Genomic DNA, 57,304 nt, shown 5'->3' with positions numbered 1-57,304 from the left:
CGTGGGTGTGCTGGCGTCGCTCGGACTCGCTGAGGTCGCCGTCTATCGGCCACTGACGGTGGCGGTCTTCTCCACCGGTGACGAGGTCACGGCCCCCGGCGAGACGCTGCCGGCTGGCGGCATCTATGACGCCAATCGCTTCAGCCTCGTGGCGCTGCTGCGCGATCAGGGCATCGAGGTGCTGGATCTTGGCATCCTGAGCGATGACGAGGCGAGCGTGAGTGCTGCCCTGCATGATGCCGCGACGCGTGCCGACATGGTCATCACCTCCGGCGGCGTGTCGGTGGGCGAGGCCGATCATGTGCGCAGTGCCCTCGCTGCCTGTGGTGAACTCGCGCTGTGGCGCATCGCCATGCGTCCGGGGCGCCCGCTGGCGTTCGGCATGTTGCGTGCCACTCCCGCCGGCACCGAGTCGTCATCTGGCCAGGTGCCGTTCTTCGGCTTGCCGGGCAATCCGGTGGCGACCATGGTCACCTTCCTGCAGTTCGTGCTGCCCGCGCTGCGCCTGTTGTCGGGCCAGCAGCGGTTGGCGAAGGGTGAGGCGAACGCCTCCGCGACGACGCTGGCGCAGTGGCAAGCCCCGCGCCTGCAGCTGATCGCCGGCGAGACGCTGCGCTCACGTGCCGAGCGTGTCGATTATCATCGCGGGCAGATCGTGCTGGATGATCAGGGGCGGCAGGTGGTGATGACCACGGGGCGGCAGGGCTCGGGTATTCTGACCTCGATGTTGCTGGCCGAATGCCTGATCGAGATTCCCGCCGGCTGCGCTACGCTTCACGCCGGCGAGCCGGTCATGGTGCAGTGGCTGGGCAGTCGAGGCATCGTCTAGGCGATGCCCGCACAGTGGTCACGCCAGCTGATTCATGAAAAGATAGTCTGCTAATTTATTGGCCAGTCCTGTCCATCAGGGCTTGCCTGCCTGTTTCTTCAGGCTTTGGTATTTCTGAGATTGCCGCCAGTCAGGCGCACCCGATACGGATACGAGACAGCTCATGAGCCTTACTCATCTCAACGCACGCGGCGAAGCCCATATGGTGGATGTTGCGGACAAGCAGGAAACCCGCCGCGAGGCGCGAGCCAGCGCACGCGTCAGCATGCTGCCTGCCACGCTCGCACTGCTCGCCGAAGGTGGCCTGCCCAAAGGGGATGTGCTGGCGACGGCGCGTATTGCCGGTATCCAGGCGGCCAAGCGCACTCATGAGCTGATTCCGCTCTGTCATGCCTTGATGCTCTCCAAGGTGACGGTCGACTTCACGCTGGACAGCGCCAACAGCTGCGTGGAAATTCAGGTGCTGTGTCGCCTCAATGGGCGTACCGGTGTCGAGATGGAGGCGCTGACGGCGGCCTCGGTGGCGGCCTTGACGCTCTATGACATGTGCAAGGCGGTCGACAAGGGTATCGTGATCGGCGATATCCAGCTCGAGACCAAGACCGGCGGCAAGAGTGGTGACTGGCAGCGCCCGGAGGAGGCCGCCGCTGTCGAGCAGACGCCGGTTGAGCCAAGCCGGACTGAATCAAGCTGGGCCGAACCAAGCCGTGCTGCAACAGCTGAGCCTATCGAAGCGACAGCGGGACAGGCCGCTCCGGCGGCACGCGGCGATGCCACCGTGCGGGTTCTCTTCCTGGCGGAACTGCGGGAACGTCTGGACCTCGATAGCCTGGCGCTGAACCTGACGACGCTGTCCCAAGCGACGGTCGGGGGCCTGAAGCGCACCTTGGCGCTGCGTGATCCGCAGCTTGAAGCGCTCAATGACACTCGCGTGCTTTGCGCCGTCAATCAGGACATGGTGCGCGATGACCACCCACTGAATGCCGGTGATGAAGTCGCCTTCTTCCCACCGGTGACGGGGGGCTGACATGACCCAGGTCGCAAACGAAGCCGCGCAGGCCTTTTCGGTCAGCATTCAGGCCAGCGATTTTGATCTGCGTGTCGAGCAGGACGTCCTGACGCGTGGGCGCGGCGATATCGGTGCCGTGGTGTCCTTCACGGGGCTGGTGCGTGATTTCAACCAGCGACCGGATGTCGTCGCGCTGACGCTGGAACACTATCCCGGCATGACGGAGCGTAGCCTCGAACGTCTGATCACAGAGGCGCGCGAGCGCTTCCCGCTCACCGGGGTGCGCATCATTCACCGTGTCGGACGGCTCGAGCCCGGCGACAATATCGTGCTGGTACTGGTCGCCAGTGCGCATCGTCAGGCAGCCTTTGCCGGCTGTGACTTCCTGATGGACCATCTCAAGTCGCGGGCACCTTTCTGGAAAAAGGAGCACACCGCCACAGGAGATTATTGGGTACGGGAACGCTCGAGCGATCGCGAGGCACTCGAGCGCTGGCATCCAGAGTCTGCGGTGATGGCAGAGGGTGGATCGGTAACCCCCTTTGCTGAGCAACAGAAGGCTGATGACTCATTGGCCGAGGCCAGCCGCGAAGAGCGACAATCAGCGCTGGCAACACCCAAGTTTTCGGGAGAGTCATGATGGAAACCCTGGTCGATGACTTCGGTCGTCGCATCCGCTATGTTCGCCTGTCAGTGACGGACCGCTGTGACTTTCGCTGCGTCTATTGCATGAGCGAAGAGATGACCTTTCTGCCGCGTGACGAGGTCTTGAGCCTCGAAGAGATCGCGTTGCTGGCGCGTGCCTTCGTGGAATTGGGAGTCGAGAAGATTCGCCTGACCGGCGGGGAGCCGCTGGTGCGGCGTGATATCGGCAAGCTGGTCGATGAAATCGGCGCGCTCGAGGGGCTCAAGGACTTCTCGATGACCACCAACGGCGCTGGGCTTGCCAAGCACGCCGCGCAGCTGAAGGCCGCCGGCATGTCACGGCTGAATATCAGCCTTGATTCTCTGGACCCGGAGCGCTTCAAGGCGCTGACGCGTACCGGCGACCTGGACAAGGTGATCGCCGGCATCCGTGCTGCGCGCGAGGAAGGTTTCCGCATCAAGCTCAATGCGGTAGTGCTGAAAGGGCGCAATGACCACGAAGTGGTGTCGCTGGTCGAATTTGCGCGCGAGGAAGGGCTGGACATCAGCTTCATCGAAGAGATGCCGCTGGGTCAGGTCTCGGATCACGGTCGTGAGGAGACCTTCTGCTCCAGTGATGATGTCCAGGCGCGCATCGAGACGCGTTATCCGCTGATTCCGACGCTGGAAGACAGCCTGGGGCCGGCGCGCTATTTCCGCATGGCGGACAGCGAATCACGGGTGGGATTCATCTCACCGCACAGTCATAACTTCTGCTCGACCTGCAACCGTGTTCGCGTCACGGTGGAAGGGCGGCTGTTGCTGTGTCTTGGCAATGAGCACTCGCTAGATCTGCGTGACATCATGCGTCGTCACCCGGGTGACATCGAGCCACTCAAGGCCGCGATCATCGATGCCATGCACCTCAAGCCCGAACGTCATCACTTCACGACGGATGGCGATGTCCAGATCGTTCGCTTCATGAACATGACGGGAGGCTGAGTCCTTTTTCGTCATCAGTCAGGGCGCTCATGGTGATCGAGCCATCCTGGATAACTCACAGGCGCTCACAAGAACCCCGCTATCAAGCGGGGTTTTTGTTGGTCTATCCTATGGAAACACTGCCTTGCTTTTGACAAGGCTTGTTAGTTCATATTTAGCGCTTATACTTTGCTGCATTATCACATCCAATGCGATGACTCGCAGGGATTCCAGCTCAGTGCATATGGTGGAGGTAGCGAAATGACAGCCGATTCTCTCGAAAAGATCGCTCGTAACAAGAATGTTGCTCGTGCAGCAGCGCGTCAGCTGTCCATGGAACAACTGCACAAGCTCTCCGAGGTCATCAATGAGGTGATCGAGCAGAAAGCCGAAGAAGATGAGCAGCGCCGCGAAGAAGAAATTGCCAAGGAGCGCAAGCTTGCCGAGATTCGTGATGCGATGATCGAAGCTGGCCTTTCCGTGGATGATCTGGTCAGTGATCAGCCCAAGCGTCGTGGCCGTCCGCCGAAGAACAAGTCCGTTTGAGACCTTCGGCCTGACGCCATGGAGGTGGCTGAAGCGCTTGAGATCGAGATTGCCAGTCGGCAAGACGGCAATGTCGCCATCACCAATCCCTGAGCGCCTCCCAGCAGCAGAAAAGCCCGCCCGGTATTTCCCGGGCGGGCTTTTTCATGCACCGCTTTGTGCAGGGCAGTGAGCTCAAGGTGGCCATCACTTCGGTGATGGCGCGACACTCACTCCTGATTCATGGCCATGATATGCAGGAATAACACCGGCTCATGGCGCAGATGGTTGCGCAGCCAGCGATTGATGCGACCATCGAGTTGCTGCTTGAGTTCACGTTCATTGCTGGCATCTAGGCCTGCCAGGGTGTCATCCAGCCACTCGGCGAAGCTGTCTTCATCCAGGCTTGAGGTACCGCTGATATCCAGCATCAAGCGGCCAATGCGAACCCAGCCTGCCTCCTGCAGCGTGACGGGCAATGCCAGCGAAACGCTGCCATGCCGGCCGAGACGCGCGCGGGCACGGCGGTCCATGGAATCCAGCGGACGCACCTTGTCATGCTCGATGATGCGTTCGTGCAGTGTCAGGCGTTTCTCCACCGACAGCCCCTGAGCATCGAGGCGAATCACGTCACCATTGACGGGAATCAGCGGTGCCTCGATGCCCAGGGACTGTGCCACCTGGGTATGAGCCAGCTGGTGGCGATATTCGCCATGCACCGGCAGCAGACGTACCGGTTTCAGCCAGCCATAGAAGGTGCGCAGTTCTTCCTGCGCCGGATGCCCGGAGGCGTGCAGGTCCGGGAACTGCTTCTCTTCCATGATGCCGACGCCAAGGCGTGTCAGCGCGTTGTGCAGCTTGCCGATGGCCAGCTCATTGCCGGGAATCGCCTTTGAAGAGAAGATCACGGTGTCGCCGGCAGCCAGCTCGAAGTCCGGATGGCGGGAATTGGCCAGGCGTGACAGCGCGGCGCGCGGCTCGCCCTGACTGCCGGTGGCGATCACCATGACCTCTTCCGGGGGCAGATAGCCCAGATCCTTCACCGGTACCAGCGGCGGGAAGTCTTCCAGATAGCCGAGGCCGCGGGCGACGCGCACCATGCGCTCCATGGAGCGACCCAGCAGCGTGATGCGGCGGCCATTGCGTGCGGCGGCGCGCCCCAGCGCCAGTATGCGGGCCAGGTTGCTGGCAAAGCAGGTCACGACGACGCGTCCGCGACAGCCGGCCAGCGTCTTCTCCAGCGCACGTGCCACCTCGCCCTCGCTGCGCGAATGACCCGCCAGCGGTGCATTGGTGGAGTCGCCGACGACCAGATCGACCGGTGCCAATGCCTGATAGCGCTCCGGATCAGTGGGCTCGCCGATCAACGGCTCCGGGTCCAGCTTCCAGTCGCCGGTATGCATCACGCGGTATTCCGGCGTGACGATCAGCAACGAGCAGCTTTCCGGAATGGAGTGGGTTAGCGGCAACAATCGCAGCGCGAAGGGACCGGATTCGAAGCCTTCATCCACCTCGATGATCTGCAGGCTGGAGGTTTCCAGCTCGCGCTCGGCAAACTTGGCACGCAGCAGGCCAGCCGCCAACGGCGTTGCGATGATCGGGCAGCGCCATTTCGGCCACAGCCAGGCGACTGCGCCTATGTGATCTTCGTGGCCATGGGTGATCACCAACATCTGCGGGCTGATGCCCAGACTTGCCAGGGACTCGATATCGGGTACCTGCAACGGACCTTCTGGCAGGTCCTGACGAATCATCATGCCGCAATCCACGGCAATCCAGTGATCCTGATAACCATACAGCGTCAGATTCATGCCGATCTCGCCGCAGCCACCCAGCGGTAGCAGGTGCAGCGGCGGACGTTGTCTCTGACGGACTTGAACGCGGGGTTTCAACATGGATGTCATGCCATCTATAAAATGTGGCTCAACTATACGGGAATCCCGCGAAGCGCCACAAATGGCGCTGTTGTCCGGTCGAGCTGATTCGGTGGCGGTCCAGCCGTCCGCGTGACGCCTTGAGGTGGGCTGGCGTGATGGCCGCTCATCGCAATGTCGTATTGACCATATGGACAGAATCGGGGCTCAGCACTGTTTCAGGTCGCGTGATCAGCTACAATAGCCCACCTTTGCCGAGGGGCTGCTTACGGGCGGTGTCATGATTCCTCGCGCAGGCCGGCGCTTCGCCGGCTGAACATCATTCCCGCTATCACAATGGTTGAACTTACGATGTCTCACGCCTATCGCCTGGTGGTGTCCTGCCCTGATCAGGTCGGAATTGTCGCCCGAGTTTCCACTTTCATCGCCGAGCAGGGCGGGTGGATCACCGAAGCCAATCAGCATTCTGATCTTGGCGCCGGTCGTTTCTTCATGCGCTATGAGATCAACCCCGAAACCATCGGCCTGAGCGCCGATGAGCTCGGCAAGCGCTTCGCCCCGATCGGCGAAGAGTTCGGCATGCAGTGGCGCGTGCATGACACCGCTGCCAAGAAGCGTGTCGTGTTGATGGTTTCCAAAGACTCCCATTGCCTGGTGGACCTGCTGCATCGCTGGCAGTCCGGTGATCTGGATTGCGAGATCCCCTGCGTCATTTCCAACCACGATGACATGCGCTCGCTGGTGGAATGGCACGGCATTCCGTTCCATCACGTGCCGGTCGACAAGAATGACAAGGCCCCGGCCTTTGCCGAGGTCGAGCGTCTGGTGGAAGAATCCCGGGCCGATTGCATCGTGCTGGCGCGCTACATGCAGATTATTCCGCCGAGCCTATGTGAGCGCTATGCCGGTCGCCTGATCAATATCCATCACAGCTTCCTGCCTTCCTTCGTAGGCGCCAAGCCGTATCACCAGGCCTTCGGACGTGGGGTCAAGCTGATCGGGGCGACCTGCCATTATGTGACCGAAGAGCTGGATGCCGGCCCGATCATCGAGCAGGACATCCATCGCGTCACTCACTGCCATACCGCCGAGGAACTGGTGCGCATCGGCCGGGATGTCGAGCAGAAAGTGCTGGCGCGCGGGCTGCGTTGGCACCTGCAGGATCGCGTGCTGATCCACGGCAACAAGACCATCGTCTTCGCCTGAGCCTCGCTTGCTCAACGCATGAGTCTGTCATCGACCTGAGGTCATGACGAAGAAGCCGGTACCTGTTTCAGGTGCCGGCTTTGTTGTTTTGGGATGGGGGAGCGACTGGTGCGAGCTAGAACAATCCCAGCTGCTGGGCGTCCTCGCGGGCCTTGAGGCGCACGCCGACACCCAGCAGGCGGACAGGGCGGTGGCCGCGTTGCCAGGCTTGCTCCATCAAAAGGGCGAAGCTGTTGGCGCTTGGCAGCGTGGTGGTCGAGGCGGGGAGCAGGCTTTCCAGCGTGGTGCTCTCGAAGTTGTTGAAGCGGATCTTGACGAACTGTTTGGCCAGCACCGGCTGGTCATGGCGGGCGTGTCGGCTGGTCAGGCGTTCGAGCAGGGTAGGCAGGCGCTCGAGACAAGCCGGCAGGTCAGGCAGGTCGTGATCGAAGGTGTGTTCGACACTGATCGACTTGCGCTCGCGTTCGACACGTACCGGTCGCTCATCGATGCCGTGCGCCAGTTCGTGCAGGCGGGTGCCGAACTTGCCGAAGTGTTCGGCCAGTGTCGTCAACGGCGTGCCACGCATGTCCTCGCAGGTGGTGATGCCCAGGCGTGTCAGGCGCGCCAGCGTCGCCGGGCCGACCCCGTGCAGCTTGCCTACCGGCAGCTGGCGGATGAAGGCGTCGCTGGTCTCGGGCGTGATCACCGTCAGGCCGTCGGGCTTTTCCCAGTCACTGGCGATCTTGGCCAGAAACTTGTTGGCGGCCACGCCAAGGGAGAGTGTGATGCCGGTGCGCTTGAGCGCCTCCTCCTTCAGCCAGCGCGCCATCCAGGTGGCGCTGCCCTGAAAGTCAGTCACGGCGCTGACATCCAGATAGGCTTCATCCAGCGAGAGGGGCTCCACCAAGGGCGTCAGTTCATGGAAGAGTGCCTGGATCTCGGCGGAGACGGCGCGGTAGCGCTCGAAGTCCGGTGGCACCAGAATCAGCTGTGGGCAAAGGCGCAGCGCGCGGGCAGTCGACATCGCCGAGCGTACGCCGAAGGCACGCGCGGGATAGTTGCAGGTGGCGATGACACCGCGTTGCTCGGTACGGCCGCCGATGGCGATGGGCACGTCGCGCCACTCGGGATGGCGGAGCATCTCGACGGCGGCATAGAAGCAATCGCAGTCGGCGTGGAGGATCTTGCGCATGCGCGCATCATGCTAAAAGACTGGATGGCTGTCCAGTAACTGTGCCCATTTATTGGGCCTGAGCAGGCTCAATAACGACAACGCCCGACAGTGAGGAAGGTCCTCGCTGTCGGGCGTTGGCACGTCTGGCATCTCGCTTGGGCGCGAGGCTTTTGCTCAGGGGGGGTTACAGCGTCATCGCGGCCACCCAGCCGAATACGATCAGCGGGATGTTGTAGTGGATGAAGGTCGGCACCACGCTGTCCCAGATATGGTCGTGCTGCTGATCGACATTCAGGCCGGAAGTCGGGCCGAGGGTCGAATCAGAGGCCGGTGAGCCGGCATCTCCCAGCGCGGCGGCGGTGCCGATCAGCGCGACGGTGGCCAGCGGCGAGAAGCCGAATTGCAGCGCCAGCGGCACGTAGATGGCGGCAATGATCGGAATGGTCGAGAAGCTGGAGCCGATGCCCAGAGTGATGAACAGGCCGACCATCAGCATGACCAGTGCGGCCAGCGGCTTGTTGTCACCGATGATATGGAAGGAGGCGTCGACCAGGGTCTGGATGTCGCCGGTGGCCTTCATCACGGAAGCGAAACCAGCCGCCGAGATCATGATGAAGCCGATCAGTGCCATCATGCGCATGCCGGAGGTGAAGAGGTCATCCGCTTCGTTCCACTTGAACAGGCCACCCAGCGAGAGGATGGCGAAGCCGACCAGGCCGCCGAGAATCATGGAGCCGGAATACAGCTGAATGCCGAGGGCGGCGATGATGGCGACGCCTGCCATGATCAGGCCGCTCTTGGACGGCGTGTGCATGGGCGTGTGGTGCGGCACGTTGCTGGACTTGATCTCGCGGGTCGCGTAGTCACGCGGCTTGCGGTAGGAGACGAACAGCGCCGTCAGCAGGCCGAGGAACATGCCGCCGACCGGAATCGCCATCGCCATCGGCACCATGCCACGGGTCACGTCCAGACCGAGCGACTGGCCGGCATCATTGATGTTGGCCAGCAGGATGTCGTTGAGGAAGATGGAGCCGAAACCGACCGGCAGCAGCATGTAGGGCGCGGTCAGGCCGAAGGTCAGTGCACAGGCCACGGCGCGACGATCCAGGCGCAGGCGGTTCATGGCGACCAACAGCGGCGGAATCAGGATCGGGATGAAGGCGATGTGGACCGGAATCAGGTTCTGGGAGGAAATCGCGACCAGGGTCACGCTGCCCAGCAGGCCGTACTTGATGGCCGTCTGGCGGCGCGGTGTGCTTTCGCCATTGAGCAGGCCGATCAGGCGTGCGGCGAGCAGGTCCGGCAAACCGGAGCGAGACAGGGCGACGGCGAAGGCACCGAGGGTGGCGTAGGCCAGCGCGACCTTGGCGCCGCCGCCGACACCGTCATTGAAGGCGCCGAGCGTATCAGTCAGAGACAGGCCGCTGAACAGACCGCCGACCAAGGCGCCGGCGACCAGCGCGAAGACGACCGAGACGCGAGCCAACGACAGGCCGACCATGACCAGGACGGCCAGAATTACCGCATTCATGCGAGTACCTCTATGTGGGGTTGTGCCAGCTTTGGGAGTGTTGCGGACAGAGCGGGCGAACTGTGGGAGCGTGGCCACCCGATCCCGGGGCAATGCCTCGCATGACATGTACATTCGTGACGAATGCCTTGCTGTCGCAGTGTTCCTGCGGCTTCCTCCTGAATGCCGTCAAAAACGGCGCATTATCTTACCAGAAGGGCAGCGCAAGCTGAATGGCCGATGAACGTGGGCGCTGCCAGATGGCACAAGTTGGCGTGCAATGACGGCTTTTTGTAGAATGCCACGCTGCCCGGCGGCTGCAGTCGCAGGCGTTATTCAACAGGAGTGCGCATGCTGGAGCTGGAGAATGCCCGCGTCATCGGCATGGGAAATGATCGGCGTGTCTATCAGGACCCGAACGACCCCCATCGCTGCATCAAGGTTCCGCGTTACCCTGACAAGGGCAGCCGCCAGAATGAACGCGAGCAACGCTATTTCGAGGGCCTGGTCAGACGTGGCATGCGCGACTGGTCCTATGTACCTGCCTACCATGGCAGTGTCGCCACCGCCGAGGGGCTCGGGTTGGTCTTCGATCTGATTCTCGACAGTGACGGTTCCACGTCACGTCGACTGCGCGAGGTGCATCTCGAGACTCCCGAGCGCCTGAGCGCCGAGGTGCTGGTGAGCGAGCTGGCCAATCTCTATCGCTATCTCGAGAAACGCTGGTTGATTCCGTCTGATCTCAATGATCGCAATATCGTGGTCCAGTTCAGCGACGACCAGCCGCCCAGATTGTGGCTGATCGACGGTATCTCGAACCCTGACTTCATTCCGCTGGCGACCAGCGTCGCCTGGCTGGCACGGCGCAAGGTCGCGCGTCGCTATCGTCACTTCCTCAGGAAACTGGTCAAGGGCGGCCAGCTCTCGCCAGAGGAGTATCAGGCACTCGAAGCCCGTCTGTGGGGGTGAATGCCTCTCATGGTGACGGCTCTCGAGACTGGTGGCGCTCGAGAGTGACTGCCCCTGATGGCGCTTGCCTCTGATGGCAATCGCCTTTGATGAGCATCGCCAGGGGCAGTCATGTTGTGTATCAGTGCATCACTGTTCCAGAGTCTCGAAGTAGCTGGTCATCGCATGAGTGATCTGGCGCAAGTCCTGTGGCGAGGTGATATAGGCCGGCATGGTATAGAGCCAGCGACCGAAGGGACGTAACCAGACACCCAGTTCACGGGCATGGGCCTGAGCGCCTGCCAGACTGCTGGCATCGTGTACTTCTATCACCGCCGTGGCACCCAATACGCGTACATCGCGAATGGCGGGATGGGAGAAGTTCAGCAGGGTGTCGCGCAACAATTGATTGAGCTCGGCAATCTTGCCCAGATAATTCTCTTCCTCGAATACCGCGAGACTTTCCAGTGCTACCCGACAGGCCAGCGGATTGCCCATGAAGGTCGGGCCGTGCATGAAGGCGCTATTGGCATCCTCGCCATCAAATGCATGGAAGATATGACTCTGGGCCAGGGTGGCGGCATGTCCCAGATATCCCCCCGTCAGTCCCTTGGAGAGCACCATGATGTCGGGAGAGACATTGGCGTGTTCACAGGCAAACATCTTGCCGGTCCGACCGAAGCCGGTCGCGACTTCATCGAAGATCAATACGATTCCGAACTCATCACATAACTCGCGTGCCGCCTCAAGATAGTAGGGCGAGTACATGTTGAGACCACCTGCCGCCTGCAAGAGAGGCTCCATCAACAATGCCGCTATCTCATGCTGGTGTGTTTCCAGGCAGGCGCGCAATGCGCTGATATCGTCTGCTACCTCGTCACGACTGGCACTGAACCCGGCAGTCGGCGCCGGTGCGAAATGATGTCTGGGCAGGAAATCGGCGAACAAGGAATGCATGCCTTCCTCAGGGTCACACACTGCCATGCAGCCCGCCGTATCGCCGTGATAGGCCTTCATCAATGACAGCATGCGCGTCCGTCCGCGCGTGTCATCGCGGTCTTTGCGCTGTTGCTGATATTGCACTGCCATTTTCATGGCGACTTCCATGCCCACCGAGCCGCTATCCGAGAAGAAGACATGATTCAGGCCCTCGGGGGTGACGCGCACCAGCGCTTCGGCAAGCTCCTTGGCCGGTCGATGGCGAATGCCGCCCAGCATCACATGGCAGAGTTCTGCCGCTTGCTGCTGAATGGCCGCGACGAGGCGCGGGTGTCCGTAGCCATGGATCATGCACCACCAGGAACACGTCGCATCCAGCAGTGTCTCACCTCCTGCCAGTGTCATGCGGGCTCCCGTGCCACCGACCACCTCCAGTGGTGCTGGCATGTCCTGCATCTGGGTATAAGGGTGCCAGAGAGAAAGTGAGTCCGTATCGCGGGTCGGCATCTGGGAGAATGGCATGGAGTATCTCTGCGAGTGGCGGGAGAGTGGAGTGGCGTGATGACAGCTCAATCTTTGTCAACCTTGACCATTCTATCAGGTTGACGGTGTTTTTGAAGTGACGCTTTCTGGAGAAAGTGTTGCATTTTGCACCACTATTAGTTCGCCACCTGCTTTAGTATGGACTTCTGTTGTTCGTTCAGGTGCATGCTTTTCGAGGTGCGCAGGCAATCACAGCTCTACCCCGAAAGTCTGCAATCTGACGCCGAAACACCAACGGGAAAGTGGCTGCATAATACTTCCTGATGGGGTGTTGTCATGAATTGTGCATATCTCGTGAATATTGGAGACCTAGTGATGGCGGGCCCTCAAGCCTGATATCAGGACGTGGTAAAGACGTCTTCGTGTTGTTGCAGAGACGCTTTTGTCAGATCTGTCTTCAGTTGTGACAGGAGATAATGAAGTGCCTGGGCAGTGAGTACTGTTTTTTAGCTGGCTATTGCATTGCTCGGAAAGATTGCATACTTTGGAAACATGTTATTTAAGACTTCACCTCGCAGTTGACTCGGTCTATAATCGCCCTTGATCTGGTGTGGGCGCTTAACTGTCCCGAGTGTCCTGCACAAGTCTTTATGAAAACGCGCTGTTAAACATGTACGGCAGATGAATATCGCCGAGCCTCTTTCAGCATCGTGTTTTCGTGACTCAACTGTCTGTCCCGACATCCTGGAGATACTCATGTCCCTGTTGACTGATTTCATGCAGAAAGAGCAAGAGCTCAAGAAACTTCAAGAGCAGCTGGAAAGCCTGCGCAATGATGACCGTCTGAAGAACGAACTCGAATTCAAGGACAAGCTGGACGCGCTGATGGGCGAGTACGGCAAGTCCACTCGTGATGTCATCACCCTGCTGGACCCGAAAGCGTCCCAGGCGCCGGCTGCTGCCGCACCGGAAAGCAAGACCGGTGGCGTGCGTCGCAAGCGCAAGCTGAAGGTCTACAAGAACCCGCATACCGGTGAAGTCATCGAGACGCGTGGTGGCAACCACAAGCAGCTGAAAGAGTGGAAGGAAGAGCACGGTGCTGAAACCGTCGAATCCTGGCTCGAGCGCACTGAAAGCTGAGCACTGGCTTGCTAGCTAGCTGATGCTGCCAGACATGAAAAAGCCCCGCGATTGCGGGGCTTTTTCATGTCTGGCGTTTGACTGACGTCAGACGACGGACCCCCTCTTTGAGCAGGCCTAGAGCAGGTCTTGAGTAGATCGATAGGGCGCTTTCCCGTGAGACTCGCTGTGAAATTACAGCATCAGAAAGCGCCACTATCGGCAGCCGTCATGCTCGAGGGCTGATATGACGACTATCAACTATCACGCTGATTGAGGTCCACCAGGCGACCGATGGCGAGAATCTTGCCCGTCGGTTTGCCGGTCGGCGAGCCGCCTTCTGGCTCCAGGGTCATCTCCAGCAGCTGGCCCGGGCTCATGCTGCCGATCTGCTCGGCGCTGAGTTCGATGCCGGCAATCGGATCGACCAGTCCCAGTGAACGCGGCCCTTCTTGCGGGTCGGTCAGGGTCCACAGTTCGATGGCGCGCTCCGTCGGGCGCTCGATGGAAACCTTCGGCGTCAGCTGCAGGCCACCGCTGGGCGTGACATTGGCCACCCAGGTCGGCGTGCCCGGATCTTCCAGTGTCTGCAGGATAGCGACCATGCGTTGCGCGTCGCCGTCAGGTGTCTGGGTAGCCATCTCCGGTGACGTGCCTTCCAGCGGCGCGCTGGGGGAGAAGGGGCCCATCTGCATGACCAGTGCCAGGGCGAGACCTGCCCCCAGGCCCAGTCCGAGGCCACCGCCGAGCCAGCGCAGCAGCCAGGGCGCCTTGGCCGAGGCGCTGGCCTGATCTGGGTCATCGCGGGTGGCGGAGGACTGCTTGAGGCGCACCAGGCTGGCGTCGATGCGCTTCCACAATGAGTCGGAAGGAGGCTCCGGCGGCAGGCGGTCACTCACGCTCAACCAATGTTGCTGCCAGCGCAGGGCCATGCGTGCGGCATTGTCATCGCGCTCGATCCAGGCGCGCACTTCGGCCTCACGCTCAGGGTCCAGCAGCCCGAGGGCATGCTCACCCAGCAGCAGGTTCTGTTCTTCGGGAGATCCGGGAATCAGGGGGCTATTCATCGTGACAGGCACTCCTGCAGTAGCTTGAGACCGGCGCGGATGCGTCCCTTGATGGTGCCAAGCGGTGCGCTCAGCTTCTCGGCGATCTGCTCGTGTGTCAGTCCCTTGAAGAAGGCTAGCAGAATGGGTTCGCGACGCGGCACTTCCAGCTCACCCAGGCAGTCGCTCAACTGATGGGCCGTCTGGCTGTCACCAGCCGCGGTTTCCGGATTGGCGAGCAAATCGGCCAGCGTGTCGAGTGCATCGCTGTCGCCGCGTGGTGTCCGCCCCTGGGCGCGCAGTTGATCCAGGGCGCGATAGCGCAGGATGGTAAACAGCCAGGCGCGACCATTGCCGAGTTCACGGCGATACTGGCCCGCGTTGGACCACAGCTTGATGAAGGCGTCATGGACGGCATCTTCCGCCTGATCGCGGCTGTTCAACAGGCGCATGGCGAGCGCCAGCATGCGGCCAGATTCGAGATCATAAAGGCTGCGGAACGCGGCCTCGTCTCCTCGTGCACAGGCTTCTATCGCACTGGCGTGGTCAAAGCTTTCCGCATCTGGCGGACTGACTGACGGCTTCTGTGCAGGCATGGGGCGGCCGGCTCCTTTGGCAGGGGGTCCATTGTTCAACTGACGGTATGTGCACCGCCGAGGAATGGCAAGTTGCATGATAGAGGCCTTCGTTCGGGAAAGAATCAACGCCCGTGACGGTCGGGATGGCGGTGCGTCAATTGCGGGGGATAGTCAGGTAACGTCCAGCTTCCCGCCTTGGATGTTAATGGCCGGTTTGAAACGTGACTGGACATGACGCCAGCCAGTCGCTCCACATCCGATGGGGAAAGCGCGGCGCGGCTGCATTGCTGCTCGCGCGGTGAGTCCGCATAATGGCCGGCATGACAGCCTGGGAGGCGTGATGAAGCAGCAATTCAATACGATCGGCGTGATTGGCCGACTGGGCAGTGCTCAGGTGGTGGATACGCTCAAGCGCTTGATTCGCTTTCTGGATTCCCGTGGCCTGGCCATGGTGATCGAGGAGCGTACTGCTACGCTGCTGCTGGACCACGGTCTGCAGGTGGCCAGCCGCCGCCAGATGGGCGAGCAGTGTGATCTGGTGATCGTGGTCGGCGGCGATGGCAGCCTGCTGGGCGCCGCGCGCGCGCTGTGCCGCAGCGGTACGCCAGTACTCGGCGTCAATCGTGGGCGACTCGGCTTTCTGACCGACATTCGCCCCGATGAGCTCGAGGAGAAGGTGGCCGAGGTGCTGGGCGGCGACTATCTCAGCGAGCAACGCTTCCTGCTCGAGGCCGAGGTTTACCGCGAAGGCGAGCGCATCGGAGCGGCCGATGGCCTCAATGACGTGGTGCTGCACCCGGGCAAGGCGGCGCGCATGATCGAATTCGAGCTGTTCATCGATGGTCAGTTCGTCTACTCCCAACGCTCGGATGGCTTGATCGTCGCCACGCCGACCGGCTCGACCGCCTACGCGCTGTCCGGTGGCGGCCCCATCGTGCACCCGCGCCTCGAGGCGATCACCCTGGTGCCGATGTTCCCGCATACCCTTTCCAGTCGCCCGATCGTGATCGATGCGGCCAGCGAGATCATTCTGCATATCAGTGCCAGCAACTCGACCTATCCGCATATCAGCTGCGATGGCCAGACCCAGGTGGTGGCCAAGCCCGGGGATGTGCTCAAGATTCGGCGCAAGAGTGAGCGCCTGACGCTGATTCATCCGCTGGAGCACAACTATTTCGAGATCTGTCGCACCAAGCTCGGTTGGAGCAATCGCCTCGGCGAGTGACCTCAAGGCTGACAGCATGCAAGCATTCGTGGCGCCACAGGATGGCTATGACCTTATCGGCGATGTACACGGCTGCGGCGCCACTCTGGCGACGTTGCTGGAGACGCTCGGCTATCACATCGTCGATGGCGTCTATCGCCACCCGACCCGCAAGGTCATCTTTCTCGGCGATATCATCGATCGTGGTCCGCGTATCCGCCTGGCGGTGCAGCTGGCCAGCAGCATGGTCAATGCCGGTGAAGCGCTGATCGTGATGGGCAATCACGAATACAACGCCTTGGCGTATTGTCGGCGCGCACGCCCGCGTGCAGGCGGCGAGCATCGTGATTTCCTGCGCTCGCACACCTCACGTCACAATCGCATCATCCGCGAGACGCTTGATCAATATCAGCATCATCCCGATGAGTGGGACGAGGCGCTGCGCTGGTTCATGCGCATGCCGCTGTGTCTGGAACTGCCGCCGCTGGCCCCCGGCCAGAGCGGGCTGCGCGTGGTGCACGCCTGCTGGGATGAGCCGCTGGTGCGTACCTTCCTGGAGCGCTATCCCGATGGCTGTATCGATGAAGACTTCCTGCATGAGTCCATCGAACACGACAGCTTCGCCTATCGCGTGCTGGACCGCATGACGCGGGGCGCGAATCTGCGCTTGCCGCAAGGAGTCGAGATCCATTCCGGCGATGGTTTCACGCGCCGAAGCTTCCGCACCCACTTCTGGGCACGTGAGCCCCGCACCTACGGTGATGTCGTCTTCCAACCTGACAACCTGCCCGGTGAGCTGGAATCGCGCTGGTTGAGCGAGCAGGAGCTGGCCAATCTGCCTTACTACGGGCCAGAGCAGCCGCCCCTGTTCCTCGGGCACTACTGGTGCGAGGGCTTGCCGGCGCTGCCGGCCCCCAACATCGCCTGTCTGGATTACAGCGCGGTCAAGTTCGGGCGCCTGGTGGCATATCGCTTCAGTGGCGAAGCCACGCTGGATGCCGCCAACTTCGTCTGGGTACCGGTACCGCGTGAGCCCTCCCGACGCCCCGTGCCGGAAGAGCTGTCCCGCGACACCCTGTCGAATCCGTCATTGGCCAATGGCACCAGTCAATAGTGCTGGCGATCAGTACTGGTCAATAGCCCTGGCCATTGGCACTGATCAATAGCGTCAGTGATGCTGGCGTGGAGTGGCGATTGTTTTTTACAATCACGTATCAGTGAACCAAAGCCCGATTGCGCACTCTGAGTAAGTGTTCCCTTGAATGATCCTTGCTCAGTCCGGTGCCCCCCACCGGGCTTTTTTTATGTCTGTCACAAAGTCCAGATGCCTGCGGTGCTGTGGTAGATTTTCACAGGCCGGTCTGACTTCTCCTTGTTTATCAACGTGTACTGAGTTCGATCAGTCGCGTGTCATCTTCAGAGGCATAGCATGTTCAAGGTTCTGACGCTGCCCGAATCCTTCGACAGCCGCCCCCTGCGCGAAGCCCTGTGGGCCGAGAAGATCGGTCACCAGATCACCCTGAGCCAGGCTCGCCCGACAGAGGCGACATCAGGCGACGATGCCGAGAGCCACGAGGTCGGCCAGGTGCTGTGGCTGGCCGACCCCGAGCAGCTGCCGCGCGTCATCGCGATGCTCGAGCGCCAGTCACGCGGTGAACCGTTGCGGGACGCCTCCGCAGGCGCCGCGACACGTGGCACTGGAAGTTCTCAGTCCCTCATCGCCCTGATGCGCCAGACGCCGCTGACCTGGCTGGTCGGCTTGGCCTGCTGCGTCACGGTGCTATTCCAGTATGCGCTGGGCCAGGCGGCGGTGTTCGAGTGGCTGGCCATCGTGCCCTTCGAGCTTGTCGGCAGTCAGCACATCGCGCCCGAGCCGCTGTCCGTGACGCTGGCGGGGGAGTGGTGGCGGCTGTGGTCGCCGTCATTGATGCACTTCGGGGTGCTGCACCTGGTGTTCAACCTGCTGTGGCTGTGGGTGTTCGGGCGTCAGATCGAGGCCATCGATGGCGGTTGGCGCTTCGCGCTGGTCGTGGTGCTGAGCGGCGTGGCGGCCAATCTGGCGCAATACGCCACCGGCAGCGTGCTGTTCGGTGGGCTGTCGGGGATCGACTTCGCCGTGATCGGCTATGTCTTCATCGCTGCACGCCGACGCCCGGCGCTGGGCTACGAAATGCAGCGTTCGCTGATGATCTTCATGCTGATCTATCTGGTGCTGTGCATGACGCCGCTCTCGAGTGCCATCGGCCTGGGCGCCATCGCCAACGAGGCCCATCTTGGCGGCCTGCTGACCGGCCTGCTGCTGGGCTGGCTGCTCCCCAGGCGTAGCGCGGCCTGAGCGTTGGTGATTCGGCCCCGGGGATGCCACCTCTGGAAATGACACTGCGCGAAACGACACGGCGGGAAACGACAATGTTAGAATGGCGGCCATCCCCAGTGACTCCGATGGCCTGCCTTCGGCAGTCGTGGACCCGTATCAGGAGAGTATGTGATGAGCAACATGTCCTTTGACGGCATGGTCGAGCAGATGACGCCGACCATCTACGAAAGCCTCAAGCAGTCCATGCAGCTGCGCAAATGGCCGGATGGCCGCGTGCTGACCCAGGAGCAGGTCGAGCTGTGCATGGAAGCCGTCATCAAGTACGAAGCGCACAACAACGTGCCTGCCGAGTCGCGTGTCGGCTTCATCGACAACGGCACCTGTGGGCCGCGTGATGACGACAGCGCCGCAAGCGATGAGCCGGAGCAGATCAAGTGGGTCAACTGACGCTGGATGATGCCCTGAGAGCTGATGAGGCCTCTGGCACGGCTCAGGAAGCCAGTGTCCGGGATGCGGCGCCCACCACGCTGCGTGGCAACCTCCACAAGATGTCCATCGTGCCCGCCGGTGAGGCGCTGGCGATCGATACCTCGGCGGAAGTGCAGCCAGTCTCGCATGAGCCGCTGGCGGCTGATTATGGCCTGCGCCTGGGCGAGATCACCCAGCCGCTGAATGCCTATATCGGTCACAAGGTGCGTCTGAGCTTCACAGGGCAGATCCACTGCAGCCATTGCGGTCGCAAGACCAAGAAGAGCTTCGCCCAGGGGCATTGCTATCCGTGCTTTCGCAAGCTGCCGCAGTGCGATGGCTGCATCATGAAGCCGGAGACCTGCCACTATGCCGAAGGCACCTGCCGTGACCCGCAGTGGGGCGAGGAGCATTGCTTCCAGCCACACATCGTCTATCTGGCCAATTCCTCCGGCCTCAAGGTCGGCATCACGCGCAAGACCCAGATGCCGACGCGCTGGTTCGATCAGGGTGCCATCCAGGCGCTGCCCATCGTCGAGGTGTCCAATCGCCTGCAGTCGGGGCTGGTCGAGGTGCTGTTCAAGCAGGCGCTGAACGACCGCACCAACTGGCGCGCGATGCTCAAGGGCGATGTGGCCGAGCTGGACCTGGAAGCCGAGCGGGATGCGCTGCTTGCCCAGATGTCGGAAGGCCTGGCGGCACTTCAGGCGCATTGTGGTGAAGGTGCCATCCGGGTGCTCGATACCACGGCGCTGGCCTTCGAGTTTCCGGTGCGCACCGCGCCGACCAAGGTCACCTCGTTCAACTTCGACAAGACGCCGGTGGTCGAGGGCGTGCTCGAGGGGCTCAAGGGCCAGTATCTGATTCTTGATAGCGGCGTGATCAATCTGCGCAAGTTCACCGGCTATGAGATCGAGGCTCAGCTCGGCGAGCCATGAGCCACCGTTGAGTCTCCAGCACAGAGCTCAGCACAGCACACACGACAGCGCCCACGCTCCTTCACGGAGGGTGGGCGCTGTCATTTCTGTCGTTTCAGTGCCTCTTGCGTCTTGCTACAGGCATGCAGACTCGGGGCGTGTCAGCCCAGTACAGGCTGGCGGCGCGCCTGCATGCGTGCCAGAAACACCTGCATCACCTGCCGGTAGAGCTCGCGTCCCAGCACCACATCCTCGACGCCGGCATCCAGATTCGGGTTGTCGTTGACCTCGATGACCACCACGCGGTCCTCCAGCTGCTTGAGATCGACGCCATAGAGGCCGTCGCCGATCAGACGTGTTGCCTTCAGGGCCGCCTTGAGTACGGCGGGCGGCACATCACTCGGGTCGACCGTGGCAAAGCCGCCAGAGCGGGTACGCGCGCCGCTGTGGTCGTAGATCTGCCAATGACCGCGCGCCATGTAGTAACGGCTGGCGAACAGCACCTTGCCGTCCAGCACGCCGATGCGCCAGTCGAACTCGGTCGGTAGCCACTCCTGCAACAGCAGCAGGGCGGAGTCATGGAACAGCCGCTCGGCTTCGCGCACCAGCGTCTCCGGGCCATCGATCTTGACGATGCCGCGGGAGAAGGCGCCATCCGGCACCTTCATCACCAGCGGGTAGCGCATGTGCTGACCGCGCTCGGCCAGCTGGCGCAGTTCGCCCCGGTGGATCAGGCGGCCCTGCGGGGCACTCAGGCCACGTGCCTTGAGAAGCTCATGCAGGAAGACCTTGTTGGTACAGCGCAAAATCGACTGGCTGTCATCGATCACCACCAGGCCTTCGTGCTCGGCACGCTTGGCCATGCGATAGGTGTGGTGGTCAAGACTCGTCGTCTCGCGGATGAACAGGCCATCGAACTCGGCCAGACGGCCCTCGTCGCGTTTGGTGATCAGGCTGACATCGATTCCCAGTCGGCGCCCCTCGCGGATGAAGTGCTTGAGCGCGGTGCGGTTGGACGGCGGCAGCGCCTCGTCGGGATCGACCAGCATGGCGAGATCGAAGCGGTAATGGCGGCGTGCCTTGGGCGTGCGCCACACCTTGCGGGAATGGCGATTGAGCGCCTGGGCGAAGCGGTCTTCATCCGCCTCCGCCAGATGACTCAAGGACTGGGGGCGCACTCGCTTGAGCACCCAATGATCGCCACGGCCTTCGAGACGCACCTCCAGCAGCGGGCAGGGCAGGCGCTCGAACAGCTTGCGTGCGAGACGCGCAAGCGCCGGGTCTGCGCTCTCGCCGAAGGTCAGCAGCAGGTCGAGTCGCGGCGGCTTGCCAGCCCCGTGCGCCACGCCTTGCGGGGCGGGCAGAGAACCCTTGCGCGTCAGCTCCTCGAGCAGCACGCGGATGCCGCCCAGCTCCAGGTCGATCAGCGACTTGCGTGACAGCTGATTGAGGGTCTCCACCGACGGCAACGCCTTCTGACCACGCGCCTGGGCCAGCAGCGAGACGTAATAGCCGATGCCCAGATAATCCAGGCCACCGCACAGATTGATGACATGAGTGGCAGGCTGCGGGGCATCCTCGGTACCCGATACGGGTACATCACTGGACAGCTCGGAAAGAAAGTCGTGGGCGCTGATGACATCATCACTGGGATAGAAGGCGCGCCAGTCACAAACACGGTCAACCACGATACGCAGGCGGGACATTGCGAAGCCTCGCAAGGCGGGCACCGAAGCGGTGCCGAATGCGCGCATGATGAGAAACAATCCCCGTCATCGCAATAGGCTAGAAAGTGAAATAATTTCATGCAAAGAGACCAAGACAAGACGCGCCTGCATGCCCAGAATGCAGCGCATTGCTACCGCCCCGTGACACGCTGAATCTCAAGCAGCGTCAGGGCGCTGACAGGCGGGAGAGCCTGCACCATGACCCCCATTCTGCGCCCGGCCATCCGGGCCGATCTCGACGCTCTGGTAGAGCTCGAAGAAGTCAGTTTCGATAGCGACTGGTTCAGTCGTCGTCAGCTGTCCCATCTGATTCTGCGTGCCCATGCCCGTACCCTGGTGATCATCCAGCCTGATGATGTCATTCCGTCCGCACCGGCGGTGGACGATGTCATGGCCGCGCTGTGGCCGGCCGGTAGCGTCGAGCATGATGACGCCACGCCGCTTCGCAGCGTGCTCGGCTACGGCACCGTGCTGTTTCGCCGCAATTCACGCCGCGCGCGACTCTATTCCTTCTGTCTGCACCCGGACTCGCGTGGCCGCGGCCTTGCCCAGCGCCTGCTGACAGCGCTTGAGCAGCTGGCCATCGCGCAGGGCTGTACCCAGTTCGATCTTGAGGTGCATACCGGCAATGGCGCGGCGATCGCGCTCTACGAGCGTCACGGCTTCGAGAAGTGTGGTCGCCTGCGCGATTACTATGCCGACGGGGCGGCCGCCTGGAAGATGCGCAAGGTATTGACGCTGGATTCGCCGGCACCGGTGGCTGAGGAACTCGCGGCAGGAGGTGCCAGTGAAGCGCACACCAGCATGCCCACAACGGTGAATGCCGGTGCCGCCTGAGCCAGAGGCATGGCGCGCGTGGCCCCCATGGGCTAGGATGCGCTGTTTATTCTTCATGGCTTCAAAGGAATCGCTCCCATGCCGTCATTCGATATTGTCTCCGAACTCGACAAGCACGAAGTGCAGAATGCCGTCGATCAGGCCAATCGCGAACTCGCGACGCGCTTCGATTTCAAGGGCGTGACTGCCAGCTTCGAACTCGAGAAGGAAGAGAACGTCAATCTGGAAGCCGATGCGGACTTCCAGCTGCGTCAGATGATCGAACTGCTCAAGGGTCGTCTGATCGCGCGCGGCATCGACGTGCGCTGCCTGGAAGAGAAGGACGCCGACACCGCTGGTGTGCGTGCCCGTCAGCAGCTGGTGCTGCGCCAGGGTCTGGACCAGCCGACCGCCAAGAAGATCGTCAAGGCGCTCAAGGATGCCAAGCTCAAGGTCCAGGCGCAGATCCAGGGCGAGAAGGTCCGCGTCACCGGCAAGAAGCGTGACGACCTGCAGGGCGCCATGGCATTGCTCAAGGGCGATGAGAGTCTCGAGCTGCCGTTGCAGTTCAACAACTTCCGCGACTGATCCGGCGCGCAAGTGTCTGGCGATCGCCATTCTCAGCACCGTTCGCTATCGGCGTGCGGTGCTGTATTCGTTTGACTCGCTGATTGGCGGTCTCGTTGGATCTACTGACTCCCTGATCCGCTTTGAAAGCGTCATGTCTCGTCGCTGGCGCTACGCTTGTCCAGCCCGGTGCTTCACTCGAGACGACCGGACGCGTCGCTTTCAAAGCGTTTCACCTTATTCGTACGTGATATCTGCGCCATGCGGGCCGCTTCGGCACCCGACAGCGCGCAAAGAGAGGTTATATGTCTGCTCCGCTCGCTATCGGCCAGCGCAACACCCTGACGATCACCAAGCGGGTCGGCTTCGGCGTCTTCCTCGATGGTGGGGATCGCGGGGAAATCCTGCTGCCGACGCCCTTCATTCCGGCGGGGGCCGACATCGGTGATGAAGTCGAAGTCTTCGTCAGCCTGGATGATGAAGACCGCCTGCTGGCCACCACGCGCTATCCGCGTGCCATGGTCGGCGAATTCGCCGCGCTCAAGGTGGTCGAGGTCAATGACATCGGCACCTTCCTCGACAATGGCCTGGGCAAGGATCTGCTGCTGCCCTACGGCGAGCGCAAGCGTGAGCTCAAGGCTGGCCAGTTCGCCATGGTGCACGTCGGTCTCGACAAGCACAGTGACCGCATGGTCGCCTCGATGCGTCTGGATCGCTGGCTCGACAAGACCCCGGCCACCTACGCGGTGGGTCAGGAAGTCTCCGGGCTGGTCGCTGCACGCACCGACCTGGGCATGAAGATCATCATCGACAACGCCCATTGGGGCCTGGTGCACCACGACCGAATCTTCACGCGTCTGCGCATCGGCAATCGTCTGCGTCTGTGGGTGTTGAAGAATGACGGCAACGGCAATGTCGATCTGACGCCGCAGGCGCCGGGGCCGGCTGGCCATCAGCAGCTGGCGGACCGCATTCTGGCCGCGCTGGAAGCCAGCCAGGGCGTGCTGCCGCTGGGCGACAAGAGCGAGCCGGAAGCCATCAGTGAAGCCTTCGGTGCCAGCAAGGCCAACTTCAAGCGCGCCATCGGTCACCTGAAGCGCGAAGGCAAGGTCACGCTGGCGCCCACCGAGACGCGTCTGGTCAAGTAAGCGTCGCTGTCAGCCTGCACTGCCACCCTCGGGAGACCGACGGGTGGCAGTTTGCGTTTCAGCGTGCCGCATGGCACCAATGACAGCGTATCATTGGGGTATCTTGCACTGAGTCGCCCCATTCGCTCCTTCACTTCGACAAGGAATGTCTGCATGACTGTCTCTGCTTCCGCTGCCTCCTCCGCTTCTTCTGGTCCCTCAGCTTCTGCCGGTGCGCCGCGTCTGTTGATTGCCCCTGACAGCTTCAAGGAAGCGCTGGCAGCCAGTGATGCCGCCGAGGCCATGGCGCGTGGTGTTCGCAGGGTACTGCCCGAGGCACAGATCGATCTCTGCCCGTTGGGGGATGGCGGTGAGGGCACGCTGGCGGCGTTGTTGGCGGCGGCCAGTGAAGCAGACCCCATCGAGGCGCGCAGCGCTCAGGTGCGAGATCCGCTTGGGCGTGAGGTCACCGCCCAGTGGGGCTGGCAGCCGGGTAGCCGCACCGCCATCGTCGAGCTGGCCGAAGCCAGTGGTCTGCATCTGGTCAGCCCTGAAGAGCGCGACGCGCGTATCGCCGACACGCATGGCGTGGGCGAGCTGATACTGGCGGCGCTGGACGCCGGTGCCGAGCGGCTGATCGTCACGCTGGGCGGCAGTGCCACCAACGATGGCGGCAGCGGCATGTTGCGTGCGCTCGGGCTGCGCCTGCTCGACGCTGATGGGGAAGAGCTGCCCGCGGGAGGCGCGGCCCTCGCGCGTCTGGCGAGTCTGGACGTCAGTGCGCTGGACCCACGCCTGGCCGATCTCAAGGTGTCTGCCGCGGTCGATGTCGACAACCCCCTGTGTGGCCCGCGTGGCGCGACGGCCGTGTTCGGGCCGCAGAAGGGCGCCGATGCCGCGGTGGTCGAGGAGCTGGATGCGGCACTGGCCCACTTTGCGCGCCTGAGCGCTGAAGTGCTGGGCGCAGACCAGCAGCAACTGGCCGGTGCAGGGGCCGCAGGCGGCATGGGCTACGCGGTGGCGGCCTGGTTGAACGGTGAGCTGCGCCCGGGTATCGAGCTAGTGATGGAGCGCCTCAACGTGAGCGAGCGCCTGGCGGGCTGTGATCTGCTGATCACCGGGGAAGGCGGACTGGATGGCCAGAGCCTGGGGGGCAAGACCCCCATCGGCGCGGCGCGTGCCGCGCGTGCCGCCGGGGTGCCTGCCATCGTGTTGGCCGGACGACTGGCCGAGGGCTGGCAAGCCGCCCATGATGAGGGGGTCAGTGCCGTCTTCACGCTGTGTGACAGTGCCATGCCGCTTGAGCAGGCGCTGGCGCGCACCTCGGAGCTGCTGGCTGACCGCTGCGAGGCCATCATGCGTCTCTGGCAGTTGGCGCAGCGCGGCTGAGCGCAGCCCGGCTGATCGCAGCTCGGCTGAGCGCAGCTAAACCACATCTGGCTCGACAGATTGCGGCGTCGAATCCGGCCGCAGACAGCGGCCCACGGCCCCCATGGCGGGGGGCGTGGCCTTTCGCGATATCGGCAAGCCCGTTACCATGCACGCAGTTGCTATCAGGCGGATAGTCAGAAAGTACTTTTCCCATGAACGACTTGGCGTTTGACTGATAGCAGGAAGCACACGGTGTGTGACCGCAGGTGGTGAGGAACCGACATGATGATCTTTCGGCGCATGAAGCGTATCTGCTGGCTTGGCCTGGCCTGGTTGTTCTTCGGCATCGGCTTCGCTGGCATGTTTCTGCCGCTGCTGCCCACCACCGTCTTCATGCTGCTGGCGTTGGCCTGTGCCAGCCGAGGTTCGCCGCGCTTTGCGCGCTATATCCGTGAACATCCCCAGATCGGGCCGACACTGGTGGCGTGGGAGCGCGAACGCGCCATTCCGCTGCGCGCGCGCATCATGGCGGTCAGCATGCTGGCCGTCTCGATGCTGATCATCCTGTTCACCGTGTCAGTGCTGGCCGTCAAGGTCTCGCTGCTGATCTTCCTGTCGCTGCTGGCACTGTGGCTGGCAACGCGCCCGGAGCCCAAGGGCGAGGGGGCGAACCTTGCCGTCAGTGGCGAATCCCTTCCGCGCGAATGAGCGCTTCATCGCGGGCAGGTGAGGTGTCTTCTCCCTCGCTGTCCGCTGTCTTCCTGCCGTGAGGAGTCCTCTCCCGCGGCGCTGATTGCGGAGTCTTTGATGTCACAACCTGCAGCGATTCATCTTGCCGATTATCAGGCACCCGCCTGGCGTGTGCTGGACACCCGCCTGACGTTTGATCTGGCACCGTCCGCGACCCGTGTCACGACCGTACTGACCCTGGAGGCCAATCCCGATGCCGCCGTGGGCAGTGATGCCACGCCCCCGCTGGTGCTCAATGGCGAGCATCTGACGCTGGAGTCCGTGCGTGTCGATGGGCGAGCGCTCGCCAGTGATGAATACAAGCTCGACGAGACTCACCTGACGCTGGCCGGTCTGCCGGCCAACTGTGAGCTCGAGACGGTAGTGGTGATCGACCCGGCCGCGAATACCGCGCTGGAAGGCCTATACGTATCCTCGGGCATGTTCTGCACCCAGTGCGAGGCCGAAGGCTTCCGCCGCATCACCTACTACCCGGACCGTCCGGACGTGATGTCGGTGTTCACCACCACCATCATCGCCGACAAGGACAGCTACCCGATTCTGCTCTCCAACGGCAACCCCATCGAGCGTGGCGAGCACGAAGGCGGCCGTCACTTCGTCACCTGGCAGGACCCGCATCCCAAGCCGTGCTATCTGTTCGCGCTGGTAGCGGGAGACCTGGTCAAGCATGACGACAGCTTCACCACCATGAGTGGTCGTGACGTCGCGCTGGAAATCTGGGTCGAGCCGGAAAATCTCGACAAGACCCAGCACGCCATGAACTCCCTCAAGGCGTCCATGAAGTGGGACGAGGAAGTCTACGGTCGCGAATATGACCTCGACATCTTCATGATCGTCGCGGTCAACGACTTCAACATGGGCGCGATGGAGAACAAGGGCCTCAACATCTTCAACAGCGCCTGCGTGCTGGCCAACCCCGACACCACCACCGACGCCGCCTTCCAGCGCGTCGAAGGGGTGGTCGCGCATGAGTACTTCCACAACTGGTCGGGCAACCGTGTCACCTGCCGTGACTGGTTCCAGCTGTCCCTGAAGGAAGGCTTCACCGTCTATCGCGACCAGACCTTCTCCGCCGACATGAACTCGGCGCCGGTCAAGCGCATCGAAGACGTCGCCATGTTGCGTACCGCGCAGTTCGCCGAAGATGCCGGGCCCACCGCGCACCCGGTGCGCCCGGCGTCCTACATCGAGATTTCCAACTTCTATACCCTGACCATCTATGAGAAGGGTTCCGAAGTGGTGCGCATGGTCGCCAACCTGCTCGGCGAAGAAGCCTTCCGCCGTGGCAGTGACCTCTACTTCGCGCGCAACGATGGCAGCGCCGCCACCATCGAGGACTTCATCAGCGCGATGAGCGAAGCCTCCGGTCGCGACTTCAGCCAGTTCATGCGCTGGTACTCCCAGGCGGGCACACCGAACATCGCCGCCAGTGGCACCTTCGATGCCCAGGCAGGTACCTATTCTCTCACGCTGCGTCAGTCCACGCCGCCTTCACCGGGGCAGGCGGAGAAGCTGCCGCTGGTGATTCCGGTGCGCATGGGGCTGGTCGGGGCCGATGGCAGCGATCTGACGCTGACCCTCGACGGCGAAGCGCTGGGCACGGAAACCGTGCTGGAGCTGACCGAGGCCGAGCAGACCTTCGTCTTCACCGGCCTTGCTGGCGATGCCGAGCCGGTGCCATCGCTGCTGCGCGGCTTCTCGGCGCCGGTCAAGCTGGCCTTTGACTACAGCCGTGAGCAGCTGGCCTTCCTGATGCAGCACGACAGCGATGGCTTCAACCGCTGGGATGCCGGTCAGCGTCTGGCCATGGCAGCGCTTGAAGACCTGATGGCGGCCTGGCAGCGTGGCGAGCAGGAGGCCCAGCTGGATGAGCGCCTGCTGGCCGCCTATCGCTTCCTGCTCCAGAGTGAAGCTTCCGATCGTGCGGTGCTGGCCGAGATGCTGACGCTGCCCTCGGAGGCCTATATCGCCGAGCAGCAGAGTGTCGTCGATGTCGATGCCATCCACTGGGCGCGCAAGACCGCCAAGGCACAGCTGGCCAGTGCGCTGCGCGACGATTTCGTGGCGCTCTATCACGCCAACGCGCAGCAGGGCGACTACGCGCCGACCTTCGAGCAGATGGCGCGTCGCAGCCTCAAGAATGCCGCGCTCAGCTATCTGATGAGCATCGAGGACGAGGAGGGCGTGCGTCTGGCCCAGGCCCAGTTGGCGGCGGCCCACAACATGACCGACGTGCGTGCCGCGCTGACGATGCTGGTGCATTCCTCACGCACCGACCTGGGTGACCCGGCGCTCAAGTCCTTCGCCGAGCGCTGGTCGCATGATCCGCTGGTGATGGACCAGTGGTTCTCGATCCAGGTCACGCGTCCGCAGGCCGATGTGCTGGACCGCGTGCGCTTCCTGATGGAGCACCCGGCCTTCTCGTTGACCAATCCCAACAAGGTGCGTGCCTTGATCGGCGCCTTCGCCGGCCAGAACCGCGTCAACTTCCACCGTCTCGACGGCGAAGGCTATCGTCTGCTGGCGGATGTGGTCATCGAGCTCAATCGTCTGAATCCGGAAATCGCGGCGCGCATCATCACGCCGCTGACGCGTTACAAGCGCTTTGATGCCAAGCGTCAGGACTTGATGAAGGCAGAGCTTGAGCGTATCCGTGGCGAGAAGCTCTCGAACAACCTGTATGAAGTCGTGGAGAAGGCACTGGCCTGATCCTCTGAGCTGACCCTTGAAGACAGACGGCAGTCATCGCGCGCATGGTGATGACTGCCGCTGACATGAAAAAGCCCCTGCCGAATGCCAGGGGCTTTTTCATGTCACGAGCCTGGCGCAAGTCCCGTCAGGGCATCGCCTTCACGGTTATCGCTTTCAAGGCGTCGCTTTCAGGGTCATCGCTTTCAGGGGCATCGCTTTCAGGGGCATCGCGCGCGTCAGGTAATCATCCAACCGAGGAAGGTCAGGCCGATGAAGGTCATCAATAGTCCGCCGATGATGGAGCCTCTCAATAGCGACGTGATGCCCTTGAAGAGCAGATAGAGCCCCAATACCAGGCCCAGCAGGCTGAACAGTGATGTGCCAAGCCCCAGTTCGCCGGTCAAGCCATTGAAGAATCCCGAGAGGGCATCATCGAAGTTGGCGAAGAAACCACCCAGGCCTTCGACGATGAAACGAATGGCGGCACCGAGCTGTGTGCCGATCCAGTTGAAGAAATCTTCCATAACGCATGACGTCCAGACAGAAAAGAGGCCCCAGTGTGCCATGAAAGACGCGGATGCGCTGTCATCCCAGCTGATACCTGGCGGTGAATGCCTCGATCGACATGGGCTTGTCCATCAGGTAACCCTGCAGGGCATCACAGCCCATCTCCAGCAACAGCTCGCGCTGCCTGGGGGTCTCGACGCCTTCCGCCACCACGCACATGCCCAGCTCACGCCCCAGCTGCACCATGAAGTTCACCATGCGGCGATTCATCTCGTCGTTCTCGAGATCATTGACGAAGCTGCGGTCGACCTTGAGCTCATCGAAGGGCAGGTGCTTGATGTAGGTCAGGGAGGAGAAGCCGGTGCCGAAATCATCCAGTGACAGGCGCAGGCCCAGCGAGCGCAGTTCATGCATGCGTGCCACGGTGGCGGGCATGTCGGTAGCGAAGACGTTTTCGGTCAGCTCCAGCTGCAGATATTGCGGGTCCAGCGTGTGCTGGTTGAGTGCCTTGGCGACGTTGCCGACGTAGTGAGGGGAGTCCAGCTGCTTGACGCTGACATTGACCGACAGATAGAGCCTGGCGAAGGCGGTGCCTTTCTGCCAGTCCTCCAGCAGCTTGCAGGCCTGTGCCAGTACCCAATCGCCGAGGCTGTCGATCAGCTGGCTCTTTTCGGCAAGCGGAATGAACTCGTAGGGCGAGATATTGCCGAGCTTGGCGTGTCGCCAGCGCAACAGGCACTCGGCACCGACCAGCTTGAGCCCCCGATCGAATTGCGGCTGCAGTTCCACGTAAAGCTCTTCATTCTCGATGGCGCGGCGCAGGTCATTTTCCAGCTGAACGGCGCGCTCAAGCTCCACGCGCATGCTGGGATCAAAGCGGACGGTCTGATTGCGCCCGCCCTCCTTGGCACGATACATCGCGATATCCGCGCGCCGGATAAGCTCCTCCGCACTCAGATGGCGATCACGGAACATGATGCTGCCCAGGCTCGCCGAGCTGTGATGTTGCAGCGGCTGCGACTGTGGGCCCAAGAGCGAATACGGCTGGTTGAGCGCCTGCTGCAGGCGCTCCATCAGCTCATCCAGTTCGCGACAGGCAGCCTGCGGGTCGTGGCTCAGAGGTTGTACCAGGATGACGAACTCGTCCCCGCCGAAGCGCGCCACCAGATCGCTGTCACGCACCGTGGAGCTCAGGCGATGGGCCACCTCGATCAACAGATGGTCGCCGGTGGTATGCCCCAGCAGGTCGTTGATCTTCTTGAAGTGGTCCAGATCGATGAAGATGAGCGCGCCGTGGGTGTCACGGGCGTCGGTGATGATGATGGCCTGCTGCAGACTGTCGATCAGCGTGGCGCGGTTGGCCAGCTTGGTCAGCGAGTCGAAGCGACTGTGCTGGTGCAGCAGGGCCTCTGATTCGACGATACGCGTGATATCGGTGATCGAACCGATCATGCGCAGCGGATTGCCTTCGCTGTCACGCTCGATGACATCGCCCTTGTCGATCACCCAGACGACGTCGCCACCGCGGGTCAACATGCGGTGACGATGATAATAGGCCGTCTTGCCCGCCAGGCAGTCCTGGATGGCGATCATCGCCTCGGGCTTGTCCTCGGGGTGCAGGAGGCTTGCGAATTCTTCCAGGCTGTTGCTGAGCTCGCTCTCCGGGATGCCCAGAATCTGTGACCAGCGGCGATTGTGCGTCACGGAACTGGTCAGGATGTTCCAGTCCCAGAAGCCTTCCAGAGACGTGTCATAGATGTGGTCGATCTGGCGGGTCTTGCGCTCATGCTCACGGACTTCGGTGGTGATGTTATGCGCCAGAACGGCGACCAGCGGCTGACCGTGAATGTCATGGAAGGGCTGCTTGATGGAGCGGAAGTGGTTGACCTCGCCGGTGGTGCCGTCGGTGGCATCCTCGAAGACCGTCTCGCACTCGAATCTGCTGATTACCTGCTCAACGCTGCGCCGGAAGAAGTGGCTCTGCTCGGTATTGCCGGTGTAATGGCTGTCGTCGCGCCCGATGATGTCCTCGAGCGTGGTGCCGTAGAAGTCGGTCAGGGTGCGATTGGCGAAGCGGAACAGCCCCTTGGCATCCTTGATGAACAGGATGTCGGGATGCGTGTCGACCAGAGTACGCAGCAGATGGTTCTCGGCTTCCAGTGCTTCGAGACGTGACGACATCTCCTGCAGGCGCGAGTGCAGGCTCGTGTCATCAGGCTGGCGGGAATCGTCGGAGCCTTCTGGACGCGGAGAACGACGATCCCCGGCATCGGAAGGTGCGGTCATGGGCAGGTTCCTGAGGCGACGGTCTGTGCTCTCAGTCTACGTTGCCGCTCGGTTGAATAGGCAGGGAAGCAGGGCCCATGTTCAATCAACGATCACGCATGCAGGTCACGCATGCAGTCCATGCAGGGTCGGAGCTTTCGCCAGGCGCCTGGTGATCAAGTTCCCGTCATCAAGCTGTTGCTCACAAAGTTCCAGTCATCAAGCCCCTGATGATGAAGACGTCATCAAATCCTCGTGCCCCGAGGCGTTACAGGTCGACCTTGTCCTTGTACTCGCAGAGGTCTTCGATGATGCAGCTGCCGCAGCGCGGCTTGCGTGCCACGCAGGTGTAGCGGCCATGCAGGATCAGCCAATGGTGGGCGTCGACCAGAAACTCCTTGGGCACATGGCGCATCAGCTTGTGCTCGACCTCCAGCACGTTCTTGCCCGGGGCGATGCGCGTGCGGTTGGAAACGCGGAATATGTGCGTATCCACTGCCATGGTCGGCTGGCCGAAGGCGGTATTGAGCACTACGTTGGCGGTCTTGCGGCCCACGCCGGGCAGCGCTTCCAGCGCCTCACGGGTCTGCGGCACCTCACCACCATGCCGTTCGATCAACATGCGGCAGGTCTTGATGACGTTCTCGGCCTTGGTGTTGAACAGGCCGATCGTCTTGATGTACTCCTTCAGGCCCTCGACGCCCAGCGCGAGGATGCTCTCCGGCGTGTTGGCGACCGGATACAGCTTCGCCGTGGCCTTGTTGACGCCCACGTCCGTGGCCTGCGCCGAGAGCAGCACCGCGATCAGCAGCTCGAAGGGCGTCGACCAGGCAAGCTCGGTGCGTGGTTCAGGGTTCTCGTTGCGCAGGCGAGTGAAGATCTCGAGGCGTTTCTGGGCGTTCATGGCAGCTCGATGTCAGGTCAGCGAGTTTCGGTCGAACCCCACCTGGAGCACGGTGAATCGCAGGCGGGGATGGGCAGGAGCGAGGCGCGGCTGCGCAAGTCAGGAAATCGTGCCGGTGACCCGCACGCGACGCGACACCTTGGGCGCATCGGCGTTGGCTGCCTTGCGGCGCTGTTCGAGGCGCTCATCGATGGTCTTCTTGCCCGCGATGATCAGCCCCATGCAGAAGAAGGCCCCGGGTGGCAGTACCAGGAACAGGAAGGAGTAATCCGGGAAGATCGTCAGCTGCCAGTCGGCGGCCATCGGCCCGACGAGCAGTTCCATGCCCGCAAACAGCGTGCCCTGGCCGAACAGCTCACGCATGCCGCCCAGCAGTACCAGCACGGCCATGAACCCCAGACCCATCATCAAGCCATCGGTGGCGGCCGGCAGCACGGGGTGCTTGGCGGCGAAGGCATCGGCACGCCCGAGAATCGCACAGTTGGTGACGATCAGCGGAATGAAGATGCCCAGAATCTGATAGAGCTCATAGGTATACGCCTTCATCAACAGCTCGGCACAGGTCACGAACGAGGCGATGATCATCACGAAGGCCGGCAGGCGCACTGCAGAAGGCACCAGATTGCGGATCAGTGACACCGCCACGTTGGAGCCGATCAACACCAGCAGGGTGGCAAGCCCCAGGCCGATGGCATTGACGACGCTGGCGGTGACGGCCAGCAGTGGGCACAGGCCCAGCAGCTGCACCAGCGCCGGGTTGTTGTCCCACAGGCCATCGCGGCTGATCTTGCCAAGTGAGATATCACTCATGAGGTTCGTCTCCGCCATGTTCAGAAGGCGCTGATGGCACAAGCGTGCCATCAGCGGTGGGAGCTTGCGTGCCTTGCTGGGCCTTGGCGGCGCGGCGGGTCGCGGTCAGCGTCTCGCTGTCGCCGGCCAGCAGCGCCGTGCGATGCGCCATGAAGTAGATCAGCGCCTGACGAACGGCACCCACCACGGCGCGCGGGGTGATGGTCGCACCGGTGAACTGGTCGAAATCACCGCCATCCTTGTTCACCTTCCACTCCACCGAGCTGAGTGTCTGGTCGTCGAATTCGTGAATCCAGTCGGACTTGCGCGCCTCGATCTTGTCGCCCAGCCCCGGGGTCTCGGCGTGCTTGACGGCGCGCACGCCAGCCACGCTGCCATCGGCACGGATACCGACCAGCAGACGGATATCGCCGCTGTAACCCTTGCCGGTCACCACCGGCAGCAGTACCGCGACGGTCTCGCCATTTTGGGTGGCGCGCCAGCCGGTATCGGCACTCTCCAGACCCAGTACCTGGGAAGGCGGCAGGACGAAGGCCGCGTCGAGCAGGTCATTGTCGTGCAGCGACGGCGGGATGATCTCGGCCAGCGCCGCGCTCTGGGCGGCACGCTCGTTGTCGGCGATGGTCTCGGCGGTGGTCATCTGGGTCATGGCGACCACGCCGGCGGTGACGATGGCGAAGACCGCCAGGCCCAGCGCGGCCCGCGCGATGGTGTGCTTCAGGCCCTGGGCGGCCTGAGCTTGCTGTTCGGGCTGATCAGGCGTGAGGCTCATGCCTTGTCCTCCAGCTTGATGCCACGGCGGGCCTTCTTGTGACCATAGCTGCGTGGTTGGGTGTAGTAATCGATGAACGGCACGCTGAAGTTCATCAGCAACACCGCGAAGGCGATGGCGTCAGGATAGGCGCCGAAGGCGCGAATCAGGTAGATCAGCACGCCGATGCCGACGCCGTAATAGAGCTTGCCCTTGTTGGAGGTCGCCGCCGTGACCGGGTCCGTGGCGATGAAGAAGGCGCCGAAGATCGCCGCACCGCACAGCAGGTGGAACAGGGGGCTGGCGTGCTGTTCGCCATCCACGAAGGCGAAGATGCCGGAGATCACCGCCAGGCTGCCCAGCATCGCCACCGGGATATGCCAGGTGATCAGGCGGCGCGCCAGCAGCACCAGGCCGCCGAGGCCCCAGGCAATGGCCGTCTGCTGCCAGGCCAGCAGGTTGGCGGCGGGCAGCAGACTCGGGTCTGCCCAGAACTCGCTGCTGGAAAGCTCGCCCTTGTTGCGGAAGGCATCCAGCGGTGTGGCGCCGGTCAGGGCATCTGGCGTGGCGATCATGCCGAAGAACTGCTTGAGGCTGTCAGCGAAGCCGAGTGCGAAACCATCGGGGGATGACCAACGCGACATCTCGACCGGGAAGGAGATCAGCAGCAGCGCATAGGCGACCATCGCCGGATTGAACGGATTCTGGCCCAGGCCGCCATAGAGCTGCTTGGCGACCACGATGGCCGCGATCACGCCGGTCAGTACCAGCCACCAGGGCGCCAGCGGCGGCAATGACACCGCCAGCAGCACGCAGGTCACCAGTGCCGAATTGTCCTTGAGGAAGAAGCTGACCGGACGGCCACGCAGCTTGAGCAGCAGTGCCTCGAGGGTGATACCCGCCAGACAGGCGAAGACGAGGTTGAACAGCACACCCCAGCCATAATGCCAGCACAGCACGGCGATGCCCGGCAGCGTCGCGGCCAGCACCCAGGCCATCACGCGCGAGGTGGCGGTTGGCCCATGGGCATGGGGGGAGCTTGCATGCATCAGGCTCATGAGACGGTCAGATCCTTGCGGTAAATGGGCAATGACACGAGGCGTGCTTCAGGATGCGTCGCCATTGGCGCGCTAGAGGGGCTCAGGTCACTCATTGGGCGTCCACCAGTGCCTGCACCTCGGCCAATGACTCGCGGGCGTGTTCCAGATTGCGGCGCGTGCGGTCGACCTTGGTCGCCAGGCGCTGACGGTTTTCGTCATTCGCCTCGCTCAATGCCGCCTCGGCCTTGCGGTGGGCCGCCTCGGCCGCCTTGACCGCGATGCTGACCTGCTTGTGACGCTTGGCGAGGTTCTCGGCGCGTGATGCCTCGATCTCGGCCTGGGAGAGCGTCACGTTGCTGGCCATGCTGCCGCGCCCCACAGAACCCGCGTCGGGCGTGGGCGCTTCGGGAATCAATTCGCCCGTGCCCTTGGCGGCAGGCGGCGCGTCAGCGCCGTCAGCTTGTGCACTGGTCAGACGCACCTCGGCGGCACGCAGGTTTTCCTGTGCCGTGGCCAGCAGGGTCTGCAGGTCCTCGATATCTCCTTCACCGCTTTCGCTGGCGCGGGCCAGGGCCTTCTCGGCCTTCTTGACCGCGATATTGGCTGCGGCACGGGCCGTCTTGAGTGCCTTGAGATCGGCAGCCGAAGCTGCGGCAGCCGGCGCTGCGGCTGCGGGGGCAGCCGCGCCTGTCGAGGAAGTGCTGGCCGGCGCAGGGGCAGCTGGCTCGCTGGCGGCCTTGAGGTCAGCTTCGGCCTTGGCAAGTCGCGCCCTGGCGTCCGTGACGCTGGCCTCTAGCGCCACGATGTCGCCCTCACCGCTATCCTGTGCCGTCTTGAGGGCCTTCTCGGCCTTCTTGACGGCGATATTGGCGGCGGCACGCGCCGTCTTGAGTGCCTTGAGATCGGCAGTCGGGGCGGCGGCGGCGGGGGCAGCGGCGCCTGTGGTGGAAGTGCTGGCCGCCGCAGTAGCAGCTGACTCGCTGGCCTCGCTGGCAGCCTTGAGGTCGGCTTCGGCCTTGGCCAGTTTCGTCTTGGCCTCCGTGACGCCGGCCTCCAGCGCCGCGATGTCGCCTTCGCCACTGTCCTGGGCGGTCTTGAGGGCCTTCTCGGCCTTCTTGACCGCGATGTTGGCGGCGGCACGCGCCGTCTTGAACGCCTTGAGGTCGCCAGCCGAAGCTGCGGCGGGGGCGGATGTGCCACTGACAGCGGGGGCCGCAGCGGCGGACTCGCTTGCCTCACTGGCGGCCTTGAGGGCGCTCTCGGCGCTGGCAAGCTTGGCCTTGGCCGCGGTCACGTTGGCCTCAAGCGCCGCAAGATCACTGGCGCTGCTCTCGCCACTGTCCTGGGCGGCCTTGAGCGCCTTCTCGGCTTTCTTGAGGGCGATGTTGGCTGCGGCACGCGCCGTCTTGAAGGCCTTGATATCGGTGGCCGGTGCCGGCTGGGCAGCCGCGGTCGCTGTGGAAGCCGAGGTCGACGTCGTGTCTGCGCTGGCGCTGGCATCGGCGCGGGCGGCAGCGGACTTCTGGGCCGCCTGGGCGCGCTGCTGGCGCTTGGCTTCCTTCTCGGCTTCCTCGCGCGCCATGCGCGCCTGCTTGAACTCGAAGCGGTGACGGGCGCGTTCGGACTTGCGCGCCTCGTGCTGAGCACTGCGAATCTCGCCCTTGGCGAAACGGTAATACTGCACCAGCGGAATCTGGCTGGGGCAGACGTAGGAGCAGGCACCGCATTCGATGCAGTCCGCCAGATTGTAGAGCTCGGCCTTGTCGAACTCGCGTGCCTTGGAGAACCAGTAGAGCTGCTGCGGCAACAGCTCGGCCGGGCAGGCCTGTTCGCACATGCCGCAACGGATACAGGGCTGCTCGACCGCCGGTGCCGGCAGTGACTCGGGGGAGGAAGCCAGCAGACAGTTGGTGGTCTTGATGATCGGCAGGGCGTCGCTCTCGAGGGTGAAGCCCATCATCGGGCCACCCATCACCAGGCGTGCGATGCCGCTCGCAGAAGGAGCGGCCAGGCGCAGCAGGTCTGCGATGGAGGTACCCAGGCGCGCCTCGACGTTGTGCGGGTGCTGCAGGGCCTCGCCGGTCAGGGTGACGACGCGCGAGATCATCGGCTCGCCGAAGCACACCGCGCGCTGCACGGCGCGTACGGTGCCAGGATTGTGCACCACCACGCCGACATCGGCGGGCAGGCCACGGCTGGGCACTTCGCGGTCTGTCAGCAGCTTGATCAGCTGCTTCTCGCCGCCGGAGGGATACCTGGTCGGCACCACCACGACTTCGAGGCGTGAATCCAGCGGTGGCAGGCGCTTGTCGGCACGGCGGGCGCGAATCGCCTGTTCCAGCGCGATGACGGCCTCGGGCTTGTTGTCCTCGATACCGATCAGGATGCACTCGGGGCCGATCAGGCTGGCGAGAATCTCGAGCCCTTCGATCAGCGCTTCCGGATGCGTGCGCATGGTCAGGTCGTCGGCGGTGATATAAGGCTCACACTCCGCCGCGTTCAGAATCAGGGTATCGATGGCGTGGCGCTCACGTACGCGCGCCTTCACCGCCGAGGGGAAGCCGGCACCGCCCTGACCGACCACGCCGGCGTCCTGCAGGCGTTGGATCAGGTCCTGGGCTTCCTGCTGACGCCAGTCGCGCCAGGCTTCCAGGCGCGCCCATTCATCGATCTCGCCGTCGCGCTCGATCACGATGCACAGGTCTTCCAGCCCCGAGACGTGGGGAATCCGGCGTGGCTCGATGGCGGTGACCACGCCGGTGATGCTGGCATGCACCGGGGCGGAGATCATGCCCTGGGCGCGGGCGATCAGCTCGCCCGTCTTCACGCGCTGGCCGATCTCCACCAGTGGCTGGGCGGGCGCACCGATATGCTGACTGAGCGGCAGCACCACCTCACGTGGCAGTGGGGCGGCCACCAGCGGGGCGCGGTTGGAGAGCGCCTTGTGCTCCGGCGGATGGATTCCGCCGTGGAAGTCGAATACGCGGGGAGCGTTGTCACTGCCTGTCGCGCGCGGGGCAGCAGTGCTCGTGGCAGAACGGGAAGTCACCATGGATTTGAGCAACGACAGAACCATCAGGCGACATTCCTTGCAGATGTGGCAGTAGAATCGGCGGCATCGGTCACGATCAGATTGCCGCTGAAGCGGGCATTGTCGCGGGTCGGGCCCGCCGGTTGCGGCCAGTGCCAGCTGCGCACGTCAGTGGCGACCGGCACCATGTCGATGCAATCGACCGGGCAGGGCTCGACACACAGGTCGCAGCCGGTGCATTCGTCGGCGATCACGGTGTGCATGTGCTTGGCGGCACCGAGAATGGCATCGACAGGGCAGGCCTGGATGCACTTGGTGCAACCGATGCACTCGTCCTCGCGAATCACTGCCACCTTGGGGGTGTTGTCGGCATCGCCATCCAGCGGCGTGGCCTCGCGGCCCAGCAGGTCGGCCAGCGAGGCGATGGTGCTCTCGCCGCCCGGCGGGCACTTGTTGATCTCATCCCCTTCGGCGATGGCCTGGGCGTAGGGCTTGCAGCCCGGATAGCCACACTGGCCGCACTGGGTCTGCGGCAGCAGCTGGTCGATCTGCTCGACGATGGGGTCACCCTCGACCTTGAAGGCCACGGCGGCAAAGCCGAGCAGGCCCCCGAAGACGACGGCCATGGCCACCAGTGCGACGATGGCGGAGATCAGCGTATGGTCGTTGAAGAATTCGAGCATGTCAGATCTGCACCAGTCCGGAGAAGCCGAGGAAGGCCAGCGACATCAGGCTGGCGGTGATCATCGCGATGGCCGGGCCCTGGAAGGGGCGCGGCACATCGGCGACGGCCAGACGCTCGCGCATGGCGGCGAACAGTACCAGTACCAGCGAGAAGCCGACGGCCGCGCCGAAGCCGTAGAGCGTGGCTTCCATGAAGCTGGAATTGCGGTTCAGGGTCAGCAGCGCCACGCCAAGCACCGCACAGTTGGTGGTGATCAGCGGCAGGAAGATGCCCAGCACCTGATAGAGCAGCGGGCTGGTCTTCTTGACCACCATCTCGGTGAACTGGACCACCACGGCGATCACCATGATGAAGGCGATGGTTCGCAGGTACTCGAGCCCCAGCGGCGCGAGGATGAAGTGATAGGTCAGGTAGGCGCACATCGACGACAGCGTGAGCACGAAGGTGGTGGCCAGCGACATGCCCATCGCGGATTCCAGCTTGTTGGAGACACCCATGAAGGGGCACAGGCCGAGGAACTGCACCAGCACGAAATTGTTGACCAGGATGGTGCTGATCAGGATAAGAAGGTATTCACTCATCAGGGGCGTCGCTCGGTCAGGGTGTTTCGAAGGCGCTTCCGTGTTCGCGGCATGCTTGAACCGGCACTCGCAGGCGATCAGGGCCATGGCTGCCGCAAGCTGTCAGGAGGCTGCGGGGCAGGGGATCGTCGAGCGCGGCGGTATTATACGCAAGATGCTGCTGGCCGACAGCCTGTAGCGTGGCAAGCCAGGCGGAGTGTTGCCAGCATGAGACGGCTATTGTTTCGTGTTTTGCTTGGTTCTTGAAGTAATAAAGAAGAATTCCTTTATTACTTTTATTGATTGTGACGTGATCAGAGACTTTCACGTCACCCGGAGGTGGCACAAGGAGTGGGATATGCGCAGGACAGGAACACGCGGCCGTCGGCCGTTATGGGTCATCATTCTGGTGGTGGCGATGGCGGGCATCTCGCAGCTGACGGGCAATGGCAACTTCTCGCTTTCCCAGCTGTGGAATGACTTCCAGTCGCCGCAGGCCGAGGCGACGCAGGGGGAAGGTGCCTCCTCGGCGGACGAAAGCCGACTCAAGCGCGCCATCAGTGCGCAGCAGAGTGATGTTCAGGTACGTGGCACGGGGGAGGTGATACGTCTGCTCCGGGATGATCTCAAGGGCAGCCGTCACCAGAAGTTCCTGATTCGGGTCGCGGGTGGCACCACCATTCTGGTGGCGCACAACATCGATCTGGCACCGCGTATCGACAGTCTTCAGGTAGGTGATCGCATCGGCTTCTACGGGGAATACGAGTGGACCGACAAGGGCGGCGTGATCCACTGGACGCACCATGATCCCGGTGGCCGCCATGTGGGTGGCTGGCTGGAGCATGCCGGTCGCCGTTACGAGTAGCCGTTCCGCCGCCCGGATGTGACGCATGTACGACAACGCCCCGCCAGAGAGTCTCTGGCGGGGCGTTGTGCTGAAAGGGCTTCAGCGAGGCTGAATCAGTGCATCATCACTGTATCAACACTGTATCAAGTGACGCGCTGACCCGGCTTGGCGCCGGTGTGCGGCTCCAGCAGGTAGATGCCTTCGTCGTCACCGGCGGCCAGCACCATGCCTTCGGACACGCCGAAGCGCATCTTGCGCGGTGCCAGGTTGGCGACCATCACGGTCAGGCGGCCTTCCAGGGCTTCCGGCGCGTAGGCGGACTTGATGCCGGAGAATACGGTGCGGGTCTCGCCGCCGATATCCAACGTCAGCTTGAGCAGCTTGGCCGCCTTCTCGACGTGCTCCGCCTTGACGATCTTCGCCACACGCAGGTCGGTCTTCATGAAGGTATCGAAGTCGATTTCCTCGGCGATCGGGTCGGCATCGAGCGGACTCGGTGCGGCAGCCGCTTCGGCTTCCGCCTTGGCGGTGCCGTCCTTGATCTTCTGTTCCTCGACCAGCACTTCACGCGAGGCTTCGAGCATCTTGTCGATGCGCTCCGGCTCGACGCGGGTCAGCAGCGGCTTGAACTTGTTGATGGCGTGATCGGTCAGCACGTCTTCACGGCTGGCCCAGTCGAGGCTCTCGAGGTTCAGGAAGTCGCGTGCCTTGTCGGTCAGCTCCGGAATCACCGGCGCCAGATAGACCATCAGCTGGCGGAACAGGTTGATGCCCACGGAGCAGACGTCGAGCACTTCCTGCTCGCGGCCCTCTTCCTTGGCCATCGCCCACGGCGCCTTGTCGGCGATGTAGGTGTTGGCTTCATCGGCCAGTTCCATCACCTTGCGCATGGCGCGAGCGAATTCACGGGCTTCGAAGTCCGCCGCGATGCCTTCGCCAGCGGCGATGAAGCGCTCGACCAGCTCCGGCTCGGCGCAGGTGGCGGACAGCTTGCCGTCGCCGAACTTCTTGACGAAACCGGCACAGCGGCTGGCGATGTTGACCACCTTCCCGACCAGGTCGGAATTCACGCGGGCGGTGAAGTCGTCGAGGTTGAGGTCGAGGTCATCGACGCCGGAGGTCAGCTTGGCGGCGAAGTAGTAGCGCAGGTATTCCGGGTTGAGGAACTGCGCGTAGGTATCGGCCTTGATGAAGGTGCCGCGTGACTTGGACATCTTGGCGCCGTTCACGGTCACGAAACCGTGGCAGTTGACGCCGGTCGGGGTGCGCATGCCGGCACCTTCCAGCATCGCCGGCCAGAACAGGGCGTGGAAGTAGACGATGTCCTTGCCGATGAAGTGATAGACCTCGGCATCGGAATCGGCCTTCCAGTAGCTGTCGAAGTCGATGCCCTGCTTCTCGCACAGGTTCTGGAAGCTGGCGAGGTAGCCGATCGGCGCATCCAGCCACACATAGAAGTACTTGCCCGGCGCGTCGGGAATCTCGAAGCCGAAGTAGGGTGCATCGCGGGAGATGTCCCACTCGGCCAGACCCGCCTCGAACCATTCCTGCAGCTTGTTGGAGATCTGGCTCTGCACGCGGCCGCTCTTGGTCCACTCCTTGAGGAACTCGGCGAAGTTCGGCAGCTTGAAGAAGTAGTGGGTAGAGGTGCGCATTTCCGGCGTGGCACCGGAGATGGCAGAGACCGGATCGATCAGCTCGGCCGGCGTGTAGGCCGCGCCGCAGGCTTCACAGTTGTCGCCGTACTGGTCTTCGGTCTTGCACTTCGGGCAGGTGCCTTTGATGAAGCGGTCGGCCAGGAACAGGCCCTTGACCGGATCGAACATCTGCTCGATATCGCGGGTGGCGATATGGCCGGCATCACGCAGCGCCAGATAGATGCGCTCGCTGTGGGCGCGGTTCTCCGGCGAATGGGTGGAGTGATAGTTGTCGAAGCCGACGCCGAACTTGGCGAAGTCGGCCTGGTGCTCGTCACTCACACGCTGGATCAGCTGCTCGGCGGTGACACCTTCCTGCTCGGCACGCAGCATGATGGCGGTGCCGTGGGCGTCATCGGCGCACACGTAATGGCATTCGTGGCCACGACTTTTCTGGAAGCGTACCCAGATGTCGGTCTGGATGTACTCAAGCAGGTGACCCAGGTGGATCGACCCATTGGCATAGGGCAGGGCACTGGTGACCAGAATCTTGCGCGCTGACATGAGGCCTCGTCTTGACGGTAAAGGGCGCCTGCTGCGTGAAGGGGCAGCGGCTCGCCGGAATGACACGTGATAGGGGCGAACGCGTCGCCCCGTCGGGATGGGCGCTACTATATCGCGAAGGTGCGGGCGGCGCGAAGGGCGCGTCGCGTCACCGGCAACGCGGCCGTGCGCAACTGCGAGGTTGCAACCCGTGCCGCAGCCCTCATGAAGGATTCAAGGACACTACATTTTCCGTTCCTGGAGGTCAGCATGCCAGCTCAGCTATCCGTCGCCGGTCAGATCAATCGTCTCATCCGTCAGGTGATGATGCCCGGCAGCAACGCCCGCCCCAACGATGAACCCGGCCCTGAACTCGCCATGGCCGTGCTGATGTTCGAGGTGGTGCGCGCCGATGACCATCTCGATGTGCGTGAACGTGAAGCCCTGGCGCGCCAGCTGGCCGAGCGCTTCTCGCTGGGGGATGAGGAACTTGCCAGCCTGCTGACCCAGGCGGAGCAGGATGCCGAGCAGGCCACGGATCACTACCGCTTCGTCAAGCAGCTCAACGAGCACATGAGCCTTGAGGAGCGCACCGAACTGATCGGCATGCTCTGGGAGCTGGCCTACGCCGATGGCGAGCTGGACCCTCAGGAGGAGCATCGCATCCGCCGTCTTGCCGGGCTGCTGCATGTCAGCCACAGCGAGTTCATCCGTACCAAGCTGGCGGCCCAGCCGGACAAGTAGGCGACAACCCGCTCTCATGCAGACGCCCCCGCTGCCAATGGCAGCGGGGGCGTCGTGTTTGTGGCTTCTGGTCGCAGGGTTTATGGAGCAAGTGTCGGTTGGCTCTCAACAGCGGTCATCCAGCAGCAGCGACTCGTGCTCAGTTGCGATAGAACAGGTGCTGACCGATACGCGCGGTGCGCACGAAGCGCTTGGCCCAGTAGGGCGTGGCGTAGCGGGCGTGGAAGTAGAGGGCACCGTCGGTGACGTCTTCCAGCTGATGGTTGAGTGCCTGACGTGCCACGTCGCGTGCCTCGGCGTAGGCTTCCGGCTCGCGGATCCTGTCCGAGCGACCGTCACACCACCAGGAGAACTGGCAGCTGCCGCTCTCGCCGCCCTGCTTGACCACGCCGCACAGGCTATCGGGGAAGCGCGGATCGGCGGCGCGGTTGATCACCACATTGACGATGCCCTGCATGCCGCTTCTGCCTTCGCCCTTGGCTTCCCAGTAGGCGGCGCGCGCCAGGCAGGTCAGCGGGTCGTCCACCGGACGTTGGCCATTGGGGTCGATCGCCTTGGCGCCGGCCTTGCTGAGCAGCAGGTTACTGGGCACATCGCTCTCGCCTTGCACCAGCAGACTTTCCAGTCGTTCGGCCTTGACGGCTGCCTTGGCCGCGGTGGTCGGTGCGGCAGGCGCGTCCGAGGCGTGTGGCGCAGAGCAACCCGCGGCCAGCGTCAGGCCGAAGACCAGTACCAGATGACGAAGAGTACGTGCACTGCTGATGGCGTAGCGCCGCGTGTGAGTCAGTGGACGGCGCGATGTGAGGGGTAAACGCATGCAAGATACCTGTGAACGTGGCCTGGGAAGCGCAGCAAGGCGTGATGGCGCGCAGGGTCAATCCGGGTTGATCGCACACCTTTGGCTGGCGAGTCACTGACGGAGACTGAAGCGTTGGCCACCGGCTTCCTCGGTAGCGACAGTCGACGCGCAAGCGCATCAGTTTGCCTGACCCTGACCTTCGATGGTCCAGAGTGAGCTTCAACGCAACTCTGACGCTTTGCCGCGCAAAGGGTTCCGCAAGTGGCATCACGCGGTTGCGTGGCGATGACGCGGGCAATGCAGCATACCTGTCAGCGCATGATCAGGCTTGTCAGAGGCAGTCAGTTGGCTTGCTCCAGCGGGGCAGGTGAGCCGGCGCAGTGGATCAGATGCGCTGGCAGAGAGCGTCAAGGAGCTTGGTGAAAAGCGTCAAAGGCCTTGGTGAAGAGCATCAAAGGACTTGGTGAAAAGCATCCAATGATCTGCTGAAGCAAGCCGCGCCGATTTCCGGCCACGCAGCCTAGCATCTTCAGCGCGTCTCGTCCGTGCCATCCTCGGCGCATGCCGTTATCATGGCGGGCCAGCCTTGATGACCCTGTCAGGCGTCCCACTTCTTTTCTATCTGCGCTTCTGCGTGCTGCTGCTCTGCCTGTTGCCTGCGTCGCTGCCTCGAGAGTCCCCATGACCGAACCCGTCCGTCTTTCCAAGTTTCTGGCCCATCAGCAGGGCATCTCGCGCCGTGAGGCCGAGCATCTCATCGCCAAGGGGGTGGTTCGTGTCGCGGGCGAAATCGTGGAAGCGCCTTTCTTCAAGGTCACCGATGAGGAAGTCACCGTCGATGAAGGTGCCAGCATGGCACCCATCGAGCCGATGACCCTGGTCTGGTATCAGCCGCCGGGCACGCCGCTGCCGGACCCGCTGACCCTGCGTGACGGCGCGCCGCGCAGTGCGCTGGACAACAGTGGTGCCGACTGGCTCAAGGTGCATTTCCTGTCCCAGCAGCCACTGGCCGAGCTCGGCGAGGATGAATCCGGTCTCGCGGTGTGGTCACAGAATCGTGGCGTGATCCGCAAGCTTGGTGATGACCTGGACCAGCTGGAGCAGGAATACGTCGTCGAAGTGGAAGGGACGCTTGGTGACGACGGCCTCAAGCGTATCGGCTTCGCGCTGTGCGCCGACATCCGCGGGCGCAAGCCCAAGGTCAGCATCAGCTGGCAGAGCGACACCCGTCTGCGCATCGCCATGAAGCGAGTGCCGGTGGGCGGTATCCGCGGTGCGGTCGAGGAGCAGGGCCTCAAGGTCATCGAGGTCCGTCGTCTGCGCCTGGGCGCGATTCTGCTGGGCCGCATGGCGCCGGGCGAGTGGCGCTTCCTGCCGGTCGACGTGCGCTTCTGATTGTCCCCGGGGGCATGGTTTCCTTGGACATGGTGCATCGGCTTGGCCCGTATCGCGGTGGCAGGCATACTGTGCCCATCGTGTTCCACGGCTTTTTTCGCTGACAGTTCAGACGCCTGCGCGCCACGTTCATCGCGCCGCGCAGGCCGTCACAGGAGTTTCAAGGTATGGAAGGTATCAAGCACATTGTCGCGGTCGCTTCCGGCAAGGGTGGCGTCGGCAAGTCCACCGTCACCGCCAATCTGGCGCTGGCATTGGCGGCGGAAGGTCTCAAGGTCGGCCTGCTGGACGCCGATATCTACGGCCCGAGTCAGGCGCAGATGTTCGGCGTGCCGACCGGCCAGCGTCCGGAAATGGCCGGTGAGCAGGTCTTCAGCCCCATCGAGGCGCACGGCATCAAGACCATGTCGATGGCTTATCTGGTCGACGTGAAGGACCCGATGGTCTGGCGTGGCCCGATGGTCGCCGGTGCCTTCCAGCAGCTGCTCAACCAGACTGCCTGGGGCGAGCTGGACGTGCTGCTGATCGACATGCCGCCGGGCACCGGTGACATCCAGCTGACCCTGTCACAGAAGGTGCCGGTCTCCGGTGCCGTCATCGTCACCACGCCGCAGGACATCGCGCTGCTGGATGCCCAGAAGGGCATCGAGATGTTCCGCAAGGTCAAGGTGCCGGTGCTGGGCGTGGTCGAGAACATGAGCACCCATACCTGCAGCCAGTGTGGCCACAGTGAAGCGGTCTTCGGTGCCGGTGGCGGTGAGCGTATCGCCGAGGAATACCAGACTCGTCTGCTGGGCCAGCTGCCGCTGACCCTGAGCATTCGCGAGAATGCCGATGGCGGTCGTCCCAGCGTGATCGCGGAGCCGGACGGCGAAGTGGCGAAGTGCTTCCTCTCTATCGCGCGTCAGGTCATCGAGACGCTGGACACCGCCGGCGCGGATGAAGGCCCGAGCATCAGCTTCAGCTGAGCCCGGCGCGACAGGCGCAAGCCGCGCGTCCCGAGGTTTCCAGCGACACAGCGGGCCGGTATCATGCTGGCCCGCGTTTCATGGCGCTCACGCGTCTCTCCCCATCAGTCAGTCAGGTACGCTCGATGAGCATCAAATCCGACAAGTGGATCCGTCGCATGGCCGAAAGCCACGACATGATCGAACCCTTTGAGCCCGATCAGGTGCGCTTTCACGATGAGCGCCGTGTGATTTCCTACGGCACCTCCAGCTACGGCTACGATGTGCGCTGCTCGGATGAGTTCAAGGTCTTCACCAACATCCATTCGGCGACGGTGGACCCCAAGCACTTCGACGAGAAGAGCTTCGTGGACGTGAAGGGCGACTCCTGCGTGATTCCGCCCAACTCCTTCGCGCTGGCCCGTACCATCGAGTACTTCCGCATTCCGCGTAACGTGCTGACCATCTGCCTGGGCAAGTCCACCTACGCGCGTTGCGGCATCATCGTCAACGTGACGCCGCTGGAGCCGGAGTGGGAAGGCCACGTCACCCTCGAGTTCTCCAACACCACCAACCTGCCGGCGCGTATCTACGCCAATGAAGGCGTGGCGCAGATGCTGTTCCTCGAGTCCGATGAAGTCTGCGAGACCAGTTACAAGGATCGCGGCGGCAAGTATCAGGGCCAGCGTGGCGTGACACTGCCGCGTACCTGATACCCCTTGCTGCGCGCCTGGGGACTGCGTTCACGCAAGTGACCTGCGCGCGGCAAGACAAGAGTGTGGAAAGTCAGGAGCGCCTCCTTCGGGAGGCGCTTTTTTGTGCCTGCTCGTGGCGATGTGTGCCGAGCTGTGATGATGGTGACAAGAGAGACGCCGGTGGCAAGTAGCGAGAACGTGACACGTTTGCAAGGCGCTGAGTCTTAGCCGGAAGTTGAACGAAACACGTGATTCAATCACCTGTTTTATTGCCTATGCTTGTCTGCAGGCCACCCCCAGAGTGGCTGCAGGACGGATACCTCCCACAAGCAAGGGGCACGCCATGCCATCGCGTTCACATCGCGCTGTATTTCCTCCGGCCAGCGCCAGCGGTCTGGTCCGACGGTTCACCCTCAGCGGTCTCGCCCTCGCCATCAGCACCACCTTGCTGGCGTCTTCCGCGCAGGCCTATTCCAATCTCTATCTCTTCGGCGATAGCCTGAGCGATTCCGGCCAGTTCCCCGATACCACCCTGGGCGGCCTCAACAGCCTGCGCTTCACCAACCGCAGCGGTCCGGATTACGAGAACTCGGCCTATGGCAGCGTCTCGACCCAGTTGCTGGCCACGGAACTGGGGTTGGCGGCAGAGCCTTCCACCTCGGTGATCTATCAATTGGCCGGCTTCAGTGACGGCACCAACTACGCGGTGGGCGGCTATACCACGGCGCAGATTCTGGCCTCGGTGACAGATGAGGATGGCTCCGAGGTGGTCATCCCCGCGGGCAGCCCGGGCGCCGGTACGGTGCTCAGGGTCGAGGATGGCTATCTGGTCAGCACCGGCGGCAGTGCCGACCCGGACGCCCTCTATTACGTCAATGGCGGTGGCAATGACTTCCTGCAGGGCGTGATCACCTCACCGGCCACGGCGGTCGCCTCCGCCGGCAATCTGGCCTCCGCGGTGGAGGCGCTGGCAGCGGCGGGTGCCACTACCATCATGGTCTCCAACCTGCCGGATGTCGGCAGCACGCCGGCCGGTCAGTCGGCGGGTGCCGCGCAGGCGGCGGGGACCTCCGCGCTGGTAGGCGTCTTCAATGATGCGCTGGGCACGCGACTGGCGGCGCTGGATGGTCAGGTCAACATCATCCGCCTGGATACCGTCGGCATTCTCGAGGAGGTACTGGCATCGCCGGCCGAGTTCGGCTTCGCCAGCGACGTGCCGCTGACCCAGGTGTGCTTCTCCGACAGCTGCAACGTCACGCCCTACGGGCTGGGCGGCGCTGCGGAAGACCCCGACAAGCTGCTGTTCAATGATGGCGTGCACCCGACCACCGCTGGCCAGGAGATTCTGGCCGACTACGCCTATGCGATGCTCGCCGCGCCCTCGGTGCTGGGGCTGGCGCCGCAGCTGGGCACGGGCGCGCTCAATGCCAGTCAGCGCTCGCTCTCCGATGAGCTGCGTCCCGGGGCGCAGCATCCGCACGCGGGAGGGGAGACGAGCGTGCGCGTGTTCGCCATCGGCTCGGCCAGTGGTGGGACGGGGGATGGCGAGACTTCCAGCGGCCAGCAAGGCTTTGACAGCGAACAGCGCGGTACAGGTGTCGGCGTGATGCTGCCGCTGGACAACGCACTCGGCCAGGCCTGGGGCGGTGTTGCGGTCAGTCAGCGCAATGCGGACTTCGATGTCGATGATGGCAGTGAGCTTGAGCTGGAAGGGCAGGTATTCAGCCTGTTCGCCCGTCAGCAGCTGGGCAGGTTTGGCGTCCAGGCGGTGGCCAGCTACGGCGACTTCGATTACGACCTCGACCGCCATGTCGCGCTGGGCCAGTCATCTCGCACCCTGTCAGGTGAGACCGATGGCGATGGCTTCAGCGCCGAGGCGCGTCTCGATTATCGCCTCACCGCCGCCGACTCGCTATGGTACAACGCGCCCTTCGTGGCCTACCGTCACACCGAGTCCGACATCGATGGCTACACCGAATCCGGTTCTGCCGCCAACGCTCTGAGCGTCTCGGATCAGACGCTGCGCGATCGCCGTGTCGAGGCCGGTTTCATGGTCGACCGCGCCATCGCGGAAGGCTTCGGCCTCTACGGTGAGCTGGCCTACGGCAAGCGACTGGATGATGACGCCGACAGCGCCGAGGTGCGACTGGCGAGCCTGCCGACCAATGCCTACCGCGCCGAGGACCTCGATCGCGGCAGCGACAACTATCTGCGTGTCGACGGTGGCTGGCGCATGCAGCTGGGCCGCAATGCCATGCTGCATCTGGGCGCCGGCATCGAGACCTGGGACGAGGTGACGGCGCGCGGGGAGGTGGGGGTGAGTTACACCTTCTGAACGCGAAAGTCGCCGAGAGAGAAGTGAAGCTTTAAAAACAAGAAGACCCCGTGACATCTGCATGTCGCGGGGTCTTCTGTTTCCAGCTCGCTGTCAGCGCGCTATCAACTTGCTATCAGCTTTCTATCAGCTCAGTCGGCCTTGCCAGCAAGGCAGCGTCACTGATCAGTCTTCTTCGCCTTCCGGCAGCTCATCGCTGAGCTCTTCTTCCACATCAGCGTGGGAGAGGCGCAGGCCGCCCACCGGCAGGTTGTGGCCGTCGAGCTTGGCCACTTCCCCGTCGAGCGTCAGGCGGCCTTCGAGGAACCAGCGCACCGCGATCGGGTAGATCAGGTGCTCACGCGTGTGCACGCGCTCCTTGAGGCTGGCTTCGTCATCGCCTTCCAGCACGTTGGCGACCGCCTGGATCGCGACCGGGCCACCGTCAAGCTCCTCGGTGACGAAGTGCACGCTGGCGCCGTGTTCCTTCTCGCCGGCTTCCAGAACCTTGCGATGGGTATCAAGGCCCGGCCAGGCCGGCAGCAGTGACGGATGGATGTTCATCAGTCGGCCGAAGAAGCGCTGCACGAAGATCGGCGACAGGATGCGCATGAAGCCGGCCAGCACGATGAGGTCCGGTTCGTGGCGCTCGATCACCTTGATCAGGGCGCCATCGTAGTGCTCGCGGTTCTCGTACTCATCATGCGGCAGCACCACGGCATCGACGCCGGCTTCGCGCGCACGTACCAGGCCGTAGGCATCGGCCTTGTTGGAGATGACCGCGACCACATCGCCGCCCAGCTCGTCGTGTTCCTGTGCTTCCAGCAGCGCCTGCAGATTGCTGCCGCTGCCGGAAATCAGTACCACGACGCGCGGGCGAACCGGTGCATCGTCTGCCTCGAAACCGTTGCCGAAGCCGCCGAGAGTGTCACCGTTGGAGGCGTTGGTAGTCGGTTCGATCATGCGGACAGATTCTCCAGCTGGACCTGCTCTTCCATGCCGTTGCGGGCGCGGATGCTGCCGAGGGTGAAGACGGTCTCGCCCTGGGCTTCCAGGTGAGCGCGCGCGGCGGTGGCGTCGGACTCAGCGACCACCACGACCATGCCGACACCGCAGTTCAGCACGCGGTGCATCTCGTGTTCTTCGACGTTGCCCTGTTGCTGCAGCCAGTCGAAGACCGCTGGACGCTTCCAGCTGGCGACGTCGATCTCGGCGGTGCAGTCTTCCGGCAGCACGCGCGGGATGTTCTCGAGCAGGCCGCCACCGGTGATGTGGGACATGGCGTGCACGGACAGGCCGCTTTCCTTGAGCAGCGACAGCAGCGGCTTGACGTAGATGCGCGTCGGCGCCATCAGGGCGTCGGCCAGCGGCTGGCCGTCGATTTCCTGCTCGAGCAGGGAGGCATCGGCGACTTCGAGAATCTTGCGGATCAGCGAGTAGCCGTTGGAGTGCGGGCCGGAGGAGGCCAGACCCAGAATCACGTCGCCTGCGCCGACCTTCTTGCCGTCGAGGATCTCGGACTTCTCGACCACACCGACGCAGAAGCCGGCCAGATCGTAGTCACTACCTTCGTACATGCCCGGCATTTCAGCGGTCTCGCCGCCGACCAGCGCGCAGCCGGACTGCAGGCAGCCTTCGCCGATACCGGTGACGACGTCAGCGGCGATGTCGATGTCGAGCTTGCCGGTGGCGTAGTAGTCGAGGAACTGCAGCGGCTCGGCGCCAGCCACCACCAGGTCATTGACGCACATGGCGACCAGATCGATGCCGATGGTGTCGTGACGGTTGAGGTCCATGGCCAGGCGCAGCTTGGTGCCCACGCCATCGGTGCCGGTGACCAGCACGGGCTGGCGGTAGCCTGCCGGCAGTTCGCACAGGGCGCCGAAGCCACCCAGACCACCCATCACTTCCGGGCGGTGAGTGCGCTTGGCGACACCCTTGATGCGTTCGACGAGGGCGTTGCCTGCATCGATATCGACACCTGCATCCTTGTAGCTCAAGGAAGTCTTGCTGGGCGAGGAGTCCTGGGGGCGTTGCGTCATGTGAGGTTCCTGTCGGTGCGGCCTGGGCGGTGAGACACGATCGATCGCGGGAAAAGAAAGGCGGCCATTGTAGCATTGCGCTTCGCAGCTGACACTGTGCCGATTCACAAAACCGCATCAAAATGTGAAAAGTCCGCCACGCCAGTCATGGCAAGCCTTGTCGCACCTTGGGTGGCGCCGGGGAAGGCAATGTCAGACGCGTGAGCGGCGCGTGTCTTGTGGGTGACTCGGCGACAGGCAACAATGGGTGATGCGTGCGCCGTCGGCAGTCAGCCGTCACGAGTACCCCACGGCTTGTCTCAAGGAGTGAAGATGCAGCGTAAATGGTGGTTGCTGGCCGCAGGTGTGGCCTTCCTCGGCCTGTTGGTGATGCTCGAACCGATCCTGATGCCGTTTTTCATCGGCATGATTCTCGCCTATCTGGGTGACCCGCTGGCCGATTGGCTGGAAGACAAGGGCCTGTCGCGCCATCTGGCGGTCACGCTGGTGTTCAGCGTGCTCTCGCTGGTGCTGTTGATCGCGCTGCTGGTGCTGGTGCCGCTGCTCGGGCGTCAGCTGGCGCAGTTGATCAGCTTTATGCCGATGGTCTTCAACTGGATACGCGAGACGATATTGCCGGAGGTACAGGCGTTCACCGGGCTGGATTTCAGTGCCGACTTCGATCAGGTCCGCTCGCTGCTGCTGGGCAACTGGAAAGAGACCGGCACCTTCGCTGCAGCGCTTCTGGGCACCGTCTCCAAGTCCGGGCTGGCGATGGCCATCTGGCTGGGCAATCTGGCGCTGATTCCGGTCGTCACCTTCTATCTGCTGCTGGACTGGGACCGCATGAAGGAGAAGCTGCAGGGCCTGCTGCCGCGGCATATGGAGCCCACCGCCACGCGTCTGGCGCATGACTGTGATGAGGTGCTGGGTGCCTTCCTGCGCGGGCAGCTGCTGGTGATGCTGAGTCTGGGCATCGTCTACGCCATCGGCCTGGCGATCATCGGGCTCAAGTTCGCGCTGTTGATCGGCCTGGTGGCGGGGCTTGCCAGTATCGTGCCTTACCTGGGCGTCATCGTCGGGATCCTGATCGCGGCCACGGTGGCCTTCTTCCAGTTCGGCGAGTGGTGGGCACTGCTGGCGGTCGGCGGAGTCTTCGCGCTCGGTCAGCTGCTGGAAGGCGTGGTGTTGCAGCCGCTGCTGCTGGGCGACAAGATCGGCCTGCATCCGGTCGCGGTCATCTTCGCGGTGATGGCGGGCGGCCAGCTGTTCGGCTTTACCGGCATTCTGCTTGCTCTGCCGGTGGCGGCCGTGATCATGGTGCTCTTGCGTTATCTGCATGATCGCTATAAAAACAGTACTTTATATGACCAACAGCGTGATTCTCGCCCCGCGGTGGCTGCCGATCAGCCAGCACCGCCGGCGGCAGAGGATACCCAGTGATCGAGAGACGAGATCACGGCAACAACAATCAGCATGACGGATGGCAATGACTCAGGGACAGATGGCACTCGGCGTCGGGGTACGTGACGCCGCGACCTTCGACAACTACCACTTCACCTCGACCTCGCTGGCGGAGGCCCTCAAGGGCCAACTTGCCGACGGCGGGGAGCCCTTCGTCTATCTGTGGGGCGGCGAGCAGAGTGGGCGTAGCCACCTGTTGCAGGCGGCCTGCCATCTGGCGGGCGAGCAGGGCAAGCGTGCCTTCTATCTGCCGCTCAATGAGCTGGGCCATTTCCCGCCGCACATGCTCGAAGGGCTGGACGAGATGGACCTGGTCGCCATCGATGATCTGGATGTGGTGATCGGTCGCCAGCGTTGGGAAGAGGCGCTGTTCCACCTCTACAACCGCCTGCGCGATGGCGGGCGGCATCTGCTGGTCAGCGCCAGCTGCGCACCGCGTCTGCTGCCTGTCATCCTGCCGGATCTCGCCTCGCGCCTCTCCTGGGGCGTCACCTTCCATCTCTCGGGGCTGGATGATGCCCAGCGCCTCGAAGCGCTCAAATTGCGTGCACGTGACCACGGCCTTGCACTGCCCGACGAAGTCGCCCGCTACATTCTGCATCGCGGGCCGCGTAGCCTGCCGGGCCTGTTCGCGGCGATGAGCGAACTCGACAACGCCTCGCTCTCCGCCCAGCGCAAGCTGACCATTCCCTTCGTCAAGCAGACGCTCGGCTGGTAGGGCAGCGCCTGCGCGGGCCCAGTGGCCCAATCTTGCCTTCATCACGACCGCGGCACCGATATTGCAGTCTCTTTCTCATCATCTCTGTCTGAGGACACGCGGCATGAACAGGCTAGACAAGTATCGGGAGCGCATGCACAAGCAAGCCAACTCGATCGGCAACTTCCTGGTCGAAGGCTTTCACTATCTCGGCCTGTTCGCCATCGGCGGCGCGATTGCCATCGCCTCGGTATCGGCCTTCTTCGAGATGTTCGCCAAGGGCTCGGCCAGTGTCGATGACATCCTGCTGCTGTTCATCTATCTCGAACTCGGCGCGATGGTCGGTATCTACTTCAAGACCAACCACCTGCCGATCCGCTTTCTGCTCTACATCGCCATCACCGCGCTGACGCGCTACCTCATCGGCGATGTCTCCCACCATAAGGCCCCCGATATCGGCCTGCTCTACCTCTGCGGCGGCATCTTCTTCCTCGCCCTCTCGGTACTCGCCGTGCGCTTCGCCTCCTACAAATACCCCTCCAGCCGCGCCATGGACCCGATGGGCGGCACGGTAGGGGACGAGGACTTGACGCGATAAACCCGTGTTTCAGTAGCATCGGAAGACCAAAAAGGCCGCGATTGATCGCGGCCTTTTTGAAGTTCTCTACTGTTTGAAATGCTAGGTGTTCAGTCCCAGGGTGTAGTGGCTTATGGTAACGGCTTGAATTAGATGACTATTTGGAGTTTATTTCGCCAACCTGATGTTTGGTTTTAATGCTTGAAGTTTTTTGTCTTATCAATTATACATAGTTTATGTTCCATTGTAGCGATGCTTATTTGAGGGTTTAGATAAATGACAGAAGATGGAAATAGTGCTCACTTCAAGTTTCAATCTGAATTGCCTGAGAATATAGATGGATTCATAGGGCAAGGTCATAAGAATGCTGCAAGGGCTTTACAAGATGTCATTGTAGATCACCCATATGTACATGTGTTAGGAGTTGAAGGAAATTTGGGTGCTGGTAAAAGCACATCGATAAAAATATTGGAATCACAGCTTGATAATAATATATATAAGTTTATATATTTCGACGTTGATCAACACCATTACTCCTCGATAAAGTCTTCGTTTATTAAAATTTATTGTGATGGTTTGAATGAGATAATAGCAGATAAAGATAAGGAAGAGGCTCAGTGTTACAAGGATGAAGCATTAGGCAATACATTATCTTATAAGAAGAAGACCAAAAGCAATATAAGTATGCTTGTCGTTATTTTTGCAGTTACTCTTGTGCTTTTCACCAAATATATTACAGAAGCTATTGAAGCCTTATTTCTTAGCTATAACGCTATCAAGAATAGTTTTTTTGGAAAAGAACTATTCTTTAGTTTAGAAAGGACTGTTGTGCTATTATCTGCATTTTCACCATTTGCTTTCTTTATACTTTTGAAAATAAACAATTATTACAACAAAAAAAGAAGGGGGGGTGAGAGCTCCTTGTCCTTTGGTGACTTGCTTAAAAGGAATGGTGAAGACTCGATAAAAGAAACCATGGATATCACCAGAGAGGTTGGTAGCTATGAGCTCAAAAAAGCATTTTTAAAATTATCATCTCTTATACCTGATGGTAAAGTTGTAATTATTGTTATAGACAATATTGACCGTGTGGAGCCTTCAACTGTTAGAGAAGTTTGGAGTGATCTAGATGTTTTCACTTCACTAGAGAATCAAAGTGTTAGAATAATACTTCCTTATTCAGAAGTTCATGTAGCCAATGCTATTAATAAAGACAGCTTTACAGATGGTAAAGAATTTATCTCTAAAAGGTTACCGGTAGTTTTCAGAGCCCCACCGATAGTTACAGTTGGTTGGAGGGAAAAATATAAAAAATACTGGCAAGAGACTCTAGGTGAGATTGATGGGTTTGAAAATAGTGCAGATGTTATCAATGTATGGTCTGGTGAAGCTCAGCAAATTACACCTAGATTTTTAAAGAAGCATGTTAATGACATAGCGTGCTTGATGGCTAGCAATAATTCTAAAGTTAATGATGCGACCTATAGTTCCGCATACTTGCTTGTCGTTAAATATCACAGAATTGATTTGAAAGAACTACTGTCATCTCAAAAGGAACCTTCCGAGTCTACTGAAGGCAATGAAAATAAAGTAAAAAAAATTAAAGCTGTGCAGAGTATACTTAATAGAGTTTCTGACGAGAAAGAGTGGTCTATAGAGTTAGCTTGTATACATTATCAAACTAGTGAAGAAATTGCCCGAAGTGAGCTTTTGGCAGAGCCGATATATAGGTCAGTAATGAGTGGAGATATACATACGGTCATGAGCTTGTCTAATGTATATGGCTATGATTATTACTTTAAAGCCAACGCACGATCTGTAAGCTCGCAAGAGCTTATTAAATTGTCTAGTGATATTTTAGATAGTGATTATGATAATAAGCAGGAATGGGTGCAGCGATGGATGCCAACCTTTAACCATCGAGCTAAAAATGAAGGTAACCTAGTTGGTTGTGATAAAGAGTATATCAGGAGTATTAAGAATCTAATTAATAATCATGGGGTTAAAGTAGAGTTAAGGCTTATCGACAATGCTATAAAAAAAATAAGTAAAGATATCAGAAGTGATACCCAATCTGCTAATAAGCTATTAGATGATCTTTACTGGTACTCGACTGTCGAAGGGAAAGTTCCAGAGATAATAGCTAATTGTCCAGCGGAGGTGTTTGTTAAGGAATTATGGTGGGACAAAGATGATTTCCCTTTTTGGAAGGTAGAGGAAATAAGATATCCTGTTAGTAAGCGTAAAGAATTTTTGCAAGTTGCTTCCTTGGAATATACTAAGGATGATAGTTACTGGGAGGTGTTTGAATGGCTTATGAAGTCCCATCGTTTGAATGAGATAAAGATTGAAGATGAAGAAGAGTGGCCTTTAACGATTAATTCTGGCCAGGTTAATATAGATGATGATGCCTGTTATGTTGTTCCATTCTGTGTGGATAGATTTTCATCGAATAATCTGGATACATTAGTGAAGCGGTTGTTTAAAAATGAAATTACAACTAATGTAGAGCAATGGACTGCCTTCATGGTCATATCTTTAATATGTGGAGGTAATTATGCTGGCAATACTCTAGTTGTCAAAAATGGTCAAAATTCACGAGTTAAGTTAGAGCAGATTGTATTCGAAATAGCTGATAATAACTCTGGGTATGAACGTTTTCTCAAACAGTATATTATCTTTGCTACAAGTTTTAATGTCTTAATTGGCTCTCTTAAGCATGATAAGGTTTTTAATGTCTTGGCTGAGCCCTTTATGGAAATAATTAAAGAGAAGAGAGTATCTGCTCTAGATATTAACAGTTTGCTAGGGCAAGAGACTTATAAATTGATACGTAAGACTTATAAGGAAAACTCAATTATTGATTTTCTTGATTTTTTGAAACCTTGGAAAAAGCACCTTAAGCTATCGCTTGAAGATATGTCTACAGATTTTGTCGAGGATGTAATAGAGGTGAGAAATGAGTTTTGGGAAAATATGATTATCTCTCTTCTAGAAAACGATTTAAAGGATGAAGCGTGCTGCGTAAAGTTGGTTGAAATGCCACATGCTAATTACCAGGCGATACTTCCTCGACTAGTCGATACTAATAAAACAGTTAAAAGTTATAGTAAGTTAAGAGCAGCACTGATAAGCATAATGGAAGATAAGCAAGATCCTGAAATGTTGGCTTTAGACAGTTCATGTTGGTTAAAGTCTTTAATGCTTGTGCTTCCTCTTAAGATTAGAGATACTATTGCACGGAAATATCAAGCCAGACTGATAGAGCAAACAGCAAGCATGGCAGAGC

Annotated in this window: 49 protein-coding genes (2 of these 49 cut by a window edge); 29 read left to right on the top strand and 20 right to left on the bottom strand. The window is 61.4% G+C overall.

Translation table 11 applies throughout. The features are described from left to right. From F8A90_RS12000 to F8A90_RS11980, 5 genes are all read left to right on the top strand, one after another. On the top strand, positions 1-829 hold the 3' portion of the coding sequence (locus F8A90_RS12000) for a molybdopterin molybdotransferase MoeA (RefSeq protein WP_200017301.1). Its footprint begins 623 nt before the window's first position; only the last 829 of its 1,452 coding nucleotides appear in the window; its start codon lies off the left edge, out of view; the stop codon is at positions 827-829. Positions 830-992: 163 nt separating this feature from the next. Continuing rightward, positions 993-1,856 (top strand): cyclic pyranopterin monophosphate synthase MoaC, encoded by an 864-nt coding sequence (gene moaC / locus F8A90_RS11995; protein WP_166018569.1) that lies wholly within the window; start codon positions 993-995, stop codon positions 1,854-1,856. Position 1,857: 1 nt separating this feature from the next. Continuing rightward, positions 1,858-2,478 (top strand): molybdenum cofactor biosynthesis protein MoaE, encoded by a 621-nt coding sequence (locus F8A90_RS11990; protein ID WP_166018568.1) that lies wholly within the window; start codon positions 1,858-1,860, stop codon positions 2,476-2,478. After that, the gene (gene moaA, locus F8A90_RS11985) at positions 2,475-3,464 is read left to right on the top strand and encodes a GTP 3',8-cyclase MoaA (protein ID WP_166018567.1); all 990 of its coding nucleotides are present in this window, start codon (positions 2,475-2,477) and stop codon (positions 3,462-3,464) included. Before F8A90_RS11990 ends, moaA begins: the two co-directional genes overlap by 4 nt. Positions 3,465-3,704: 240 nt before the next feature. Then, positions 3,705-3,989, top strand: a complete 285-nt coding sequence (locus tag F8A90_RS11980) for an H-NS family histone-like protein (RefSeq protein ID WP_043336782.1) — start codon at positions 3,705-3,707, stop codon at positions 3,987-3,989. Positions 3,990-4,198: 209 nt separating this feature from the next. Here the strand turns inward: F8A90_RS11980 and F8A90_RS11975 are convergent, their stop codons facing one another. Further along, positions 4,199-5,779, bottom strand: coding sequence for a ribonuclease J (locus F8A90_RS11975; protein ID WP_043336797.1), 1,581 nt, complete (start codon positions 5,777-5,779; stop codon positions 4,199-4,201). Between the two features lie 414 nt (positions 5,780-6,193). Here F8A90_RS11975 and purU point away from each other — a divergent pair, with 414 nt between their 5' ends. Continuing rightward, positions 6,194-7,048, top strand: a complete 855-nt coding sequence (purU, locus tag F8A90_RS11970; protein ID WP_166018566.1) for a formyltetrahydrofolate deformylase — start codon at positions 6,194-6,196, stop codon at positions 7,046-7,048. 115 nt (positions 7,049-7,163) lie between these two features. Here the strand turns inward: purU and dinB are convergent, their stop codons facing one another. After that, positions 7,164-8,222 carry a DNA polymerase IV gene (dinB, locus tag F8A90_RS11965; RefSeq protein ID WP_200017300.1) on the bottom strand — a complete coding sequence of 353 codons (1,059 nt, stop codon included), beginning with the start codon at positions 8,220-8,222 and terminating at the stop codon, positions 7,164-7,166. A gap of 166 nt (positions 8,223-8,388) precedes the next feature. Next, positions 8,389-9,735, bottom strand: a complete 1,347-nt coding sequence (locus F8A90_RS11960) for a Na+/H+ antiporter family protein (RefSeq protein WP_166018564.1) — start codon at positions 9,733-9,735, stop codon at positions 8,389-8,391. Between the two features lie 330 nt (positions 9,736-10,065). Between F8A90_RS11960 and F8A90_RS11955 the strand changes: the two genes are divergently transcribed. Beyond that, positions 10,066-10,683: a YrbL family protein gene (locus F8A90_RS11955; RefSeq protein WP_200017299.1), complete on the top strand. Its 618-nt coding sequence runs from the start codon at positions 10,066-10,068 to the stop codon at positions 10,681-10,683. Positions 10,684-10,812: 129 nt separating this feature from the next. Here F8A90_RS11955 and bioA read toward each other — a convergent pair whose 3' ends face one another. Further along, entirely contained in the window at positions 10,813-12,123 is a 1,311-nt protein-coding gene (gene bioA / locus F8A90_RS11950; RefSeq protein ID WP_233593310.1) for an adenosylmethionine--8-amino-7-oxononanoate transaminase, read from the bottom strand. 717 nt (positions 12,124-12,840) lie between these two features. Here bioA and F8A90_RS11945 point away from each other — a divergent pair. Beyond that, positions 12,841-13,224 carry a histone-like nucleoid-structuring protein, MvaT/MvaU family gene (locus F8A90_RS11945; protein WP_043336770.1) on the top strand — a complete coding sequence of 128 codons (384 nt, stop codon included), beginning with the start codon at positions 12,841-12,843 and terminating at the stop codon, positions 13,222-13,224. A 236-nt stretch (positions 13,225-13,460) separates the two neighbouring features. Here the strand turns inward: F8A90_RS11945 and F8A90_RS11940 are convergent, their stop codons facing one another. Next, a complete protein-coding gene (locus tag F8A90_RS11940; RefSeq protein WP_200017298.1) occupies positions 13,461-14,270 on the bottom strand; it encodes an anti-sigma factor in 810 nt (269 codons plus the stop codon). Beyond that, positions 14,267-14,845 carry a sigma-70 family RNA polymerase sigma factor gene (locus F8A90_RS11935; RefSeq protein ID WP_166018558.1) on the bottom strand — a complete coding sequence of 193 codons (579 nt, stop codon included), beginning with the start codon at positions 14,843-14,845 and terminating at the stop codon, positions 14,267-14,269. The genes F8A90_RS11940 and F8A90_RS11935 overlap by 4 nt, the downstream gene beginning before the upstream one ends. A gap of 322 nt (positions 14,846-15,167) precedes the next feature. On the opposite strand from F8A90_RS11935, the gene F8A90_RS11930 reads away from it, so the two are divergent. The 5 genes from F8A90_RS11930 (at position 15,168) to F8A90_RS11910 (ending at position 19,754) form a co-directional block, all read left to right on the top strand. After that, positions 15,168-16,052, top strand: a complete 885-nt coding sequence (locus tag F8A90_RS11930; RefSeq protein WP_043334090.1) for an NAD(+) kinase — start codon at positions 15,168-15,170, stop codon at positions 16,050-16,052. A 16-nt stretch (positions 16,053-16,068) separates the two neighbouring features. Next, positions 16,069-17,145, top strand: coding sequence for a metallophosphoesterase (locus tag F8A90_RS11925; protein ID WP_200017297.1), 1,077 nt, complete (start codon positions 16,069-16,071; stop codon positions 17,143-17,145). A 315-nt stretch (positions 17,146-17,460) separates the two neighbouring features. Continuing rightward, positions 17,461-18,366, top strand: a complete 906-nt coding sequence (locus F8A90_RS11920) for a rhomboid family intramembrane serine protease (protein WP_166018553.1) — start codon at positions 17,461-17,463, stop codon at positions 18,364-18,366. A gap of 153 nt (positions 18,367-18,519) precedes the next feature. Then, the gene (locus F8A90_RS11915; RefSeq protein ID WP_043334093.1) at positions 18,520-18,795 is read left to right on the top strand and encodes a YeaC family protein; all 276 of its coding nucleotides are present in this window, start codon (positions 18,520-18,522) and stop codon (positions 18,793-18,795) included. Continuing rightward, entirely contained in the window at positions 18,783-19,754 is a 972-nt protein-coding gene (locus F8A90_RS11910; protein ID WP_233593309.1) for a DUF2797 domain-containing protein, read from the top strand. The genes F8A90_RS11915 and F8A90_RS11910 overlap by 13 nt, the downstream gene beginning before the upstream one ends. A 140-nt stretch (positions 19,755-19,894) precedes the next feature. On the opposite strand, the gene F8A90_RS11905 is transcribed toward F8A90_RS11910, so the two are convergent. Further along, on the bottom strand, positions 19,895-21,439 hold the full coding sequence (locus tag F8A90_RS11905) for a RimK family protein (protein ID WP_200017296.1): 1,545 nt from the start codon (positions 21,437-21,439) through the stop codon (positions 19,895-19,897). Between the two features lie 219 nt (positions 21,440-21,658). Between F8A90_RS11905 and F8A90_RS11900 the strand changes: the two genes are divergently transcribed. The 6 genes from F8A90_RS11900 to pepN all read left to right on the top strand — a co-directional run bounded on the left by F8A90_RS11900 (position 21,659) and on the right by pepN (position 28,800). Next, positions 21,659-22,297, top strand: a complete 639-nt coding sequence (locus F8A90_RS11900) for a GNAT family N-acetyltransferase (RefSeq protein WP_233593308.1) — start codon at positions 21,659-21,661, stop codon at positions 22,295-22,297. Between the two features lie 78 nt (positions 22,298-22,375). Beyond that, entirely contained in the window at positions 22,376-22,864 is a 489-nt protein-coding gene (locus tag F8A90_RS11895) for a YajQ family cyclic di-GMP-binding protein (protein ID WP_054556286.1), read from the top strand. Between the two features lie 284 nt (positions 22,865-23,148). Then, positions 23,149-23,991 carry a CvfB family protein gene (locus F8A90_RS11890; protein ID WP_175089419.1) on the top strand — a complete coding sequence of 281 codons (843 nt, stop codon included), beginning with the start codon at positions 23,149-23,151 and terminating at the stop codon, positions 23,989-23,991. A gap of 153 nt (positions 23,992-24,144) precedes the next feature. After that, on the top strand, positions 24,145-25,359 hold the full coding sequence (locus F8A90_RS11885) for a glycerate kinase (protein WP_200017295.1): 1,215 nt from the start codon (positions 24,145-24,147) through the stop codon (positions 25,357-25,359). A gap of 264 nt (positions 25,360-25,623) precedes the next feature. Then, positions 25,624-26,049 (top strand): YbaN family protein, encoded by a 426-nt coding sequence (locus F8A90_RS11880; protein ID WP_233593307.1) that lies wholly within the window; start codon positions 25,624-25,626, stop codon positions 26,047-26,049. A gap of 99 nt (positions 26,050-26,148) precedes the next feature. After that, entirely contained in the window at positions 26,149-28,800 is a 2,652-nt protein-coding gene (gene pepN / locus F8A90_RS11875; RefSeq protein WP_166018541.1) for an aminopeptidase N, read from the top strand. A 218-nt stretch (positions 28,801-29,018) separates the two neighbouring features. On the opposite strand, the gene F8A90_RS11870 is transcribed toward pepN, so the two are convergent. The 9 genes from F8A90_RS11870 to rsxA all read right to left on the bottom strand — a co-directional run bounded on the left by F8A90_RS11870 (position 29,019) and on the right by rsxA (position 39,356). Then, positions 29,019-29,306: a hypothetical protein gene (locus F8A90_RS11870; protein WP_166018539.1), complete on the bottom strand. Its 288-nt coding sequence runs from the start codon at positions 29,304-29,306 to the stop codon at positions 29,019-29,021. 61 nt (positions 29,307-29,367) lie between these two features. Continuing rightward, a complete protein-coding gene (locus tag F8A90_RS11865; RefSeq protein ID WP_200017294.1) occupies positions 29,368-31,575 on the bottom strand; it encodes an EAL domain-containing protein in 2,208 nt (735 codons plus the stop codon). Positions 31,576-31,822: 247 nt separating this feature from the next. Continuing rightward, the gene (nth, locus tag F8A90_RS11860) at positions 31,823-32,458 is read right to left on the bottom strand and encodes an endonuclease III (RefSeq protein ID WP_043334098.1); all 636 of its coding nucleotides are present in this window, start codon (positions 32,456-32,458) and stop codon (positions 31,823-31,825) included. A gap of 99 nt (positions 32,459-32,557) precedes the next feature. Further along, positions 32,558-33,268: an electron transport complex subunit E gene (locus F8A90_RS11855; RefSeq protein WP_043334099.1), complete on the bottom strand. Its 711-nt coding sequence runs from the start codon at positions 33,266-33,268 to the stop codon at positions 32,558-32,560. Continuing rightward, the gene (gene rsxG, locus F8A90_RS11850; RefSeq protein ID WP_200017293.1) at positions 33,261-34,040 is read right to left on the bottom strand and encodes an electron transport complex subunit RsxG; all 780 of its coding nucleotides are present in this window, start codon (positions 34,038-34,040) and stop codon (positions 33,261-33,263) included. The genes F8A90_RS11855 and rsxG overlap by 8 nt, the downstream gene beginning before the upstream one ends. Further along, positions 34,037-35,077, bottom strand: coding sequence for an electron transport complex subunit RsxD (gene rsxD / locus F8A90_RS11845; protein ID WP_200017292.1), 1,041 nt, complete (start codon positions 35,075-35,077; stop codon positions 34,037-34,039). Before rsxD ends, rsxG begins: the two co-directional genes overlap by 4 nt. A 91-nt stretch (positions 35,078-35,168) precedes the next feature. Beyond that, positions 35,169-38,135, bottom strand: coding sequence for an electron transport complex subunit RsxC (gene rsxC / locus F8A90_RS11840; protein WP_233593306.1), 2,967 nt, complete (start codon positions 38,133-38,135; stop codon positions 35,169-35,171). Continuing rightward, a complete protein-coding gene (rsxB, locus tag F8A90_RS11835; RefSeq protein WP_054556280.1) occupies positions 38,135-38,773 on the bottom strand; it encodes an electron transport complex subunit RsxB in 639 nt (212 codons plus the stop codon). The genes rsxC and rsxB overlap by 1 nt, the downstream gene beginning before the upstream one ends. A gap of 1 nt (position 38,774) precedes the next feature. Continuing rightward, entirely contained in the window at positions 38,775-39,356 is a 582-nt protein-coding gene (gene rsxA / locus F8A90_RS11830) for an electron transport complex subunit RsxA (RefSeq protein WP_043334102.1), read from the bottom strand. 337 nt (positions 39,357-39,693) lie between these two features. On the opposite strand from rsxA, the gene F8A90_RS11825 reads away from it, so the two are divergent. Then, positions 39,694-40,200: a DUF3465 domain-containing protein gene (locus F8A90_RS11825; protein ID WP_233593305.1), complete on the top strand. Its 507-nt coding sequence runs from the start codon at positions 39,694-39,696 to the stop codon at positions 40,198-40,200. A gap of 125 nt (positions 40,201-40,325) precedes the next feature. On the opposite strand, the gene metG is transcribed toward F8A90_RS11825, so the two are convergent. After that, the gene (metG, locus tag F8A90_RS11820; RefSeq protein ID WP_200017291.1) at positions 40,326-42,383 is read right to left on the bottom strand and encodes a methionine--tRNA ligase; all 2,058 of its coding nucleotides are present in this window, start codon (positions 42,381-42,383) and stop codon (positions 40,326-40,328) included. 249 nt (positions 42,384-42,632) lie between these two features. Between metG and F8A90_RS11815 the strand changes: the two genes are divergently transcribed. Continuing rightward, on the top strand, positions 42,633-43,106 hold the full coding sequence (locus F8A90_RS11815) for a tellurite resistance TerB family protein (RefSeq protein ID WP_166018528.1): 474 nt from the start codon (positions 42,633-42,635) through the stop codon (positions 43,104-43,106). A gap of 139 nt (positions 43,107-43,245) precedes the next feature. Here F8A90_RS11815 and F8A90_RS11810 read toward each other — a convergent pair whose 3' ends face one another. Continuing rightward, entirely contained in the window at positions 43,246-43,923 is a 678-nt protein-coding gene (locus tag F8A90_RS11810; protein WP_200017290.1) for a cell wall hydrolase, read from the bottom strand. Positions 43,924-44,586: 663 nt separating this feature from the next. Here F8A90_RS11810 and F8A90_RS11805 point away from each other — a divergent pair. The 4 genes from F8A90_RS11805 (at position 44,587) to F8A90_RS11790 (ending at position 49,277) form a co-directional block, all read left to right on the top strand. Then, positions 44,587-45,300, top strand: coding sequence for an RNA pseudouridine synthase (locus F8A90_RS11805; RefSeq protein ID WP_200017289.1), 714 nt, complete (start codon positions 44,587-44,589; stop codon positions 45,298-45,300). A 131-nt stretch (positions 45,301-45,431) separates the two neighbouring features. Beyond that, positions 45,432-46,268: an iron-sulfur cluster carrier protein ApbC gene (gene apbC / locus F8A90_RS11800; protein WP_267906767.1), complete on the top strand. Its 837-nt coding sequence runs from the start codon at positions 45,432-45,434 to the stop codon at positions 46,266-46,268. 125 nt (positions 46,269-46,393) lie between these two features. Further along, positions 46,394-46,960, top strand: coding sequence for a dCTP deaminase (gene dcd, locus F8A90_RS11795; protein ID WP_043334107.1), 567 nt, complete (start codon positions 46,394-46,396; stop codon positions 46,958-46,960). Positions 46,961-47,285: 325 nt separating this feature from the next. After that, a complete protein-coding gene (locus F8A90_RS11790) occupies positions 47,286-49,277 on the top strand; it encodes an autotransporter outer membrane beta-barrel domain-containing protein (RefSeq protein ID WP_200017288.1) in 1,992 nt (663 codons plus the stop codon). 165 nt (positions 49,278-49,442) lie between these two features. Here the strand turns inward: F8A90_RS11790 and purN are convergent, their stop codons facing one another. Continuing rightward, positions 49,443-50,219 (bottom strand): phosphoribosylglycinamide formyltransferase, encoded by a 777-nt coding sequence (gene purN, locus F8A90_RS11785; RefSeq protein ID WP_200017287.1) that lies wholly within the window; start codon positions 50,217-50,219, stop codon positions 49,443-49,445. Next, complete coding sequence (gene purM, locus F8A90_RS11780) at positions 50,216-51,298, bottom strand: phosphoribosylformylglycinamidine cyclo-ligase (protein ID WP_054556274.1); 1,083 nt, start codon at positions 51,296-51,298, stop codon at positions 50,216-50,218. The genes purN and purM overlap by 4 nt, the downstream gene beginning before the upstream one ends. A gap of 312 nt (positions 51,299-51,610) precedes the next feature. On the opposite strand from purM, the gene F8A90_RS11775 reads away from it, so the two are divergent. From F8A90_RS11775 to F8A90_RS11760, 4 genes are all read left to right on the top strand, one after another. Next, a complete protein-coding gene (locus tag F8A90_RS11775; protein WP_200017286.1) occupies positions 51,611-52,720 on the top strand; it encodes an AI-2E family transporter in 1,110 nt (369 codons plus the stop codon). Between the two features lie 40 nt (positions 52,721-52,760). After that, the gene (hda, locus tag F8A90_RS11770) at positions 52,761-53,459 is read left to right on the top strand and encodes a DnaA regulatory inactivator Hda (RefSeq protein ID WP_043334111.1); all 699 of its coding nucleotides are present in this window, start codon (positions 52,761-52,763) and stop codon (positions 53,457-53,459) included. 103 nt (positions 53,460-53,562) lie between these two features. After that, entirely contained in the window at positions 53,563-54,036 is a 474-nt protein-coding gene (locus F8A90_RS11765) for a phosphate-starvation-inducible protein PsiE (protein WP_200017285.1), read from the top strand. Positions 54,037-54,291: 255 nt separating this feature from the next. After that, positions 54,292-57,304, top strand: partial view of a P-loop NTPase fold protein gene (locus F8A90_RS11760; protein ID WP_200017284.1) — the 5' portion only. 272 nt of this gene lie beyond the right edge of the window; only the first 3,013 of its 3,285 coding nucleotides appear in the window; its start codon is at positions 54,292-54,294; the stop codon falls past the right edge of the window.

This window comes from Cobetia sp. cqz5-12 (assembly GCF_016495405.1).
GTDB lineage: Bacteria > Pseudomonadota > Gammaproteobacteria > Pseudomonadales > Halomonadaceae > Cobetia.
The sequence above is the reverse complement of the archived record's forward strand: the minus strand, read 5'-3'. Positions and strand labels throughout refer to the sequence as shown.

Excerpts from the sequence above, each read along its gene's own strand:
- F8A90_RS11855 (WP_043334099.1), bottom strand. The coding sequence starts at position 33,268 with ATGAGTGATATCTCACTTGGCAAGATCAGCCGCGATGGCCTGTGGGAC.
- moaC (WP_166018569.1), top strand. The coding sequence starts at position 993 with ATGAGCCTTACTCATCTCAACGCACGCGGCGAAGCCCATATGGTGGAT.
- F8A90_RS11945 (WP_043336770.1), top strand. The coding sequence starts at position 12,841 with ATGTCCCTGTTGACTGATTTCATGCAGAAAGAGCAAGAGCTCAAGAAA.
- F8A90_RS11775 (WP_200017286.1), top strand. The coding sequence starts at position 51,611 with ATGCAGCGTAAATGGTGGTTGCTGGCCGCAGGTGTGGCCTTCCTCGGC.
- F8A90_RS11790 (WP_200017288.1), top strand. The coding sequence starts at position 47,286 with ATGCCATCGCGTTCACATCGCGCTGTATTTCCTCCGGCCAGCGCCAGC.
- rsxB (WP_054556280.1), bottom strand. The coding sequence starts at position 38,773 with ATGCTCGAATTCTTCAACGACCATACGCTGATCTCCGCCATCGTCGCA.
- F8A90_RS11940 (WP_200017298.1), bottom strand. The coding sequence starts at position 14,270 with ATGAATAGCCCCCTGATTCCCGGATCTCCCGAAGAACAGAACCTGCTG.
- F8A90_RS11885 (WP_200017295.1), top strand. The coding sequence starts at position 24,145 with ATGACTGTCTCTGCTTCCGCTGCCTCCTCCGCTTCTTCTGGTCCCTCA.
- moaA (WP_166018567.1), top strand. The coding sequence starts at position 2,475 with ATGATGGAAACCCTGGTCGATGACTTCGGTCGTCGCATCCGCTATGTT.
- F8A90_RS11870 (WP_166018539.1), bottom strand. The coding sequence starts at position 29,306 with ATGGAAGATTTCTTCAACTGGATCGGCACACAGCTCGGTGCCGCCATT.
- rsxD (WP_200017292.1), bottom strand. The coding sequence starts at position 35,077 with ATGAGCCTGATGCATGCAAGCTCCCCCCATGCCCATGGGCCAACCGCC.
- dcd (WP_043334107.1), top strand. The coding sequence starts at position 46,394 with ATGAGCATCAAATCCGACAAGTGGATCCGTCGCATGGCCGAAAGCCAC.
- F8A90_RS11930 (WP_043334090.1), top strand. The coding sequence starts at position 15,168 with ATGAAGCAGCAATTCAATACGATCGGCGTGATTGGCCGACTGGGCAGT.
- F8A90_RS11895 (WP_054556286.1), top strand. The coding sequence starts at position 22,376 with ATGCCGTCATTCGATATTGTCTCCGAACTCGACAAGCACGAAGTGCAG.
- F8A90_RS11915 (WP_043334093.1), top strand. The coding sequence starts at position 18,520 with ATGAGCAACATGTCCTTTGACGGCATGGTCGAGCAGATGACGCCGACC.
- F8A90_RS11865 (WP_200017294.1), bottom strand. The coding sequence starts at position 31,575 with ATGACCGCACCTTCCGATGCCGGGGATCGTCGTTCTCCGCGTCCAGAA.
- dinB (WP_200017300.1), bottom strand. The coding sequence starts at position 8,222 with ATGCGCAAGATCCTCCACGCCGACTGCGATTGCTTCTATGCCGCCGTC.
- F8A90_RS11890 (WP_175089419.1), top strand. The coding sequence starts at position 23,149 with ATGTCTGCTCCGCTCGCTATCGGCCAGCGCAACACCCTGACGATCACC.
- F8A90_RS11920 (WP_166018553.1), top strand. The coding sequence starts at position 17,461 with ATGTTCAAGGTTCTGACGCTGCCCGAATCCTTCGACAGCCGCCCCCTG.
- F8A90_RS11905 (WP_200017296.1), bottom strand. The coding sequence starts at position 21,439 with ATGTCCCGCCTGCGTATCGTGGTTGACCGTGTTTGTGACTGGCGCGCC.
- bioA (WP_233593310.1), bottom strand. The coding sequence starts at position 12,123 with ATGCCATTCTCCCAGATGCCGACCCGCGATACGGACTCACTTTCTCTC.
- F8A90_RS11990 (WP_166018568.1), top strand. The coding sequence starts at position 1,858 with ATGACCCAGGTCGCAAACGAAGCCGCGCAGGCCTTTTCGGTCAGCATT.
- purU (WP_166018566.1), top strand. The coding sequence starts at position 6,194 with ATGTCTCACGCCTATCGCCTGGTGGTGTCCTGCCCTGATCAGGTCGGA.
- rsxA (WP_043334102.1), bottom strand. The coding sequence starts at position 39,356 with ATGAGTGAATACCTTCTTATCCTGATCAGCACCATCCTGGTCAACAAT.
- purN (WP_200017287.1), bottom strand. The coding sequence starts at position 50,219 with ATGATCGAACCGACTACCAACGCCTCCAACGGTGACACTCTCGGCGGC.
- F8A90_RS11935 (WP_166018558.1), bottom strand. The coding sequence starts at position 14,845 with ATGCCTGCACAGAAGCCGTCAGTCAGTCCGCCAGATGCGGAAAGCTTT.
- F8A90_RS11880 (WP_233593307.1), top strand. The coding sequence starts at position 25,624 with ATGATGATCTTTCGGCGCATGAAGCGTATCTGCTGGCTTGGCCTGGCC.
- F8A90_RS11975 (WP_043336797.1), bottom strand. The coding sequence starts at position 5,779 with ATGAATCTGACGCTGTATGGTTATCAGGATCACTGGATTGCCGTGGAT.
- F8A90_RS11955 (WP_200017299.1), top strand. The coding sequence starts at position 10,066 with ATGCTGGAGCTGGAGAATGCCCGCGTCATCGGCATGGGAAATGATCGG.
- F8A90_RS11900 (WP_233593308.1), top strand. The coding sequence starts at position 21,659 with ATGACCCCCATTCTGCGCCCGGCCATCCGGGCCGATCTCGACGCTCTG.
- F8A90_RS11825 (WP_233593305.1), top strand. The coding sequence starts at position 39,694 with ATGCGCAGGACAGGAACACGCGGCCGTCGGCCGTTATGGGTCATCATT.
- F8A90_RS11980 (WP_043336782.1), top strand. The coding sequence starts at position 3,705 with ATGACAGCCGATTCTCTCGAAAAGATCGCTCGTAACAAGAATGTTGCT.
- metG (WP_200017291.1), bottom strand. The coding sequence starts at position 42,383 with ATGTCAGCGCGCAAGATTCTGGTCACCAGTGCCCTGCCCTATGCCAAT.
- pepN (WP_166018541.1), top strand. The coding sequence starts at position 26,149 with ATGTCACAACCTGCAGCGATTCATCTTGCCGATTATCAGGCACCCGCC.
- F8A90_RS11805 (WP_200017289.1), top strand. The coding sequence starts at position 44,587 with ATGACCGAACCCGTCCGTCTTTCCAAGTTTCTGGCCCATCAGCAGGGC.
- F8A90_RS11810 (WP_200017290.1), bottom strand. The coding sequence starts at position 43,923 with ATGCGTTTACCCCTCACATCGCGCCGTCCACTGACTCACACGCGGCGC.
- purM (WP_054556274.1), bottom strand. The coding sequence starts at position 51,298 with ATGACGCAACGCCCCCAGGACTCCTCGCCCAGCAAGACTTCCTTGAGC.
- rsxC (WP_233593306.1), bottom strand. The coding sequence starts at position 38,135 with ATGGTTCTGTCGTTGCTCAAATCCATGGTGACTTCCCGTTCTGCCACG.
- F8A90_RS11815 (WP_166018528.1), top strand. The coding sequence starts at position 42,633 with ATGCCAGCTCAGCTATCCGTCGCCGGTCAGATCAATCGTCTCATCCGT.
- rsxG (WP_200017293.1), bottom strand. The coding sequence starts at position 34,040 with ATGAGCCTCACGCCTGATCAGCCCGAACAGCAAGCTCAGGCCGCCCAG.
- F8A90_RS11765 (WP_200017285.1), top strand. The coding sequence starts at position 53,563 with ATGAACAGGCTAGACAAGTATCGGGAGCGCATGCACAAGCAAGCCAAC.
- F8A90_RS11960 (WP_166018564.1), bottom strand. The coding sequence starts at position 9,735 with ATGAATGCGGTAATTCTGGCCGTCCTGGTCATGGTCGGCCTGTCGTTG.
- hda (WP_043334111.1), top strand. The coding sequence starts at position 52,761 with ATGGCAATGACTCAGGGACAGATGGCACTCGGCGTCGGGGTACGTGAC.
- F8A90_RS11925 (WP_200017297.1), top strand. The coding sequence starts at position 16,069 with ATGCAAGCATTCGTGGCGCCACAGGATGGCTATGACCTTATCGGCGAT.
- nth (WP_043334098.1), bottom strand. The coding sequence starts at position 32,458 with ATGAACGCCCAGAAACGCCTCGAGATCTTCACTCGCCTGCGCAACGAG.